The 57,671-nt window shown below is 71.2% G+C and carries 45 protein-coding genes (1 of these 45 cut by a window edge); 31 read left to right on the top strand and 14 right to left on the bottom strand.

Annotated features, from left to right (window positions below; genetic code table 11):
* Positions 1-390, top strand: partial view of an ABC transporter ATP-binding protein gene (locus tag ACFRFC_RS01615; RefSeq protein WP_382679994.1) — the end only. 501 nt of this gene lie to the left of the window's left edge; 390 of the gene's 891 nt are visible here — the last part of the coding sequence; its start codon lies off the left edge, out of view; it ends in the stop codon at positions 388-390.
* A 26-nt stretch (positions 391-416) separates the two neighbouring features.
* Here the strand turns inward: ACFRFC_RS01615 and ACFRFC_RS01610 are convergent, their stop codons facing one another.
* From ACFRFC_RS01610 to ACFRFC_RS01600, 3 genes are all read right to left on the bottom strand, one after another.
* Positions 417-560, bottom strand: coding sequence for a hypothetical protein (locus ACFRFC_RS01610; protein WP_382679993.1), 144 nt, complete (start codon positions 558-560; stop codon positions 417-419).
* A complete protein-coding gene (locus tag ACFRFC_RS01605) occupies positions 557-829 on the bottom strand; it encodes a hypothetical protein (protein ID WP_382679991.1) in 273 nt (90 codons plus the stop codon). The genes ACFRFC_RS01610 and ACFRFC_RS01605 overlap by 4 nt, the downstream gene beginning before the upstream one ends.
* A 217-nt stretch (positions 830-1,046) precedes the next feature.
* Positions 1,047-1,874, bottom strand: a complete 828-nt coding sequence (locus ACFRFC_RS01600; protein ID WP_382679989.1) for a hypothetical protein — start codon at positions 1,872-1,874, stop codon at positions 1,047-1,049.
* Between the two features lie 442 nt (positions 1,875-2,316).
* Between ACFRFC_RS01600 and ACFRFC_RS01595 the strand changes: the two genes are divergently transcribed.
* The 3 genes from ACFRFC_RS01595 (at position 2,317) to ACFRFC_RS01585 (ending at position 5,261) form a co-directional block, all read left to right on the top strand.
* Positions 2,317-2,778 (top strand): Fur family transcriptional regulator, encoded by a 462-nt coding sequence (locus tag ACFRFC_RS01595; RefSeq protein WP_382679987.1) that lies wholly within the window; start codon positions 2,317-2,319, stop codon positions 2,776-2,778.
* Positions 2,779-2,786: 8 nt separating this feature from the next.
* The gene (locus ACFRFC_RS01590; protein ID WP_382679985.1) at positions 2,787-4,253 is read left to right on the top strand and encodes a catalase; all 1,467 of its coding nucleotides are present in this window, start codon (positions 2,787-2,789) and stop codon (positions 4,251-4,253) included.
* Between the two features lie 207 nt (positions 4,254-4,460).
* Positions 4,461-5,261 (top strand): IclR family transcriptional regulator, encoded by an 801-nt coding sequence (locus tag ACFRFC_RS01585; protein WP_382679983.1) that lies wholly within the window; start codon positions 4,461-4,463, stop codon positions 5,259-5,261.
* Between the two features lie 82 nt (positions 5,262-5,343).
* On the opposite strand, the gene ACFRFC_RS01580 is transcribed toward ACFRFC_RS01585, so the two are convergent.
* From ACFRFC_RS01580 to ACFRFC_RS01550, 7 genes are all read right to left on the bottom strand, one after another.
* Entirely contained in the window at positions 5,344-6,573 is a 1,230-nt protein-coding gene (locus tag ACFRFC_RS01580; protein WP_382679981.1) for an NAD(P)/FAD-dependent oxidoreductase, read from the bottom strand.
* Positions 6,573-6,767, bottom strand: a complete 195-nt coding sequence (locus tag ACFRFC_RS01575; RefSeq protein WP_382679979.1) for a ferredoxin — start codon at positions 6,765-6,767, stop codon at positions 6,573-6,575. Before ACFRFC_RS01575 ends, ACFRFC_RS01580 begins: the two co-directional genes overlap by 1 nt.
* A 65-nt stretch (positions 6,768-6,832) precedes the next feature.
* Complete coding sequence (locus ACFRFC_RS01570; RefSeq protein WP_382679977.1) at positions 6,833-7,627, bottom strand: SDR family NAD(P)-dependent oxidoreductase; 795 nt, start codon at positions 7,625-7,627, stop codon at positions 6,833-6,835.
* Positions 7,624-8,610 (bottom strand): ornithine cyclodeaminase family protein, encoded by a 987-nt coding sequence (locus ACFRFC_RS01565; protein WP_382679975.1) that lies wholly within the window; start codon positions 8,608-8,610, stop codon positions 7,624-7,626. The genes ACFRFC_RS01570 and ACFRFC_RS01565 overlap by 4 nt, the downstream gene beginning before the upstream one ends.
* 78 nt (positions 8,611-8,688) lie before the next feature.
* On the bottom strand, positions 8,689-8,964 hold the full coding sequence (locus tag ACFRFC_RS01560) for a hypothetical protein (RefSeq protein ID WP_382679973.1): 276 nt from the start codon (positions 8,962-8,964) through the stop codon (positions 8,689-8,691).
* On the bottom strand, positions 8,965-9,513 hold the full coding sequence (locus tag ACFRFC_RS01555; protein WP_382679971.1) for an aromatic-ring-hydroxylating dioxygenase subunit beta: 549 nt from the start codon (positions 9,511-9,513) through the stop codon (positions 8,965-8,967). It lies immediately after the preceding gene.
* On the bottom strand, positions 9,510-10,853 hold the full coding sequence (locus tag ACFRFC_RS01550; RefSeq protein WP_382679969.1) for a Rieske 2Fe-2S domain-containing protein: 1,344 nt from the start codon (positions 10,851-10,853) through the stop codon (positions 9,510-9,512). Before ACFRFC_RS01550 ends, ACFRFC_RS01555 begins: the two co-directional genes overlap by 4 nt.
* A gap of 373 nt (positions 10,854-11,226) precedes the next feature.
* Here ACFRFC_RS01550 and ACFRFC_RS01545 point away from each other — a divergent pair, with 373 nt between their 5' ends.
* From ACFRFC_RS01545 to ACFRFC_RS01530, 4 genes are all read left to right on the top strand, one after another.
* Positions 11,227-12,243 carry a dihydrodipicolinate synthase family protein gene (locus tag ACFRFC_RS01545; RefSeq protein ID WP_382679967.1) on the top strand — a complete coding sequence of 339 codons (1,017 nt, stop codon included), beginning with the start codon at positions 11,227-11,229 and terminating at the stop codon, positions 12,241-12,243.
* A 41-nt stretch (positions 12,244-12,284) separates the two neighbouring features.
* Positions 12,285-13,724: an NAD-dependent succinate-semialdehyde dehydrogenase gene (locus ACFRFC_RS01540; RefSeq protein WP_382679965.1), complete on the top strand. Its 1,440-nt coding sequence runs from the start codon at positions 12,285-12,287 to the stop codon at positions 13,722-13,724.
* A 131-nt stretch (positions 13,725-13,855) separates the two neighbouring features.
* Positions 13,856-14,755 carry a VOC family protein gene (locus ACFRFC_RS01535; RefSeq protein ID WP_382679963.1) on the top strand — a complete coding sequence of 300 codons (900 nt, stop codon included), beginning with the start codon at positions 13,856-13,858 and terminating at the stop codon, positions 14,753-14,755.
* A 366-nt stretch (positions 14,756-15,121) separates the two neighbouring features.
* Positions 15,122-16,405, top strand: coding sequence for a nitrate/nitrite transporter (locus tag ACFRFC_RS01530; protein WP_382679962.1), 1,284 nt, complete (start codon positions 15,122-15,124; stop codon positions 16,403-16,405).
* 102 nt (positions 16,406-16,507) lie between these two features.
* Here ACFRFC_RS01530 and ACFRFC_RS01525 read toward each other — a convergent pair whose 3' ends face one another.
* A complete protein-coding gene (locus ACFRFC_RS01525; RefSeq protein ID WP_382679960.1) occupies positions 16,508-17,554 on the bottom strand; it encodes a helix-turn-helix transcriptional regulator in 1,047 nt (348 codons plus the stop codon).
* 160 nt (positions 17,555-17,714) lie between these two features.
* Between ACFRFC_RS01525 and ACFRFC_RS01520 the strand changes: the two genes are divergently transcribed.
* The 14 genes from ACFRFC_RS01520 (at position 17,715) to ACFRFC_RS01455 (ending at position 34,492) form a co-directional block, all read left to right on the top strand.
* A complete protein-coding gene (locus ACFRFC_RS01520; RefSeq protein ID WP_382679958.1) occupies positions 17,715-18,137 on the top strand; it encodes a VOC family protein in 423 nt (140 codons plus the stop codon).
* Positions 18,138-18,227: 90 nt separating this feature from the next.
* On the top strand, positions 18,228-19,802 hold the full coding sequence (locus ACFRFC_RS01515) for a carbohydrate kinase family protein (protein WP_382679956.1): 1,575 nt from the start codon (positions 18,228-18,230) through the stop codon (positions 19,800-19,802).
* On the top strand, positions 19,792-21,366 hold the full coding sequence (locus tag ACFRFC_RS01510) for a PfkB family carbohydrate kinase (RefSeq protein WP_382679955.1): 1,575 nt from the start codon (positions 19,792-19,794) through the stop codon (positions 21,364-21,366). The genes ACFRFC_RS01515 and ACFRFC_RS01510 overlap by 11 nt, the downstream gene beginning before the upstream one ends.
* Before the next feature lie 373 nt (positions 21,367-21,739).
* Entirely contained in the window at positions 21,740-22,840 is a 1,101-nt protein-coding gene (gene speB / locus ACFRFC_RS01505; protein ID WP_382679953.1) for an agmatinase, read from the top strand.
* Between the two features lie 61 nt (positions 22,841-22,901).
* Positions 22,902-23,330, top strand: a complete 429-nt coding sequence (locus tag ACFRFC_RS01500) for a VOC family protein (protein WP_382679951.1) — start codon at positions 22,902-22,904, stop codon at positions 23,328-23,330.
* 273 nt (positions 23,331-23,603) lie between these two features.
* Positions 23,604-24,395, top strand: coding sequence for an inositol monophosphatase family protein (locus ACFRFC_RS01495; RefSeq protein WP_382679949.1), 792 nt, complete (start codon positions 23,604-23,606; stop codon positions 24,393-24,395).
* 462 nt (positions 24,396-24,857) lie between these two features.
* Positions 24,858-25,376 carry a hypothetical protein gene (locus ACFRFC_RS01490; protein WP_382679947.1) on the top strand — a complete coding sequence of 173 codons (519 nt, stop codon included), beginning with the start codon at positions 24,858-24,860 and terminating at the stop codon, positions 25,374-25,376.
* Positions 25,377-25,821: 445 nt separating this feature from the next.
* Complete coding sequence (locus tag ACFRFC_RS01485) at positions 25,822-27,948, top strand: hypothetical protein (protein ID WP_382679945.1); 2,127 nt, start codon at positions 25,822-25,824, stop codon at positions 27,946-27,948.
* An 85-nt stretch (positions 27,949-28,033) separates the two neighbouring features.
* Positions 28,034-29,557, top strand: a complete 1,524-nt coding sequence (gene pelF / locus ACFRFC_RS01480; protein ID WP_382679943.1) for a GT4 family glycosyltransferase PelF — start codon at positions 28,034-28,036, stop codon at positions 29,555-29,557.
* Complete coding sequence (locus ACFRFC_RS01475) at positions 29,554-30,960, top strand: hypothetical protein (protein ID WP_382679941.1); 1,407 nt, start codon at positions 29,554-29,556, stop codon at positions 30,958-30,960. The genes pelF and ACFRFC_RS01475 overlap by 4 nt, the downstream gene beginning before the upstream one ends.
* A gap of 166 nt (positions 30,961-31,126) precedes the next feature.
* Entirely contained in the window at positions 31,127-32,128 is a 1,002-nt protein-coding gene (locus ACFRFC_RS01470) for a GDP-mannose 4,6-dehydratase (protein ID WP_382679939.1), read from the top strand.
* Between the two features lie 72 nt (positions 32,129-32,200).
* Entirely contained in the window at positions 32,201-32,914 is a 714-nt protein-coding gene (locus ACFRFC_RS01465) for an NDP-sugar synthase (protein ID WP_382679937.1), read from the top strand.
* Between the two features lie 7 nt (positions 32,915-32,921).
* Positions 32,922-33,833 carry an NAD-dependent epimerase/dehydratase family protein gene (locus tag ACFRFC_RS01460; protein ID WP_382679935.1) on the top strand — a complete coding sequence of 304 codons (912 nt, stop codon included), beginning with the start codon at positions 32,922-32,924 and terminating at the stop codon, positions 33,831-33,833.
* Positions 33,830-34,492: a spherulation-specific family 4 protein gene (locus ACFRFC_RS01455; protein ID WP_382679933.1), complete on the top strand. Its 663-nt coding sequence runs from the start codon at positions 33,830-33,832 to the stop codon at positions 34,490-34,492. The genes ACFRFC_RS01460 and ACFRFC_RS01455 overlap by 4 nt, the downstream gene beginning before the upstream one ends.
* A 116-nt stretch (positions 34,493-34,608) precedes the next feature.
* Here the strand turns inward: ACFRFC_RS01455 and ACFRFC_RS01450 are convergent, their stop codons facing one another.
* Positions 34,609-38,169 carry a BTAD domain-containing putative transcriptional regulator gene (locus tag ACFRFC_RS01450; RefSeq protein ID WP_382679931.1) on the bottom strand — a complete coding sequence of 1,187 codons (3,561 nt, stop codon included), beginning with the start codon at positions 38,167-38,169 and terminating at the stop codon, positions 34,609-34,611.
* 159 nt (positions 38,170-38,328) lie between these two features.
* Positions 38,329-39,066: a hypothetical protein gene (locus ACFRFC_RS01445; protein WP_382679929.1), complete on the bottom strand. Its 738-nt coding sequence runs from the start codon at positions 39,064-39,066 to the stop codon at positions 38,329-38,331.
* 406 nt (positions 39,067-39,472) lie between these two features.
* Between ACFRFC_RS01445 and ACFRFC_RS01440 the strand changes: the two genes are divergently transcribed.
* From ACFRFC_RS01440 to ACFRFC_RS01430, 3 genes are all read left to right on the top strand, one after another.
* Positions 39,473-40,795 carry an RICIN domain-containing protein gene (locus ACFRFC_RS01440; RefSeq protein WP_382679927.1) on the top strand — a complete coding sequence of 441 codons (1,323 nt, stop codon included), beginning with the start codon at positions 39,473-39,475 and terminating at the stop codon, positions 40,793-40,795.
* A gap of 52 nt (positions 40,796-40,847) precedes the next feature.
* Positions 40,848-44,162 carry a right-handed parallel beta-helix repeat-containing protein gene (locus ACFRFC_RS01435; protein ID WP_382679925.1) on the top strand — a complete coding sequence of 1,105 codons (3,315 nt, stop codon included), beginning with the start codon at positions 40,848-40,850 and terminating at the stop codon, positions 44,160-44,162.
* Between the two features lie 353 nt (positions 44,163-44,515).
* Positions 44,516-45,883 carry a S8 family serine peptidase gene (locus ACFRFC_RS01430; protein ID WP_382679923.1) on the top strand — a complete coding sequence of 456 codons (1,368 nt, stop codon included), beginning with the start codon at positions 44,516-44,518 and terminating at the stop codon, positions 45,881-45,883.
* A gap of 139 nt (positions 45,884-46,022) precedes the next feature.
* On the opposite strand, the gene eccCa is transcribed toward ACFRFC_RS01430, so the two are convergent.
* Positions 46,023-50,027: a type VII secretion protein EccCa gene (gene eccCa / locus ACFRFC_RS01425; protein ID WP_382679921.1), complete on the bottom strand. Its 4,005-nt coding sequence runs from the start codon at positions 50,025-50,027 to the stop codon at positions 46,023-46,025.
* A 399-nt stretch (positions 50,028-50,426) separates the two neighbouring features.
* Here eccCa and eccD point away from each other — a divergent pair, with 399 nt between their 5' ends.
* The 6 genes from eccD to ACFRFC_RS01395 all read left to right on the top strand — a co-directional run.
* Positions 50,427-51,824, top strand: a complete 1,398-nt coding sequence (gene eccD / locus ACFRFC_RS01420) for a type VII secretion integral membrane protein EccD (RefSeq protein WP_382679919.1) — start codon at positions 50,427-50,429, stop codon at positions 51,822-51,824.
* Positions 51,825-51,834: 10 nt separating this feature from the next.
* On the top strand, positions 51,835-53,298 hold the full coding sequence (gene eccB / locus ACFRFC_RS01415; RefSeq protein ID WP_382679917.1) for a type VII secretion protein EccB: 1,464 nt from the start codon (positions 51,835-51,837) through the stop codon (positions 53,296-53,298).
* A gap of 402 nt (positions 53,299-53,700) precedes the next feature.
* Positions 53,701-53,988, top strand: a complete 288-nt coding sequence (locus ACFRFC_RS01410) for a hypothetical protein (RefSeq protein WP_382679915.1) — start codon at positions 53,701-53,703, stop codon at positions 53,986-53,988.
* A 40-nt stretch (positions 53,989-54,028) separates the two neighbouring features.
* Positions 54,029-54,358: a WXG100 family type VII secretion target gene (locus tag ACFRFC_RS01405; RefSeq protein ID WP_382679913.1), complete on the top strand. Its 330-nt coding sequence runs from the start codon at positions 54,029-54,031 to the stop codon at positions 54,356-54,358.
* Positions 54,359-54,455: 97 nt separating this feature from the next.
* Positions 54,456-54,932: a type VII secretion system-associated protein gene (locus ACFRFC_RS01400; protein WP_382679911.1), complete on the top strand. Its 477-nt coding sequence runs from the start codon at positions 54,456-54,458 to the stop codon at positions 54,930-54,932.
* Positions 54,933-55,032: 100 nt separating this feature from the next.
* Positions 55,033-57,671, top strand: a 2,639-nt coding sequence (locus tag ACFRFC_RS01395; RefSeq protein WP_383112574.1) for an AAWKG family protein, incomplete at its 3' end; no start/stop codon positions are given.

The following is a 57,671-nucleotide window of genomic DNA, read 5'->3' as shown; positions in this document are numbered from 1 at the left end:
GGGGGCATGCAGCAGCGGGTCGCCATCGCCCGTGCTCTCGCCTTCGGTCCCCCGGTGCTGCTGATGGACGAACCCTTCGCGTCGGTCGACGCCCAGACCCGCGGCGAACTCGAAGACCTGACACTGAGGGTGCGCGAAGAAAGCGGTCAGGCAATCATCCTGATCACCCACGACATCGATGAGGCGATCTATCTGGCCGACACGATCGTGGTCCTCGGCGGCTCCCCCGCCTCGGTGGTCGATACGCTACGAGTCCCCTTCGGGCCCGTGCGCGATCGACTCCAGACCCGGGCGCTACCGGAGTTCGCGGAGCTACGCTCCAGGGTCCACACGCTGATCCACGACGCCTCCAAAGCCATGTACGGCCACTCGGGAGAGGCAGCCATGTGACGGCCCCGGCCCGGGTCAACCGGACCTCACGCCGTCGCGGTGGTCCTGGGCATACGGTCGGCCGCCATCGGCCGGCTGTTCCAGGAGGGCAGCACCACCACCTTTGTCACGGGCACCGTCACCTCGCCCTCGTGGCCGTGTTGCTGAAGGAAACGTTCGGTGGCGGTCACCGCCTCTTGAATTCCACCGGTCCCACGTTCATCTCGATGGTGCCGTCCGGGTGGAGGACCAGGGGGCGTTCCGTCTTACGGGCGCTGTACGCCTCGATGTGGTTCGACGCCCTGGCTCCCGACGAGGTCGCCGCGTACGGCCCGGCGTCCATCGACACCGGCAAGTGGCAGCGGTACGAGGTCGGGGGCCTCGCCGACCAGCTGTTCACGGTGGTCGACCTGCTGTCGCGGGGGCGTGACGCGGGCTGGACCTGGGAGTCGTCACTCACCGGGCCCGTCGCAGCGGAATGCGACGGGCCCGGCCTCTTGTGCCCGCACCCGAGGTGGCCCCACGATGGGCGCCCGCCGTCCCACCGGATTTCTTCCGATCCGGCTCCTCCCGGGGGCGGTGCCCCTCTGCTCGTGCCCGGATGATGTGCGCGTCAGGGCCTGGCAGAACTGCTGGGCGGCGCGACCGGCCAGGGACGGGTCAGTGTGCCGAGGGCGTCAGCGGACGTCGACGTAGTCGGCCGGGCTGGTGGCGACGCCGGTCGTGGCGTCGCCGGAGTACACCCAGCGGTAGGAGCCGTCGACCGAGGCGGTGACCGTGGCTTTCAGACCCCCGGTGCTGCTGGCGGTGACCTTCTTGACCGTCTTGAAGGCGTCGGCACCCTTGGCCCGGAACTGGAGGCTGACCGTACGGCCGCTGTAGGCGTCGTACTTCTTCGTGCTCCAGTTCGCCCGGGTCAGCTTGCCCGTGACAGTGATCGGCTTGCCCTTGGTGACCGGCTCCGGCGAGGCGTTGGCGGTCGCCTTGGCCGCACGCCTGAGCTGGGCCGTCGCGGACCGCGTCTCCAGTTCCCCGGTCTTGAGGCCGCCGTCGGCCTTCCACAGCTTCAGCGAGACGCCGACCTTCCAGGTCGTGGCGTCGCTGTTGGAGTCGACGTGCTCCTGGCTCGGGTGCGGGTCGATATAGAGGTTGCCCTCGCAGCTGGCCCGCTTGGAGTCGATCTCGTAGCAGGTGTAGCTGCCCGGCTGGATGAAGTTCGCTCCGGTGTCGGCCGCCGTCTTGATGCTGCCTCGGTACAGGAAGGGGTACGCGTCATAGCGGAAGGGGTTGCCGGTGCTGTACCCGGAAGGCAGCGCGAGGTTGAAACTGATGGGTGGTTCTATCTCCTGCGACGTGCCGACGACGATCGGCTTGCCGTTGTTGATGACGATGCCCGACACGGTGATACCGGTGTCCGCCGCCTGAGCCGTCGGCGCGTTCAGCACCGAGAGCCCCAGCGCCCCCACGAGCGTGGCCACCGCGACGGTTCGTCTGTCTGTCTTCATTCACAACCTCTTCGAGAAGACGCTATTTCCAGAGGCGGCAGCCTATCTGACGAGATGATCGCCTCCGGCGGTGTCCCGGTCGCCAGCAGGGCAGCACATGTCTCGCCGGCCATGGTCAGAGCCCTTCCGGCACTGTCGAGGCGCCTCGACGTTGCCCCGTCCTGTTGAACATCCCGGAACGCAGCCGACTCCGCCCGAACCACCCTGCCCGGAGGCACCCATGACGCAACCGAGCAAGCCCTCCACTTGTCCGGATCCGTGGGATGGAGGTCCGTTCATGCGGTGGGCAAGAGTCCGGGCCACCCAAACACTGGACTCAGTCAAGTCAGTGCATGGCCCATGGCTCTGGATTCCTCGCACCTGACGTGATCGCCGGGACGCTCATCGGTGTTTCACCGAGAGCGTCCAGAACGACGCTCCGGAAGCAGTGAGGTGATGCCAGTTGCCTGTCAGAGATCAGGCGGAACGATTGCGGGGGGCCTCCCTGCGTGTCACCGCGCAGCGAACTGCCGTGCTGAACGTACTGGAGCAGCACCCGCACTCCGACGCCGGATTCGTCGCCCGCACCGTACGAGAAGAGATCGGTGCGGCGTCGCACCAGGCCATCTACAACGTGCTGGCCGCGCTGGTCGAGGCCGGACTCGTGCGTAAGTTCCAGCCGTCCGGCTCGCCCGGGCTTTTCGAGCTGTGCGCCGGTGACAATCACCACCATGCCGTGTGCCGGGCCTGCGGTGCTGTCGCCGATGTCGACTGTGCCGTGGGGAGGCGGCCCTGTCTGACGCCGTCGGCGACCGATGGCTTCGTCGTCCTCGAAGCCGAAGTCGTCTTCTGGGGAACGTGTCTTTCGTGCACCGACTCCCCCGAACGGCCACGCGACTTGAACACGGCGCCCACAAACCCTTAGGAGATGAAATGGCTTTCGAAGAGAACACCCGCCCGTTGACCACCGCGGCGGGAGCACCCGTCACGGACAACCAGAACAGTATGAGCGCCGGTGCCCGGGGTCCGCTGCTCTTGCAGGATCTGTGGCTCATCGAGAAGCTCGCCCACTTCGACCGTGAGGTCATTCCCGAGCGTCGTATGCACGCCAAGGGATCCGGCGCTTTCGGTACGTTCCGGGTCACGCACGATATTTCTCACTACACCAAGGCCGCGATCTTCGGCAAGGTCGGCAATGAATGCGAGATGGTCGCCCGGTTCTCCACCGTCGCGGGCGAGCGCGGCGCCGCCGACGCGGAACGCGACATCCGGGGTTTCTCGGTGCGCTTCTACACCGAGGAAGGCAACTGGGACGTCGTCGGCAACAACACACCGGTGTTCTTCCACCGCGACCCGCTGAAGTTCCCGGACCTCAACCGCGCGGTCAAGCGGGACCCCCGCACCAACCTCCGCGATCCCGAGAACAACTGGGGATTCTGGACCGGCCTTCCCGAGTCCCTGCACCAGGTCACCATCGTCATGAGCGACCGGGGGATTCCCCGGTCCTACCGGCACATGCACGGATTCGGCTCGCACACCTTCAGCCTGATCAACGCCGCCGGTGAACGGAACTGGGTCAAGTTCCACTTCCGCACCCAGCAGGGCATCGAGAACCTCACGGACGAGGAAGCGGCGAACGTCATCGCCCACGACCGCGAATCGCACGGGCGGGACCTGTACGAGTCCATCGAGCGCGGCGAATTCCCGAAGTGGACCCTTTTCGTGCAGATCATGCCCGAGTCCGACGCGGGCACCTATCGATTCCACCCCTTCGACCTCACCAAGGTGTGGAGCAAGCAGGACTACCCGCTCATCGAGGTCGGTGAATTCGAACTCAACCGCAACCCGGACAACTACTTCGCCGATATCGAGCAGGCAGCCTTCACCCCGGCCAACCTCGTCCCCGGCATCTCCTTCAGCCCGGACAAAATGCTCCAGGGACGGCTGTTCTCCTACGGTGACGCCGCCCGCTACCGGGTCGGCGTCAACCACCACCAGATCCCGGTCAACCACCCGCGCGGCGCCAAACTCGTCAACACCTACCACCGCGACGGGGCCATGCGCGTCGACGGCAACCAGGGTGGTGTCCCCGGCGTCGAACCCAACAACTTCGGCCGGTGGGCGGAACAGCCGGGCTACGCCGACCCCGCCCAGGCCATCGGAGCGACGGCCGACCACTTCGACTTCCGCGAGGACGACGACGACTACTTCACACAGCCCGGCATCCTGTTCCGGTCCATGACCCCGGACGAACAGCAGGCACTCTTCGACAACACCGCCCGCGCGATCAAGGGCGCCCAGCACAGGACGGTCCTGAAGCACATCGACAACTGCGGCAACGCCGATCCCGCCTACGGCGAAGGCGTGCGCAAGGCCTGCGAGGCCCTCGGCGCGCTCTGAGCAGGCCGGCGCCGGGGCTGGGGTTGACGCGGCCGACCGACAGCGGGTCGGCCGCGTCAGCCCCCCCACTACTCACTTACTCACAGGCCCGCTCGCGGGGCATCGCGCGACCACACGCTGGCGCCACGACGTCGCCGCCGGTAAAGCTCGTCACAGCTGCCCGGCGTCGATGATCAGGGCTGTTATCGCCCGTGGTAGATTTTTGCGATGTTCGAAAGTGGGGACACGGCTCGCGGGTCCACGTCCAGCTCGATGCAGAGCATGCACAGGGCCATGCAGATGCTGGAGTACCTCGCCGAGAAACCGATGCGGGCGACGGAGCTGGCCGAGCGTACCTCCTCGAAGTGGGCGACAGCGCACCGCACCCTCGTCTACCTCCGTGAGCATGGATTCGTGCACCGGGACGAGGCGACCGGGCTGCATTACGTGGGCCGTCGGCTGTTCGCGATCGGGTCGTCCTATCTGAATGAGCACCCGCTGTTCCATACGGGTGAGCCGCTGATGCGGACCGCTGCCGATCGGGTGGGCGGTTTTGTGCAGATCGCCGAGCGGGAGGCGTATGCCTCCATCGCGATCGCGAGTGTCGAGCCACGGGATCCGGTTCCCAGCCTTTCGTATGCCAATACCTATCGCCCGTATCCACTGCATGTCGGCGCGCGTGGGCTGGTTCTGCTGGCCTTCGCGCCGGACGATTTCTGTGCCGCCTATGTAGCCCACTTCACGTCCGTCGAGGACGAGACGGCCATCACCGACGCGGCCGGGTTGCTGAGTGTCCTCGACGGGGCGCGCAGCTCAGGGGTGGTGACCACCGACCCGGACATCACCTCGGCGACGACAGCGACCGCCGCCCCGGTGCGCAACGCCGGGGGCGCTGTGGTGGGGTCGGCGTCCATCGTCACCGGACGCAAGGACGGGCACGACCCCGCGGAAATCCGAGAGGTCACGCTCGGGCTGGCCGCGTCGCTGTCCCAGTTGCTCGGGTGGCGGGGCAAGGTCGCGCCCCGGTAGGGATCAGGCGCCGCTGTCGCCGTGAGGTGCGTGCCACGCCCGGTGTGTCCGCGGCCTTCCGCGGGGCTCTTGGTCGTGCTGGTCAGTGAGTGGCCCGCGCGGGCGGCGGCCAGGGGGCACCGGCCGCCACCTGTGCGTGATGGCGGATCAGTGCGCGTGGCGCGTCCACGGCCACGGCGGCGGTGGCATGTCCGTCCCGGGTGTACACCGCGACCAGACCGGACTCCCCTGGTGCGCCGGCGAGGATGTGGACGCTGTCCTCGGGGGCGGGTGCCCCGATCAGTTGCATCCGGGTGCCGAACTGATCGGTCCAGAAGGAAGGCAGCGCATCGAGCCGGGCCACCGGGGCGGACCGCCTGGTCACCGCCCCGGCGACGATGTTCTCGGCGACCACGGACGCCTGGAGCCCCACATGGTTCCAGTGTTCTGAGCGTACGGGGCAGCCGTGCCGGGGCGAGTGCCAGCGGGCAGCGTCCCCGAGGGCGAACACACCGGAGGCCGTGGTGCGGCCCGCGTCGTCGCAGAGCACCCCGTTGTCCAGGGCCACGCCCGATCCCTCCAGCCATCGGGTCTCCGGGACGCCGCCGAACCCGATGACCACCAGGTCCGCGTCCAGGACCCGGCCGTCGGCCAGCCGTACGCCACGGACCTGACCGTCCCCGACCAGACCGTCGACGCCGGTGCCGAGTTCGAACGTGGTGCCCCGGGCCTGGTGCAGCCGCCTGAAGTGGTCGCCGACGACGGGTCCCAGCACCCCGTGCATCGGCACCGGCTGGACGTCGACCACGGTCACCTCGCGGCCGAGTTCCCGTGCGGCGGCGGCGACCTCACAGCCGATGAAGCCCGCTCCCAGGACCACGACCTTCTCCGCGTCGGCCAGCGCGGCGCGCAGTGCGAGGCCGTCCTCCAGGCCGCGCAGGCAGTGGACACCCCGTAGGCCGGACGGGAATCGCGGCCGGCGGGCAGCGGAACCCGTGGCGATCACGACGACCTCCGCGACCAGGGACGATCCGTCGTCGACGGTGACGGTCGTGCCGTCCGCGCCCGTGCGCAGGGCGGTGGCCCGGCGGCCCGTGCGCAGGTCGAGCGTGAGAGCGGCGATCTCGTCCTCGGTCGCCAGGTACAGGGAATCGGGTTCGGCGCGGCCGGTCAGCAGGTCCTTGGACAGCTGGGTGCGGTCGTAGTGGGCGCGGGTCCGCTCCGCGCCGATCACCGTCAGCCTTCCGTCGTAGCCGAGCCGGCGCAGTTCCTGGGCGAGCGACATCCCGCCGAGGGAGGCGCCGACGATCGTCACCTGCTGGGGCGGGGCCATCAGCCGGTCACCTGAAGGGCGCGGGCCGGACAGGATCGTACGGCGCGTTCGGTGGTGGCGCGCAGTTCCTCCGCCGGTTCCTCGTCGAGTACGACGACCCGGTTCTCGTCCTCGTCCAGATCGAACACGGTCGGGGCTTCGAGCATGCAACTGCCGTAGCCACGGCACTTGGTGAGATGGGCGGTCACTTTCATGGCAGTACCTCTGGATCGTGAAATGCGCCGGGATGCCGGCTGTTACGGGAGGAGACGCGGCCTCGTCACGCGAGGAGATAGCCGCCGTCGATCGGCAGGACGGTGCCGGTGATGTAGCGGGAGCGGTCACCGGCGAGGAAGACGATCCCGTCCGCGACCTCGTCGGCGGTGCCGGGCCGCCCCATCGGGACCGTGCCGCCGACGGGGGCCGGTTCCTCGGGGATCTCGCCCGGCCGGGCCGTCCCGGAGCGCAGGGCGCTCGCGCTGGTCCGGAAGAGCCGGGTCGGGATCCAGCCGGGGGCGACCGCGTTGACCCGGACACCCTGGGCGGCGGCCTCGGCGGCCACCTTCAGGGTCAGACCCACCACCGCGTGCTTGGAGGCGATGTACGCGGCGCCGCCGCCCCGGGGGACGAGGCCCGCCGACGAGGCCACGGTGATGATGCTGCCGTGGCCACGGGCGGCCAGGGCGGGGAGTGCGGCGCGCAGTGTGTTGGCCGTGCCCCTGACATTCACGCGGAGCACCAGTTCCCATACGTCGTCGGTGAGTTCGGTGAAGGGCTGGTTCTGGTCGAAGATGCCCGCCGCGTGCACGACGACGTCCAGCGGGCCCAGTTCGTGCTCGGTGGCGCGTACCGCGTCGGCGACGGCCGTCTCGTCCGTGACATCCACGTGGTACGCCGTGGCTCTCGCGCCGGTGGAGCGGATGCCGTCGGCGGTCTCGCGCGCTCCGGGACCGGACAGGTCACAGGCCGCCACGGCGTATCCGGCGCGGGCGAGGGCCCGGGCGGTCGCGGCGCCGATTCCGCTGGCGGCGCCGGTGACCAGGGCCACGCGCCGGGCGGCGCCGGGGGCGCTCATGACCCCGCCGGCTTCCTGACCCGCAGGAGGTCGACCTCGATGCCGATTCCGGCGGTGCGCGCGTGCTCGTACACCAGGCGGGCCGCGATGAGGTCTTGCAGTGCGGTGCCGACGGATTTGTAGACGGCGATGTCCGCTGGGTGCTCGCGGGGTGCCCCTTGGGGGGCAGTGAGTTCGGCGAGTGACCTCAGCTTGCCGCTCAGTGCTCCGGCTTCGTCGGCGGCGATCAGATCGCCGGACTCGCCGCGGGCCTGGGCGGGTGCGTCGCTGACGACCAGGTGGGCGCGGTCGATCACCTCGACGTCGAGTTCGCGCAGCTCCGGCATGGTGGAGCCGATCGACAGAACGGTCGCGCCGGGGCTGAGCCACTTCCCGCGCAGGGCCACTCGCCCGGTGCCCATGCCGGTGTTGGTCGCCACGACCACCACCGCGGCCGAGGCCGCCTGTTCGGCGGTGTCCACCGGGACCACGGGGATTCCCAGCCGCTCGGCCATGCGCCGGGCGAATCGCTCCCGGCGCTCGGTGTTCGGGCTGAAGACCGAGACGGCGGTGACGTCGAGGGCCGCGCAGGTGCCCGCGAGATTCGTCTCCGCCTCCAGTCCGGAGCCGATCAGTCCGACCTCGACCGGGCCGCGCGGACCGAGCAGGCCCGCCGCCACTCCGGTCGCCGCGCCGGTCCGCGCGGCGGTGAGATAGGCGCCGTCGAGCTGGGCCAGCAGCTCGCCCGAGCTCTCGTCGTACAGGCCGATCAGGTACTGGACGCCGCCCGCGCTCACCTGGTTGAAGACCTTGAAGCCCATGACGTGGGCGCCGCCGACGACGGCGGGCATGAGGCGGAAGAAGCCGGGCCGGGCGGCGAGGTTGACGCGGTCGGGCAGGTGGGCGCCGCCGTCAGCCTCGATGCGGTAGCCGTCGCGCAGGGCGTCGACGAGCTGGTCCATCCGCAGACAGGCGCGGACCTCGTCGTCCGTCAGGAGAAGCATGTTCGGGGTCTCTCTCAGTAGCGGTAGCGGTAGCGGTAGCGGTAGCGGTAGCCGTAGCGGTGAGGTGGCGTGGCCGGGTCATCGAGGGGTGGGGCCCGGCGCGGGCCCGAAGGGCTGGTCGAGGAACTGGGAGAACACATCGGGTGACTGCCAGCTGATGCTTTCGAGGGCGAGCGGGTCGAGCTGGAGGTGATGGCCCAGCCGCAGCGACCGGATCTCGACCCGGTGGCCGTTGCGGGTCCTGACCTTGCTGATGCGTACGGCGGTGAACTCGTTCACCACGGTGAACTCCGACTCGACGACGTGGTGCTCGTCGGTCGCGGGAGCGCTGGTGCGGGGGGCCTGCGGCGGCACTCAGATCACCATCCGCAGGTGCGGCAGTCTGACGACGCTCTCGTCCAGGACGGCGGTGCGGCTCACCAGCCCCCAGCCGTCCGGGCGGCGGCGCACCACGTCACGTCGTCCCGCGGGTGCGATGACGGCGGGTTGCGACTGATGGGTGACGCTGATCAGCACATTGCTGGTGACGATGAACTCGCCGACCCGTTCGCCGGGTTCAGCCACCACGTTGCTGACGAACCGCCGTATGCGGTGGAGCGGCACCTCGCCCCAGGCGAAGTCGATGTGCTCCGGTTCGAAGCGGCGGGCCCACAGGGATGCCAGTGACTCCCGTGACTCGTCGACCAGGTAGGCCCCGGGCACGTTCGGCGCGAGCGACGGATCGTCGCGGGTGACCGTGACGGGGACTCGGTAGACGAACCCGTCCTCCAGCAGTGGCAGCCACCGGGGGTATGCGTAGGTGTCCAGCAGTCGCGCCTCGACATCGTAGAAGTGGCTCAGCGCGCTCGATGTCTCAGGGTCGGGTGTCCCGCTGTGCCGGAGGTGTTCCGCCAGTGCGTTCATCGGGCCGACCTCCGCCCCGCCGCGGTGGGGACGAACGAGGTGTCGTTCATCAGCTCCGCCCAGCGCCGGTACAGCTCGCGCTGATTGGTCTCGGAGTGGTCGATGTCGTAGACGTCGCCCGGCCAGGGCTTCTCGGTGTCCTTCGGGGCCGAGAGTCCGCCCTCGTAGACGAAGTCCGCGGTCCGTGACACCGCGCCCCGGCTCATGTCCGCGACGCTGGTCCAGTTCTGGAGGTCGTCGGTGTCGAAGATGCCCGCCAGGCCGACCATGCGCAGGTTGGCCCGCAGGGAGTCGGTGCGCTGCTGGTCGTCGTACCACTTCGGTACGAGCGCCCAGAGCATCAGCTCGCAGTGCATGCTGTCGAGGGGGCGCCAGGCGCGGAACTGGACGTAGGACACGGCCGGGGTGTCGTCGCCGGAGGTGAGCGCGGCGGCGTCGATGAGCGACAGGTTGGGGAAGATGTTCCCGTGGAGCACGGACATCCGTGACATCAGGTCGATCTGGCCGGTGTCCAGGCTCTCCGCCATCTCCGGCCACTTCTCGGGCGGGTAGCCGAGGAAGACGGGCTCCGTCCCGGGCAGGTCGTAGTGCTGTACGCGGAAGGTGTGGCCGTTTCCTGCGACGACGCACCTCCCTCGCATACCGGCCATCGACACCCCTTCGAGCTGGGGGAACGCTTCGGTGTTGAGGTAGGTGCCCAGTTCGATCGGGCTCTGGTGGGTGGTCGCCAGGTGGTATCCGTCGCCGGCGAAGTTCTCCGATCCGAGTTTCCAGTTGGTCCGGACGCGGGCGCGGGCCGGGGGGCCGGCCGCGACCAGGTCACCGGCCTTGTCGAGGACCCCGCGCAGGTACCAGGCGGCGGGGCCCAGTTCCTCGGCCAGGGGTGGGGCGTCCGGGTTCCAGCTGGCGAACACCAGGCCGTGGAAGGTGTCCACATGGGGGACGCGCACCAGGCCGAACGCGGACTTGTCGAAGGAGGCGTCGAAGACCTGTTTGCGTTCCGGGACGCCTTTGAGGTCGCCGGAGTTGGAGAACGTCCAGCCGTGGTAACTGCACCTGAAGTGTGAGGAGTTGCCGAGGTCGGCCCGGCACAGCTGGGTGCCCCGGTGGGTGCACGAGTTGAGGAACGCCCGGATGTCCCCGCTCTCGTCGCGGGTCACGATGACGTCCTCACCGCCCAGGTTCCTGGTGACGTAGTCGCCGGGGCGGGCGATCTCGCTCTCGTGCGCCACGAAGAGCCAGCATCGCCGGAAGATTCGCTCCATCTCCAGCTGGAACTCGTCGTCGCCCCAGTACGACTGCCGGCTCACCCGGGTTTCGGTCGTTTCTGCCCTGATCATCCGCAGACTCCTGTCTCCGAGCAGGCAATATCCAGCGATATCCAGATAGTGGATACGCTATCCACTCAGTGGGTGCGGTGAAGCTACAACCGTGAATGCCGGGTGTCAATGCCCCCGGAAGTGCACAGAGAGGCCCCGATCCCTCCCGTCCATCGCCGTGGTCGACAGCAGACAGGGGCGAGCTGTTGACCGGCCGATCTCCGGTTGCTAGCCTCCGCCACTATCCACCGAGCGGTTACGTCATCCAGTATCTGGATATCGAGACATCCGGACCGCTTCAGGCGCGTCGAGCCCCGTCTCCGTCGCGTCCAGCGTCCAGGTCCGTGCCGGTCCGTCGTGATCCGCGTCAGTCCCGTCGAACGGAGATCCGTCCATGAGCTACTCACGTCTGGAAGCCCGCGCATGGGCCAGGGAGAACATGAAGGGCATCTGCGGATGCCTGCTGCCGACGTTCACCAGCGATCTGAGCAAGGTCAACGAGCGTGCCGTCCGGCATGACATCGGCCTGGAGAAGCAGCTGGGGATGTCCTCCGCGCTCATCGTCTCGGAGTGCGGCACCACCTTCGAGGAACTGCTCCGTATCACCGAGGTCGCGGTCGACGAGGCCGGGGACGACCTCCAGATCGTCGTCCACGCCGCGCTGCCGACCCTCCAGGACAACATCCGTCTGGTCCAGGAGTCGGAGAAGCGCGGTGCGACGTACGTCCTGCTGTCCTACCCGCTCACCTTCTACCCGCGGACCGAGCAGGAGGTCTTCGACTACACCAAGGCCGTCGCCGACAGCACCAACCTCGGCGTCATCGTCTTCGCCATGCACCTGTGGAACTTCCGGCGGCTGCACCCGAGCCATTTCTCACCCCGGCTGATCGGCCGGATGATCGACGAGATCCCCAATGTCGTCGCGGTGAAGAGCGAGGTCGGCGGCCCGGGGGTCGGCGGTATCGCCGAGATCTTCCACAAGTACCGGGACCAGGTCATCGTCATGGACCCGATCGAGTCCAACTCCCCGGCATGGCACTCGATGTACGGGATGCAGTGGATGGGGACCTCGAACTACGAGGCGTACGGCCCCTGGGTCGCGCGCTACTTCGATCTCATGCGCGAGGGCCGCTTCGACGACGCGATGGAGATCTACTGGCGGATCCACCCGGTGCGCGAGGCCGACTCCGCCGTCGTCGGACAGGCCGTGGCGGGCACCGCGATGGTCCACCGCTATCTGTGGAAGTACCAGGGGTGGCTCAACGGGTTCAACGGCGGTCCCCTGCGCGCGCCGCTGTCCCGCATCAACGACGGCCAGATGGCGCAGCTCCGCGCCGCTGCCGTGGCCGGCGGGCTCGATGTCACCGACTCCCCGGACCACGAGTTCTTCACCGGCCGCAACCCGGCCTGATGCCGCTCCCCCGCCCAAAGAGCGAAGGATCTTCGATGACGATGTCCACCGAACCACTGTTCCCCGATCTCATCATCGGCGCGGCACCGCCCAATCGCCCGCGTGACCCGATCGAGGTCCGCGACCCGTCCTCCGGGAAGCCGCTCGGCGCCGTGCCGGACGCCGGCGTCGAGGACGGCCTGGCAGCCGTCGACGCGGCGGCCGGGGCGTTTGCTTCCTGGCGGGCGACCAGCCCCCGGCACCGGGCCGAGATCCTGCGGCGCTGCTGGGAGCTGATGACCGAGCGCGCGGACGACATCGCCCGGCTGATCTCGGCGGAGAACGGCAAGACCCTCGCCGACGCCCGGGGCGAGGTCGCCTACGCCGCGGAGTTCTTCCGGTGGTACTCCGAGGAGGCGGTACGGGCGGCGGGCCACCTCGGTGTCTCGCCCGGCGGCACCCATCGGATCATGGTGACCTACGAGCCCATCGGCGTCGCCGTGCTGATCACCCCGTGGAACTTCCCCGCCGCCATGGCCACCCGGAAGCTCGCGCCGGCGCTGGCCGCCGGATGCCCGGTCGTGCTCAAGCCGGCCGCCGAGACCCCGCTCACCGCCTATCTGATCGCCCGGCTGTGCGCGGAGGCGGGTGTGCCCGACGGTGTGATCAACGTCGTCACCACCAGCCGGTCCGGCGAGGTGGTGCGCGCGATGCTGCACGACCCGCGGGTGCGGGCCCTGTCGTTCACCGGCTCCACCGAGGTGGGACGCGTGCTGCTGCGCGAAGCCGCCGACACGGTGCTCAAGTCCAGCATGGAACTGGGCGGGAACGCGCCCTTCATCGTGCTCGACGACGCCGACGTGGACGAGGTGATCGAGGGTCTGATGATCGCGAAGATGCGCAATGGCGGGCAGGCGTGCACCGCCGCCAACCGGGTCTATGTCCACCGCTCCCTCATCGGGACGGTCTCCCGTCGGCTGGCCGACCGGTTCGCCGCGCTGGCCGTCGGTCCGGGAACCGACCCCGCGAGCGAATGCGGGCCGCTGATCAACAGCCGTGCCGTCGACAAGGTCGCCGACCTGGTGGAGTCCGCGGTGGCCGCGGGGGCACGGATCCTCACGGGCGGCGAACGGCCGCGGCGGGAAGGGGCGTTCTACGCGCCCACCGTCCTCGTGGACGTCCCGCCCGAGGCGGACATCGTCCGTGCGGAGATCTTCGGCCCCGTCGCGGCTCTCATCGCCTTCGACACCGACGACGAGGTCGTCCGGGCCGCCAATGACACCCCTCTGGGGCTCGCGGCGTACGTCTACACCGCTGATCTGCGCCGAGGGCTGCGGATGGCGGGCGAACTGGAGGCCGGGATGGTCGCCGTCAACCGCGGTCTGCTCTCGGATCCCGCGGCGCCGTTCGGCGGGGTCAAGGAGAGCGGTCTCGGCCGCGAGGGCGGTTTTGAAGGAATGCTCGAATTCATGGAGTCGAAGTACATCGCCACTGACTGGTGAGCGTGGTCACCGCCCCCACCCGGGGGCGACGACGGCCGAGCCCTCGGCCAGAAAGCGAGAGTCATATGTCCCTGTCCACCCCGTCCACCCCTGTCCACGCCTCGCCCCTCAGCCCTCATCCGATCACGAGCGTGCGGTCCGTCGCGATCGCCGTGGCGGATCTGCCCGTGGCGCGGGGCTTCTACCGGGATCTCTGGCAGCTGGACCTGGTCGAGGAGGACCGGGGCCGGAGCTACTTCGGGTCCGGGTGTCCCAGCAACTACATTGTCAAACTGCGCGGCAACGACGTCGCCGGGATCGAGCTGACCACGTTCGACGTACGCGACCGGGCCGGGGTGGACGTGCTGTTCGAGCGCGTCGCCCGGAGCGGCGCCAAGATCATCCGTGAGCCCGGCGAGCGGCCCGAGCTGGGCGGCGGCTACGCGTGCGCCTTCTTCGACTGCGACGGCCGCGCCCTGGAACTGGCGACCGAGGTCGAGCAGCGCTCCCACCGGCCGGTCGAACGCGGCGAGTCCAGGCCGAAGTTCATCAGCCACGTGGTGTTCAACACCCCTGATGTGAACCGGACGGTCGCGTGGTACGGCGCCGTGCTGGGCTTCAAGATCTCCGACTGGCTCCAGGACTTCTTCTGCTTCCTGCGCACCGGGAGCTGGCACCACATCGTGGCGTTCGCGAGGTCGAAGCACACGAGCCTGAACCATGTGTCCTTCGAACTCAACGGCCTCGACGAGTTCATGCGCGGAACGGGCCGGATCATGCGCGCGGGCGTCCAGCCGCTGTGGGGTCCCGGGCGGCACGGCGCCGGGGACAACACGTACTCGTACTTCCAGGAGCCGTCGAGCGGCTTCGTCATGGAGTACACGACCGAACTGATCCGCATCGACGAGGAGCACGGCTGGACACCCAAGGTCTGGGGCACCACGCCCGAGGAACAGGACCAGTGGGGAACGGCCAACGCCTTCGACGAACTGGTGCTCGCGAAGATGACACCGGCCAACGACCCCGTCCTGTGGACACCGCCGCGCATCTGAGGAACGGCGACGGCTGGAGACTGCTCGCCGAGGGGACGTGTCGACATCGGCGCCGCGGGTGACGGCGGGCCGCGTAGGGCCACGCGCGTGCCGCAGGGCTTCCAGGTGATCGCCATCCCCTGAAGAACGCGGGCGGCACGGCGTGGCACTGGGCCGGCACCGTCTTCTGATCGGCCCGTGCTCGGTTCGGCGGCCGCCGTCCCCCGACCCGCCGGAACGGGCTTACGGCGCCGCCACCCCGTACCGCGGCGCCGGCGCGGCAACCACCCCCACGCGCGATGAAATCGCCCTCCCCCACCGGTTGACGGTCGGTCCCCCCCACTTGCCCCGCTCACGGGGCGCACCTACTCGAAGGGATCTCCCGCCATGTCCGAAGACATCTACGCCGCCCGATGGCGCATGCTGGCTCTCCTGGTGGCCGGCTACATGGGTCTGACGCTCAACTGGTTCAACATCGCCTCGGCATTCACCCCGGTCGGCGAGGAACTGGGCGCGTCCTTCAGCCAGTTGGCCTTCCTGATCGCCCTGTTCCTGATCGGGTACGGCGTCGTCCACATTCCCGCCGGGCTGCTCGCGACCCGGCTCGGCCTCAAACGCACCCTCGTCCTGGGCATCACGCTGGAGAGCGTCGGCGGCATACTCTCCGGAATCGCCGTCGAGTACACCGACCTCGCCGTCTACCGCGTCCTGGCGGGAATCGGCGGATCGATCTTCCTCTCGGTGTCGGTGAGCGCGGTCAGCGTCTGGTTCCGCAACCACGAGATCAACTTCGCGCTGGGCGTCACCGGAGGCGCCGCGTTCAGTGTCGGAGCCGCGCTGGGCCTGTACGGGTGCGTCGCGCTCACCGATGCCCTCGGCTGGCGGACGATGCTGATCGTCTGCGGAGTCCTCAACCTCTTCGTGGCCGCTGCCGTCGCCGCGTGGTTCGCCACCCCACCCGACGTGGCAGGACTCGCCGGTGCCGAGATCACCAGAGAGGGTCTCGCCAAGGCGTTGTGGGACCGGCAGCTGTGGATCTACGGGGCGGCCATGGTCGGGGTGTACGGCGCCTATATGACCGCGTCGCAACTGATCGGTGAGTACGCGATCGACGAACTCGGCTTCACCAGCGGCCAAGGGGGGCTGCTCGGCGCGGTGCTCGCCCTGGCGGGAATCCCGGGCAGTCTGCTCGGCGGATATGTGGCGGACCGGCTGAGGAACTACCGGTTGATCATGGTGGTGCCGTTCCTCGCCATGAGTGCCGCCCTCTTCCTGGTCCCGGTCCGGTCGGCTCCCCTGCTGTGGTTCCTCTCGGCCCTGATCGGCTTCATCTTCCTCTTCAGCTTCCCCGCGTGGCTGTGTGTCCCCGCGGAGATCTCACGCGTCGACGCCGAGCACATCGGGACCGCGATCGGACTCATGCTCACCTTCGCCGCGATCGGCGGCTTCGCCCTCCCCATCGCCTTCGGAAAGATCGTCCCCACAGCGGGCTACGGCGCCGGGTGGGCCACACTCGGCGCCCTCTCCGCGCTGACGGCCCTGATAGGACTCCTCGGCCGACCGCGTCCGGCGCCCGCCGCCATCGGCTCTTCCCCGGCCCTGCGACCGAACCGGCCGGCCGACTCCGTTCCCGGCGCGGGACCAGAGACAGCGAATGGTCGAGCGAAGTAGCTGATCATAGTGCCGGTGGACACGGACCGTTCATGTCTCTCAGCCCTACCGCGAACCCACCTCTGTGTGAGCACGAGTTGCGTGGCGTGGTGAGTTCCGTTCTCACCGTGCCGGGACGGTCTCCGGTCCTTCGGTGCGGGCGGCGTGGGCGTAGCGGGCGGCGAGGTTTCCGAATGCGGTGGCCAGGTGGGGCGGGCCGATGACCTCGATGTCGGTGTCGAAGCGGCCGATGGCGGCGGCGAGTCCGGTCCATGACCAGGAGCCGAGAGTGAGCCGGCAGTGGTGGGGGCCGAGCTCCTCCACGATCGCGTCCTCGGCGAAGGGAGCTACGTCGGCGGCCGGGAGGTGAAGGATGACTTCGCCTTGGCAGGGCCAGTCGGGGGTGGTGCCGTCGTTGCCGCGGAATCGGCTGGTGATGAAGGTGGAGACGGTGCCGCCGGGGAGGTCGCGCGGGGCGAAGCGGGGGCCGGTGGGTGTGCGGGGCTTGATGCGGTCGACGCGGAAGGTGCGCCAGTCCTCGCGGTGGAGGTCCCAGGCCACCAGATACCAGCGCTGACGCCAGGTGACCAGGTGGTGGGGTTGCACGCGGCGGGCGTCATCGGCCGGGGTGCTTGAGGTGGGGGTGGCGGAGGTGGGGGTGCTTGAGGTGGCGATGCGTGAGCTGGGGGTGTAGTCGAAGCGCAGTTCCTCGCGGGTGTGGATGGCGCGGCTCAGGTCCATCAGGACCTGGGCGTCGGCCCGGGGGGTGTCGCCGGACGCCGCGGGTGGTTGGACCGCGGTGATGTGCAGCAGGTCGATGCGGTGGCGCAGGCGCGGTGGCATGACCTGGCTGAGGGTGGCCAGCGCGCGGGACGCGTCTTCGGCGACGGTGGTGCCGGCGGCCGCGGTCCGCAGCGCGACGGCCAGGGCGACGGCCTGCTCGTCGTCGAACAGCATGGGCGGCAGGTGGGTGCCGGCCTCCAGGCGGTAGCCGCCGGCCGGTCCTTTGACGGTCCTGATCGGGTAGTCGAGTTCGCGCAGACGGTCGATGTCACGGCGCACGGTGCGCGAGGTGATGCCGAGTCGCTCGGCGAGATCATCGCCGGACCAGTCGCGGGGCGTCTGGAGGAGCGAGAGCAGCGCGAGCAGCCGGGCGGACGTTTTCTGCATGACACCCACACTTCCTGGAGTACCGGACACATCCTGTCCTCTACCTCTGCCATCGTGGCATACGAGCCGTTCGGGAGGCATGCCCCCGGGTCACGGCAGCCGCCGCCCGGCATCGGCACCCGACGGCGCACAGCTGTCACATCGAGGCAAGGAGCAGGTCATGTCCGTCACGACCACCACTCACCTGAACTTCCGGGGTACCGCGCGCGAGGCGCTGGACTTCTACGGGTCCGTCTTCGGCGGACGCACGGTCGCGGTCACCTACAAGGACGCGGGCGCCGTACGGGACGAGAGTGAGGCGGACTGGGTGATGTGGGGCGAGGTGGCCGGCGACAGCGGCTTCCACGTCATGGCGTACGACGTGCCTTCGCAGCTGCCCTGGCACCAGGGCGAGAACGCGTTCTTCGTCTCCGTGCGCGGGGACGACGCCGAGGAGATCAGCGCCCTGTGGGGCAGGCTCGCCGAGGGTTCGACCGTGGTGAGCCCCCTGGAGCCCGCGCAGTGGGCGCCGCTGTACGGCATGCTGACCGACCGCTTCGGCGTCACCTGGGTCCTGGATGTCACCGCTCCGTACAACGGCTGAACCAGCCCCACGGCATTTCAGCGGTGAAAGTCGCGTCGAAGGGGGTATCACCTGGGCTACGGACAGGTGCGGGCCCGGCTTGGGGGTGCCATGGGGGACGCGGGACGCGCTCCGGCGGAGGGCGTCGGCCCGGAGATCATCGGTGTGGGCGCGCTGAACGTGGACTACATCGCCAGCGCCTCACGGCTGTCGGCGCGGATGGCCGAGCAGGTGTCGGAGTCGACGGCGCGGTTCGAATGGAACACCGAGGGGCCGATAGAGGCGGCCGTGGTCTCCAAGGCCATCGAACGGCTCGGGGCATCCTCGCTGGACGCGTCGCTCGGCGGGTCCGCGTGGCTGACCGTGTTCACGCTCGCGCAGATGCGTCTCGGACTGACCCTCGGCTACGTCGGCGTCGCCGGGCGCATAGAGACGCCGGGACTGTCCTTCGTACGCCAGATGGACCTGCTCGGTATCGACCGGCGCTGGGTGGCCCGCCGGTCGGGTCAGCTGTCCGGTGTCTGCCTCTCCTATCTGGACGACGTGGAGCGGGTGATGCTCACGCATCCGGGCGCGAACTACGCGATGGCCGATCATCTCCGGGCCAATGCCACCGCGATCGCCGAGTATCTGGCGCGGGCGCGGATCGTGCACGTCACCTCGTTCCTGGACGACCTGACGCCGCCGGTGCTGCTCGATGTCCTCACCCGGGCCCGTACGATCAATCCCGCTCTGCTGATCAGTTTCGACCCGGGGTTCGCCTGGGCCGAGGACCCCAGCGAGGCCGTCGAGGGCATCCTGGCACTGAGTGATCTGCTGTTCGTCAACCACAGGGAGTTCAAGGCGCTGGGCGCCTACGCGCTCGGGGAGTCCGACGAGGTGATCTCCCGGAGGCTGCTGGCCCGCTGTCTCCCGGCGTGCACGCTGTTCCTCACCAAGCGTTACGACCATGTGGAGGTCTTCCGGCGTGCGCCGTACGGTGTCGATGTTCAGCGATTCCGGTTACGCCGCCCGGTGCGTGCGGCGGCGACGGAGGACGCGACCGGGGCCGGGGACGTCTTCTCGGCGTCCGTCATCGCGGCGCACACCTCGACGCGTCTGAAGGTGGAACTCGGGTCGTTCCTCGGTCTGAGCCTGTCACGGCACCGGGCAGCGCAGCGGCACGTGCCTTCCGCGGGCTGGCCCGCCGTGGGCCGTGACGGGTTCCTCCAGTCGGTCGAGGCACCGAACAGTGCGCGGACGCGCCCGGGAGCGGTGCTCGTCGCGCATGACGGTGATTCCCGGTGGGAGGCGTTGCGTACGTTCCTGGCGGACGAGTGCGCCCTGACCGTCTACACCCTCCATCACGCCCAGGCCCAGGAGCCGGGGTACGAGCGGCTGCTGCGGGAGCGGCTGGGGCGCTGCGGTTTCGCGATCTGTGTGCTGTCGGCCTCGCAGGTGATGGCGGGCGGGGGGCGCCGGGCCGGGGAGGGCACTGTTCATCAGGTGGGAGTCTTTCAGGGCTACTACGGTTTCGGCCGGGTGGCCATCCTGGCGGAGGACGGATGCGAGGCGTTCTCCAACAACGCCGGCCTGATCCGGATGGATTTCCCGCCGGGCAGGATCAGCACCACCTTCATGGAGCTGGAACGAATGCTGGTCAGGGAAGGCATCCTGATCCGAGGAAGAGGTTCGCATGAGCGCTGATCAGGCCGCACGGCCGACCGGTTTCGCCCTGGACGTCGTCGGGATCGGCGCCCTCAACCTCGACTACATCACCCATGCCGACCAGCCGACCGGCCCCGACCGTACCCCGCTGACCAGCCGTATCACCCAACTCCTCGACGGGGATGGGCCCGTACCGGAGTGGGGTACGGAGACGGCGGTGGACGAGGCCACGGTCTACGCCGCCCTGGAAGCGGTCAACGCCTCCACCTTGCAGACTTCCCTGGGCGGTTCGGCGTACAACGCGATCAGCGTCCTCGCACAGCTCCAGCTCGGGCTGCGCCTGGGCTATGTGGGTGTGGCGGGGCGGGTGCCGGGGCCCGGACTCTCCGCGATCCGGCAACTTGAGGCCCTGGGCGTGGATCACCCCTTCGTGTTCCGCGACGACGACCATCTGTGCGGCATCTGCTTCTCGCTGACGGAGGACGGCGACCGCACCCTCCTCACCCATGCGGGCGCCAACAGCGCCATGGCCGGCCACCTGTCGAGTTCCTTCGAGGAGGTCGTCGCCTATCTGGCCACGGCCCGGGTCATCCATGTGACGTCTTTCCTCGACGAGTACACGCCGGGCAAGCTCCTCGATGTCCTGCGGGCGGTGAAACGGGTCAGCCCCGCCACCCTGATCAGTTTCGATCCGGGCCATGTGTGGAGCCTGGACCCCACCCAGGGCGTCCACGACCTCTGCGCGCTCAGCGACTACCTCCTGGTCAACCACCGTGAGTTCGACGAACTCGGCCTGCGTACGGAGACCGATACCGACGAGGACGTCGCCGGGCGGCTGCTCCGGACGTTCGACGGGGATCGCAGCGCCGTCATCGTCAAGCGGCGGGGCGGCATCCATTCCTGGCGCCGGGAGAACGGCAAGGCGGTGGAGGACTTCTACCCCCAGGTCGTCCTCGCCGACGAGCAGGTCGAGGACGCCACCGGTGCCGGCGATGTCTTCTCGGCGGGACTGCTGGCCGTGCTCACCGGCGACAGTCTCCAGGTCGAGCTCGGTTCCCTGCTCGGCATGGCCCTGGCCCGCCACAAGCTCCAGTACGTCGGCAGTCAGGGCCACGCCCAACTCGCCGGTGTGACGAAGGACTTCATCCGTTCCTACGACGCTGCCCGCCGCTCCGACGCCGTGCCGGGCGGAGTGTTCGTCGCCCATGGCCGCAGCCCCGCGTGGCTCGCGGTCAAGACGTTCGTGGAGCAGCGGTTCGGCCTGCCGGTGTACTCCTTCGAGTCGGACTCCTGGGGCAGCCGCCCGGTCACCGAGGCCCTCACCGACTACCTCCGGCGCTGTAGCTTCGCCATCTGTGTCCTCACGGCCGAGGACATGACCGGGGACGGCCAGCTCGTCGCACGCCAGAACGTGATCCACGAGATCGGCCTCTTCCAGGGCCACTACGGCTTCGACCATGTGCTCGTGCTCGCCGAGGAGGGCTGCGAATCCGTCCCGCCCGCCGCCGTGCCGTACACCACGACCTTTCCACGCCACGCCGTCGACCGGACGTTCTGGCACCTGGACCAGGCGCTTCAGAGGCAGGGGTTCACGCATGTGTGACCGCCGGCCGACGTTCGGTTGCTTCTCTCCCTCCGGTCGAGGCGTGTTGTGGCCGGGGCCCGTAGGTCTGGAAGAGCCGGTGCGGGTCGTTGACCGAGCTGAGGACGGCGGTCCCCAGTGGCGGAGCGGAGCGCCCTCGCGCACTCTGGTGGAATGAGTGGGCTGCGGCGTGTCGGCCGCCCCGGCACGCAGGGCCCCGGTGCGGTTTCTTCTGCTCCGTCCACGGGCGAGGTGTCTCATGGATCGCAGCGTTCCTTTCAACGAGCGACATCACCAGAACCCCTTGCGTCCGAATCCGACCATGCGCGGGAGCGGGCAGACGCTGAGCCGCGCGGCTCTGTCGGGGATGCGTGCCCGGCGGCGTTTGAAGGATGTGCCGGAGCGCAGGCGCAGGGAACTGACCGAGCGGAGCCTCGATCTGGGCCTGACCGCCGCGCCATCGATCAATGACCGTGACATCTCGCTGTTCTCCCGGGGTCCGGACCCCATGTTCGCGGGCATTCCCACGTTCTTGAAGTCGCCCTATGTCGAGAACGTACGCGACATCGGACGCTACGACGTCGCCGTCGTCGGTGCCCCGTTCGACATGGGCACCACCTACCGTTCCGGGGCGCGCTTCGGGCCCCAGGCCGTGCGGCGCATCTCCGCCCTGTACGACTCCTACAGTCCGGATCTGGGGATGGATCTGCTGGAGGAACTCACGGTCGGCGACGCGGGGGACATCTTCGTCATCCCCGCCAACATCGAGAAGACCTTCGACCAGGTCGAGCGCGGGATCTCGCACATCCTCGACACCGGCGCCTTCCCCGTGATCATCGGCGGTGACCACTGCATCGGTTACCCGGACGCCAAGGCGCTGGCGGGCCACATCGACGGCAGACTCGGCATCATCCACTTCGACCGGCACATCGACACCGCCGTGACGACCATGGACGAGCGGATGCACACCACCCACTGGTCGCACGCCACCGACCTGCCCAACGTGCCCCCTGCCAACCTCGTTCAGATCGGGATCGGCGGCTGGATCGGGAACCACTCCGGCGTGCAGGTGGCCGCGGAGCGCGACACGACCGTCATCTCCATGTTCGATGTCGAGGAACTCGGTATCGACCATGCCATGGAGATCGCCCTGGAGATCGCCTGGAAGGACGTCGACGCGGTCTACCTGTCCTTCGACATCGACGTCGTCGACCCGGGCTACGCCCCCGGCACAGGCACCCCGGAACCGGGTGGAATGACGCCCCGCGAGGCGCTCAAGGCGGTACGCATGGTGGCTCAGGAGGGGCTCATCGGAATGGACCTGGTGGAGATCTCTCCTCCCTACGACAGCGCCGACACCACATCCCAGCTCGGCGCGCGCGTCATCATGGACACCCTCGCCGCGCTGGTCGAGAACGGCCACCTCGGCACGCGCCTCAGCGCGGAGGACCGGGCCCGCGCGGAAGCCCAGCGAGACCGCGACGCCGGACTGTGACCCCCGCATGTGCGGTGTCCCGTCCGTTCACTGCGGAGGGTCGTGCCCATAGGGTGGGCCGATGGCATCGATCAAGCAGTTCCAGGTCACCTTCGACTGCGCGGAACCCGAGCGTCTCGCTCGTTTCTGGTGCGAGGTGCTGGGGTACGTCGTACCGCCGCCACCGGGCGGGTTCGCCACGTGGGACGACTTCACGCGCTCGCAGCCGCCTGAGCAGCGGGATTCATGGTTCGCCTGTAGTGATCCCTCAGGTGTCGGCCCACGGCTGTACTTCCAGCGCGTCCCCGAGGGGAAGGCGGCCAAGAACCGGGTGCATCTGGATGTGCGGGTCGGCACCGGACTCGTGGGTGAAGAGCGCCTCGCCGCGCTTGAGGCCGAGTGCGCGCGCCTGGTCCCGCTGGGCGCGGTGCACGTGCGGACGCTGTACGACGGCACCGATTCCTGCATCCCGATGCAGGACATCGAGGGCAACGAGTTCTGCATCGACTGAGGGCCGCGAACCTGTCTTCCCAGATGAGGGGGGACGGGCGCGATGGGCCGTTGCAGCAGGGCACGCGCGACTCGATACCTTCACCGTCCTTGCGGAAGCAATGGAGTGGGAGGCGGCAGCCGGCCTCGCTCATTCCGACCTGGTGGCGCGGCGTCCGATGGGCAGCCGGTGAGAGCCCGGACGGTCCGACCCGGACATGTTCCAACGCGCGCTCGACGCCGTGCTGCCCGCCGGCCCACAGGCGCGGAGCCCGGTGCCGCTATCCTCCGCGGCATGGTCGATTCACGTGTGGGCCTCGATGATGCTGGAGTTGCGATTGCGGCGGCCGGTGCCGGTGCGGAGGTGGTGCGCGCGCTGTGCGGTCAGCGGCTCGCCCGCGTCGACAAGGGCGCCGGGGACTTTGCGACCGCCGCCGATGTGGCGGCCGAGGAGGCGATCCTCGGCGTCATCCGTGCCGCCCGGCCCGAGGATGCCGTGCTCGGCGAGGAGGGCGGGCAGCAGGGTGTCGCCGGGGCCGCACATCAGTGGTTGGTGGATCCCCTGTGCGGCACGTTGAACTACGCTGCCGACACCATGCTGGTGGCCGTCAACGTGGCGCTGCGCGGCGGTGCGGCGGCGGTGGCCGATCCGTTCAGCGGCGAGATCTTCTTCACCGGCGGTGAGGGTGCCTGGGTCCGCAACGGCGGTGCCGATGTCGAGCTGGCGCCCAGGCCCGCCACCCGGCTGGTCGATGTCAACCTGGACCCGCCCTTTCCGAGCGCACCGATGTTCCGGGCCGTGGACCTGCTGGCGCACCCTCAGTTCGTGGAGCGGTTCCGGCCCCGGGTCGTCTCCACGACACTCGCCCTGGCCTGGGTCGCCGCCGGCCGGCGCGCTGCGTACGTGACCGATGGCGGTGACCTGTCCGGGAGTGTGCACTTCGCTGCCGGGATCGCTCTGTGCCGGGCCGCTGGGTGTGTGGTCACCGGGATCGACGGCAGGCCGATCGGGCCGTCAGGTCGCGGACTCGTGGTGCCCGCGGACGGCGGGACTCACCGGTTGCTGATGTCGTTGATCCGTGGCTGAAGTGCCGGGCGGGGTCGGCACCCCCACGTGGGTCCTGGTGCGGGCGAGCGGGTGGCGCTCGTGAGCCGGGGGCAGGGCCAACAGGAGAGGTCCCTGCGTGAGCAGTTGATGGACCGGGCATGCGCGGTCCTCCTGCGCCGGGCCCGGCGACCGATCGCCTCCGATGCCCCGCCCCAGGTGGAACCCATGTGAACGTCTGCGGTACATGAGGTGTGACAGGAGTTCCGCGCCCAGTGGGAAACTCGCCAATTCCGCCGCGGCCCGTGCTTCCCTGCCCAGGTCCGGTCCGTAACTCCGTGCCCTGCCTCTTCACACTCTGTGGCGTGCGCGGATACCGGCCGTAGGGCAGGTGGCGATGCCTTCACATCGCCTTCACGTATCGCGCACTTTCGGCCGTCGGGACCTTGCGGGGCGGGCCGCGGGGCAGACGGTGCGCATCCGGTCTGCCTAGCCTCCCTGGCCATGCGATCAACTCTGCTCAGACGCTTCGGACTCACCTCCGTTCTCGCCGTCGCACTGGCCGTGTTCGGCTTCACGCCGTCCGCGAGTGCCGCCCAGGCCGACGTCACGTTCAGCACGGACGCCGCCACCACCACGCCCGGTGGCTCGGTGAACCTGTCGGTGACACTGACCAACAATCACAGCTACGACGTCTGGTTCGTGTACCAGACGATCGACCCGACGTGGCTGACCACCCAGCGGCCCGACCTGCTGTACAGCTTCACCGGCTGCTCGCTGGCCACCGCGAGCGGTCCCGTCCCGTGCTCGGGCACCGGCCCCGCCAACCTGGGCACCAACTACGGCGCCACGATCCCGCCCGGCCAGAGCCGGACCGTGACCCTCACCCTGTCGATCGACGCCGCGTCCGGCTGCAACGGCAACATCGGCTTCTACTCGTACTACTACATCGAGTTCAGCGACAGCACGAGCATCAGCGGCGGTCCGGCCTACACCCCCGAGACCCGGGTGCTTTGCAGCTGACATACAGGCGGTTCACAGGCGGCCGACAGTGTGGCCGGCCGCCATCCGCATTTCGAGATCCACATGGGCCGTAAACCAGACGAAATACGGGGGCGTGAACCGGCCAGTCGTGGATGTGCGGCCGTGGCGGGGAGAAGACGCCTCGGCCGACAACGACCGCGGTCAAGGGCTCTGATCTGCGAATACGTGATCCATTTGGGTTCGATCCTGGCGAGAAGACACTCTCCGGACGGGCCGCGCGGGCCGATTCGGCGCCCATTCGTCGCCCCCGCTTTTCCGCCACGTTCCGCTTCGTGACCACAAAAGCTACACAAGAACATCACTATGGACGCTGCGAGTGCGTCAGCGAACGAACGTCTCAGGGGGCGTGGCGCGGCGCATGGGGGGGTGCCCGCTCTTTGGGGGAGCGGTGACCTACCCCTGCCAGGGGAGGGAAATTCACCGCATGAAGCGATCCATACGCACGGCCGCGCTCACCGTGGGCGCGGCCATCGCCGCACTGGTCGCGCCGGCCACAGCACACGCCGACACCGTCACACCCCGCATCGACCTACGGGTCCTGATCGTCAGTGACGGCGGCCCGGCCACCGACGCCATCGCCTCCGAACTCGGCACGGCCGGAACGCCGTACACCGAGATCGATCTCACCGATCCCGCGAGACCCGTGATCAACGCGGACTTCCTCGCGGACACGGCCGGGAGTGTGCCGCGCGCCAAGTACCAGGCCGTCGTGCTGCCCAACGACAACCCGTTCGCCGCCGGCAGCACCGAGATGGCGGCGCTCGTCGCCTATGAGCAGACCTACGCGATTCCGCAGGTCGACGCCTACACCTACGCCCGCCCGGAGGCCGGACTCCAGTACCCGGTCTACGGCGGCTACTCGGGCAGCGTGGACGGGGTCACCGCGCAGGTCACCGCGGCCGGTGCGGCGGGGCCGTTCGGTTATCTCGACGGCACCGTGCCGTTCGAGGACAACTCGCCGACCGTGGGCGAGAGCTACGCCTATCTGTCGGCACCCGCGCCCGGCGCCGACTTCACCACCTATGTCGACGCCCCGATCCCGGGACAGACGACCCGTGGCTCGCTGGTCGGCGAGTACCGGCACGACGGGCGGCGCGAACTCGTCGTCACCTTCGTCTACAACGAGTACCAGCAGCAGTTCCGGCTGCTGGCGCGCGGCATCGTGGAGTGGATGACGGGCGGGGTGCACCTCGGCGCCTCCCGCAACTACTTCTCCGTACATGTCGACGATGTGTTCGCGGCCGACGACCGCTGGGACTCCGACCTCAACTGCACGCCGGGCGACATCGACTGCCCGCCGGGCGAGGGCGTGTCCGACCCGATCCGGATGACCGCGGCGGATGTCGACGCGGCCGTCGCGTGGCAGCAGGCGCAGGGCATCACCCTCGACATGGTCTACAACGGCGCGGGCAGCGTGACCCAGCGCGAGGACAACGGCGGCGTGGACGAACTCGCCGATGAGTTCATCGAGGACAGTGACAGCTTCCGCTGGATCAACCACACCTACTCACACCCCTTCCTCGGCTGTGTGCAGGATGTGACCGTGGTGCCGTGGGTGTGCGCCACCAACGCGGACGGCAGTACCCAGTGGGTCAGCGAGACCGAGATCTCCGACGAGATCGCCACCAATCGCGTCTGGGGCGAGACGGCCGGACTGGAGCTGGACAACGAGGAGTTGGTGACCGGCGAGCACTCCGGTCTGCGGATCTCCCCGCAGCAGCCGGTGGACAACCCCAACCTCGCTCCCGCGCTCGCGGCGAACGGCATCGAGTGGATCGCCTCGGACAACTCCCGTGACCCCGTGCAGCGTGAGGTCGGTCCTGCGACGACCGTCTCGCGCTACCCGATGAACATCTTCTACAACGCGGGCCGGGCCGCCGAGCAGGTCGACGAGTACAACTGGATCTACACCAGCCGCGCACAGGGCGGCAGCGGCATCTGCGAGGACAACCCGGCCACCAGCACCTGCCTCACGGCGCCGCTGGACATCACCACCGGCTACGCCGACTACATCGTGCCGCTGGAGACCCGTACCGCCCTCGGGCATGTCCTGGCGGGCGACCTCCAGCCGCACTTCATCCACCAGTCGAACCTGGCCGAGGACCGGATCGCGTACCCCGTCCTCGACGGTGTCCTCGACGGCTACGACGCCCTGTTCGCCGACAGCACGCCCGTGGTGAACCTTCCGATGAAGGACCTCGGCATCGAGACGCAGCAGCGCGCCGACTGGGCCGCGGCGCTCGCCGCCGGTGAGGTCACCGCCTACCGCGTCGGCGACACGGTGACCGTCGAGGCGCCGGACGGCGTGTCCGTCACCGCGACCCTGCCCACCGGCACCCAGCTGGGCGGCTCGGCGTTCGGCGACGCCTACGCGGGCGCGGTGAGTGGCTGGACCGCCTCGGCGGGGCTGCCGCTCACCTTCACCCTGCCGTCGGCCCCGGCCGCCCCGGCCGCGACCGGCGACACCTCGGGGGCGGACACCTCCACCGCACCCGAGACCACGGTGCCGGCCGGCGCGAGCGAGCCGGTGCCGTACCTCCCGGAGATCTGAGCACGGCCTCAGTCCCGGCCCCGGCCGCACCGCGTGCGGCCGGGGCCGCTCCGCCCACCACATACCTCGGCCGTGGAGCCCATCCATGCACGCTTTTCCTGGCGCGCACCGTGTCGCATCGACGCGCGTCACCCTGCTCACCGAAGGCACGTACCCGCACAGTCACGGCGGGGTGAGCGTCTGGTGCGACCAGCTCGTCACCGGGATGCCTGATCTCGACTTCGAGGTCATCGCCGTGACCGGCACCGGACGCGAACCCCTCGTCTGGGACGTCCCCGCCCATGTCACCCGCGTGGCCTCCGTCCCCATGTGGGGTCCCGCGCCCGACGGCCGCCCGCCGCGCGGCCGCAGCCGCAACCAGCTGGCCGCCGCCTACGAGCAGTTCCTGACCGCCGTGCTCGATCCGCGCGCCGAGCACGGCTTCGCCCCCGCCCTCTACACCATGGCGCGGGCCGCGGCGCGGGGCGCGCTCAGCCCCTTTCTCCGCGACGACCAGGCGATCGGTGTCATGACCGCGGTGTGGAACCGGCCGGGCCTGACCGTACGGGAGGCCCGCCCGACGCTGCATGACGCGATCACCGCGACGGGTCTGCTGGAACACGCCCTGCGCCCGCTGGCCACACCACCACCCCAGGGCGGGGTGGCGCACGCGGTCAGCGGCGGGGTCGCCGCGCTGCCGGGGCTCGCCGCGCTCGAACAGCACGGTGTGCCGCTGCTGCTGACCGAGCACGGCGTCTATCTGCGGGAGCGCTACCTCGGCTATCGCACCGCCCCCTACCGCTGGCCCGTCAAGGCCGTCGTCCTCGGGTTCTTCCGGCTGCTGGCCGAGGAGACCTACCGGCGTGCGGCGCTGATCACCCCGGGCAACCGCTATAACCGGCTGTGGGAGGAACAGGGCGGGGCCGCACCCGAGTCGATCCGCACCGTCTACAACGGCGTCGACCCGAGCGCCTTCCCGCCGGCCGGGCCCGAACCGGCCGCACCCACCCTGAGCTGGGCCGGCCGGGTCGACCCGATCAAGGACCTGGAGACCCTGATCCGCGCCTTCGCCCTGGTCCGGGACAAGGTCCCCGATGCCTCACTCCGGCTGTTCGGCGGTACGCCACGCGGCGGCGAGGCCTACCGCAAGCGCTGCGAGGCCCTCGCCGCGGACCTCGGTCATGGCGACGCGGTCACCTTCGAGGGCCGGGTCGACGACATCAAGGACGCCTACGCCGCCGGGAACGTCGTGATGCTCTCCAGCATCAGCGAGGGTTTCCCGTTCACCTTGATCGAGGCCATGTCGTGCGGGCGGGCCACCGTCTCCACCGACGTCGGCGGTGTGCGCGAGGCCGTCGGCAGAGCCGGCCTGGTGGTTCCGCCCCGCGATCCCGAGCTGATGGCCAACGCCGCGCTGGAGTTGCTGGCCGATCCGCAGCGCCGCCGCATGATGGGTGAGGCGGCGCGGGCGCGCGTGATCGAGCAGTTCACCCTGCGCCAGACCGTCGACACCTTCCGCTCGATCTACCTGGAACTGGCCTCGTCCGGCCGGATGCGGCGCCCGGTCGCACACCAGCAGGAGCCGGTCGTGGGCACGGCCGTCATCAGCACGGGGAGCATGGCCGGATGAGCGGACCGATGCCTCTCGATCCCGACGGCAGACAGGGCGAAACCGTCGCTCTGCGCATGGTCAAAGCCCCGCTTCGTAAGGCCCTGCGATGGGACGAGACGATGACGCTGCGCCGGCCCAGGTTCGAGATCGACCACGCCGCGGTCGACGAACTCGCGGCCGAGCTGGCCGACCGGATCGGTCCCGCCGTGCATCCCTACGAGGTCGCCGCGCTGCTGGAGTCGGAGGGCCTGACCGGTGAGCTGATCAAGGAGCGCTACGGCCACCGCAACCTCTTCTCCCTCGCCGCCGCGCTCTACGAGAAGGTGCCGCGCACCTTCCCGGAACCCGAGTCGCCGCCCGACCCCTGGCGGCCCGACCATGTCCGCTCCGCGCTGCGCGGGGCCCTGTTCGCGCTGCCGGGGCTGGCGTATGTGCTCACCTCACCGCTGTGGGACGCCGACAGTGCCCTCGCCGTCCTGGTGGTGGCCGGTCTCGTCTCCTGGGCGTGGGGGCAGGCGCTCGGCCACCGGGCCTTCGCCCGGATGGCCGCCGGACGCCGGGAAGCGGCCGTCACCCTGCTCAAGGGCGCCCCCCTCGGCGCGGCCGTGGCCACCGGGGCCGGGATCCTGCTGTCCGGCTCGGGCGCCGCGGTGATCGCCGCGGCGTCCCAGTCGATGTATCTCGGGGCGGCGGGCGCGCTGCTGGTGCTGGGCAGGGAGCGGCTGCTGCTGGCGTCCCTCACCCCGCTGGTCGCCGGGGCGGTGGTGCTGCCGTGGTGGGAACCGGGCGAGGCGCTGCGCGCCGGGCTGCCGCTGCTGGCCCTGGTGGGTACGGTCGGTGCCGCCGGCCTGGTGCTGCGTACCGCTCTCAACAGCACTCCCCCGGCGGCGGACGCCGTACGGCCGCCGCTCGTCCGCTCGCTGCCGTACGGCCTGTTCGGGCTGGCCGCGGGCACGCTGGTGCTGCTGCTCGGGCGGGAGGAACCCTGGGCGGTGATCGTGCTGACCGTGAGCATGGGGCTCGCCGAATGGCTGCTGTACCGCTTCCGGGGGCTGTCCGTGACGGCGCTGCGGGCGAGTGGGACACCGGCAGGGTTCCGGCTGCGTTCGGCGGGCGTCCTCGTGCTGTGTCTCGGCTGCTATCTGCTGCCGCTGCTGCCGATGGCGCTGCTCACCGACTCCCCGCCCGTCCCGCTGCTGCTGCTCGCGGCGGCGCTGTGGATCGCCCTGCTGCTCCAGGCGTTCGGGGTGGCCTGGCCTCCCGCCGTGCTGTCCCTGGCCGCCGCCGCGGTGGCCGGCACACTCACCCTGGCCGACCCGCCGATCGCCCTCGACGCCCTGTCGGCCTGCGCCGGCGCGGCGAGCCTGGCCCTGTTCGGCTGGGCGCTGCGCCTACTGGGACGGCCCGCACCCCACGCATGAGGTCCACCCGTCCGCCGGGTGCGGCACACACCGCGCCCGGCGGGACGACGTACCGCCCCCAGCACACAGAACTCAGCACACGAACTCAGAACTCAGAACTCAACACACAGCACTCAGCCCGCAAGATCCTGTCCACCCCGCACCACCAGCCGAAAGGAAGTACGCGTTGACCACCGCACCACTCGCCGCCGTCACCGGAGCCGAGGGTTTCATCGGCTCCCACCTCACCGAGGCGCTGGTCGCCTCGGGGCACCGGGTGAGGGCCATGGCGCAGTACAACTCGTTCTCCTCCTACGGCTGGCTGGAGACCCTGCCGAAGGATGTCCTCGACCAGGTCGAGATCGTCCTCGGCGATGTCCGGGACCCCGGATCGGTCCGCTCGCTGCTCGAAGGCGCCGACTGTGCCTACCACCTGGCCGCGCTGATCGCGATCCCGTACTCGTACCAGGCGCCGCACAGCTACGTCGACACCAATGTCACCGGCACGCTCAATGTGCTGGAGGCGGTGCGCGCCCTCGGCACACCCCGGCTGGTGCACACCTCGACCAGCGAGACCTACGGCACCGCGCAGACCGTGCCGATCACCGAGGACCACCCGATCAACACCCAGTCCCCGTACGCCGCTTCGAAGGCGGGCGGGGACCGGCTGGCGGACAGCTACTACGCCAGCTTCGACACACCCGTGGTGACGCTGCGGCCGTTCAACACCTTCGGTCCGCGCCAGTCGATGCGGGCCGTGATCCCGACCGTGATCGGCCAGCTCGCCGCCGGGGAACGCACGATCACCCTCGGCGATCTGCGGCCGACCCGGGACTTCTGCTACGTCAAGGACACCGCCCAGGCGTTCCTCGCCGTGGGCGGCGCACCGGCCGGGCAGGTGGTGGGGCGCACCTTCAACGCGGGTACCGGCGGGGAGATCTCGGTCGGGGACCTGGTCGCGCTGATCGGCAAGGTGATGGACACCGGCGTCGACGTACGTGAGGACTCCGCGCGCATCCGGCCCGCGAACTCCGAGGTGATGCGGCTCGTCGCCGACGCGAGCCGGCTGACCGCGGCGACCGGCTGGCGGCCCGGGCACTCCCTGGAGGAGGGCCTCGCGCACACCGTGGAGTTCTTCCGCGACCCCGCGAACCTCGCCCGGTACAAGACCGGCATCTACAACATCTGACAGACGGCACGTCCACGACACGCACGTCCACGACAGACACGAAGCACACGACGGACACCAAGAAGGAGTCCCATGCACGCTGTGATCCTGGCGGGAGGCAAGGGCGTCCGGCTGCGGCCCTACACCACCGCGCTGCCCAAACCGCTCGTGCCGATCGGCGACCAGCACGCCATTCTGGAGATCGTGCTGCGGCAACTCGCGGCGGCGGGCTTCATCCGAGCCACCATCGCCATCGGTCATCTCGGCGAGATAATCCGCGCCTACGTGGGTGACGGCAGCCAGTGGGGCATGGCCGTCGACTATGTGACCGAGGAAAGCCCCCTGGGCACCATGGGCCCGCTGGTCACCATGATGGACAAACTGCCCGAGACGTTCCTCGTCATGAACGGCGACATCCTCACCGACCTCGACTACGCGGACGTCCTGGCCGCGCACCGCGCGTCCGACGCGCCGCTCACCATCGCGACGTACGCCCGCAAGGTGCACATCGATTTCGGGGTGCTGACCACCGACGACGGCCGGGTCGTCGCCTTCACCGAGAAGCCCAGCATGGACTACCGCGTCTCCATGGGCGTGTACGGGCTGTCCCGGGCCACGCTGGAGGGCTACACACCCGGGCTGCCGCTGGGCTTCGACGAGCTGGTGCTCGACCTGCTCGGCCGGGGCGAGCCACCGCACGCCTACGAGTTCGACGGGTACTGGCTGGACATCGGCCGCCCGGACGACTACGACCAGGCCAACGCCGAGTTCACCACCCGCAAGTCGCTGTTGCTCAAGGGAGCCTGACCACCCGATGCGCATTCTCGTCCTCGGCCTCACCGGCTATCTGGGCGGCCATGTGGCCGGGCAGTTGCGCGCCCTTCAGGGCGTGCGGGTGCTCGGCGGCGGCCGGTCCTCCGCCGCCGGGTTCGGCATCGACCTCGCCACGGTCCACCCGGACGACCTGGCACACATGCTGGCCGAAGCCGCGCCCGACGCCGTGATCAACTGCGCGGGTGCCACCGGGGGCGACGCCGTGACCCTCGCCGAGGTCAACACCCGGGGCCCGGCGGTACTGTGTGCCGCCCTGCGCGAGGCGGCACCGTCGGCGCGGCTGGTCCATCTGGGCTCGGCCGCCGAGTACGGGCCCGGCGCACTCCACTCCAAGGTGACGGAGTCGGCGGCCACCCGACCGCTGTCCGTCTACGGCGCCACCAAGCTCGCCGGTACGGTCGCCGTCGCCACGTCGGGGCTGGACGCGGTGGTGCTGCGGGTCGGGAACCCGCTCGGGGCCGGCGCGCCGGTCACGGGGCTGCCGGGCCGGCTCGCCGGACTGCTGCGCGCGGCGGGCGGCGACCCCGACGCGGTGGTCCGGCTGGGTGATCTGTCGGCGTACCGCGACTTCGTCGACGCGCGGGACGTGGCGCGGGCGGTGGCGCTCGCGGCGCGGGCGCCGGGGCCGCTGCCGGAGGTTCTCAATATCGGCGGCGGGCAGGCGACTCCGGTACGGGACCTGGTGCGGGCGCTGGCCCGGATCGCGGGGTTCCGGGGGCGGATCGAGGAGAACGGCGGCGGATCGGCGCGGTCCGAAGAGGTCTCGTGGCAGTGTTCGGACATCACGGCCGCGGGGTCCGCGCTCGGCTGGCGGCCCTCGTACACCCTGGACGACTCACTGGGCGCGCTGTGGGACCGGGCGGCACGGCCGGAAGGCGTCCGGGTTTCGTGAGCCTGCTCGTTCCGCTGTATGTCCATCCGGCCGAGGATCCGGGCGCCTGGCATCGTCTGATCGAATCGGCCTCGCACACCTATGGCGTGGTGCTGAACCCGGCTAGCGGCCCCGGTACGGAACCCGACCCCGCGTTCACGGCGGCGGCCCGGGCGCTGCGGGCGGCCGGTGCGCGGCTGCTCGGTTATGTCGACACCGACTACGGCACCCGCCCGGCCGCCGATGTGCTGCGCGATGTGCTGCGCCACCGTGAGTGGTACGGCACCGAGGGCTGCTTCCTGGACCAGGTGACGGCCGCGCCGCAGGAACTGTCCGCGTGCCGACGGCTGGTGCGCGGTGTGCGCCGGCTCGGCGCCTCGCCCATCGTGCTCAACCCGGGCGCGCATCCGGCGCCGGGGTACGCGCGGATCGCGGATCTGGTGGTGACGTTCGAGGGGCACTGGTCGACCTATGTGTCGGCGTTCAGCAGACCGGACTGGACGGCCAGGCACCCACCGGAACGGTTCTGTCATCTGGTCTACGGCGTGCCCGAGGTTCTGGTGCCGCTCGCGGTGCGGACCGCGCACGAGCGCGGCGCGGCGGTCGCCGGTCCGGTCACGGGAGAACTGCCCAATCCCTGGGCCAGGCTGACGCCCGCGCTCAGGGAAGCGGGGCGCTGACGGAACGCGCCGGCCACCCCGTCGGTGGGGGCGGCCCGGCCCGGCCGATGGCGCGGCGTTCCCGGCCGGGCCCTGCGCGAACTCCGGCTTCGGCGGGACTCTGGCTTCGGCGGGTGTCAGGTGCAGGCCCAGTAGGCGTCCGACCGGAAGGTCTCCGGTGCCTGGGCGTCATCGTTGTCCGGCGCCGGACGGGCGGCGGCGGACGGGCCGTCGGCGCGACGTGCGGCGGCGTGGCGCAGGCTGCGGGCGTGGGCCAGGCCGAGGACGCCCCGGCGTTCGCCCCAGCTGTCGCCGAGCCGGCGCCAGATCCGCAGCGCCTCCTCGAAGTGGTCGATGGCCTCCTCGACCCGTCCGGCGTTCAGACAGGAGGTGGCGACCTGGCTGAGGGAGTGCGGCAGCATGTGGTCGAACCCGGCGGCGCGGTTCAGCTCCACACAGCGCCGGCCGTGGGTGATGGCCTCCCCGTGCAGCCCCAGCCCGGACAGCACCGCGCCCAGACACTCCAGCACGGTCACCTCCGCCAGGTGCAGTCCCTTTCCCCGGGTGATGTCCAGCGCCTTGTGGAGCAGATCGAGAGAGCCGAGGTGGCGGCCCATCATCGCGTACGCGACGGTGATGCCCGCCGCGACCGACCTGTCGTCCTCGGTGTCCGTGTCCTGGAGGTCGATGAGCAGGGCGACGGCGGACCGGTGGCAGTCCACGGCCTCGACGGTGCGGCCCAGGAAGTGGTGCGCCACCCCCCGGTCGTTGTACAGGCGCCCCAGGCTCAGCAGGTCGCCTGCCCGTTCCGCCGCCCGCCGGCCGATCTCGGTCACCCGCAGCCACTCCCGCCAGCGGCTGGTGCCATGGCACAGCGCGCCCATGGCGCAGGCCAGCGCGGCGGCGAGGGTGTCCAGGCCATGAGTGGTGGCGGTGTTCAGCGCCCGGGTCAGCGAGGGCAGCTCGCGGTGCGCCCACTCGATGGCCTCGTCGTAGGAGGCCGGTGCCACCGGGGCAAGGTCCGGAAGGTCCGGTTCGGGCGCGGCGAGCAACCGGCACCGGGGGCCCAGTCCCGGCGTCAGCGCCTCGCGCACCGCCGCCACGGAGGCCAGATACCAGCGCATGATCCGTTCCACCGCGGCCACCGCGACCTGGCGCGGTTCGTCCTCGCGGGCGCGCTCGGCGGCGTACAGACGGAGCAGATCGTGCGGGCGGTAGCGGTCGCGCGCCACATGCTCCAGCAGATGCCGGCGCACCAGCGCGTCCAGATGGATCCGGGCCCGCGTGGTCGGCATCTCCAGCAGCGCCGCCGCCTCGGGCACGGTGATCTCGGCGCCCGGGTGCAGGCCGAGCAGCCGGAACACATGCGCCTGCTCGGGGCTGAGCACCCGGTAGGAGGCGGCGAACACGGCACGCACGGCGGGCGATTCGTCGTCGGGCGCGGTGAGCGCGTCGAGCCGGTCGCGGGCCACTCGCAGTTCGGCCACCACATCGGCGATCGCGCCGTGGTCGGCGCACACGATCCGCTCCGCGGCGATCCGCAGCGCGAGCGGCAGATGTCCGCAGTATCCGGCGAGCGCACGGGCCGCGCCCGGATCCGTGTCCACCCGCGCGTCACCCAGCACCCGGCGCAGCAGCCGTTCCGACTCGGCCGGCTCCAGCAGCCCGAGACTGACCCGGCGGGCACCCTCCCGGGCGACCAGCCCCGGTAGCTTGTGACGGCTGGTCACCAGCACCAGACAGCCCGGTGTGGCCGGCAGCAGCGGACGCACCTGGTCCGCGTCCGCCGCGTTGTCGAGCAGAATCAGCACCCGGCGCCCGGCCAGCAGCGAGCGGTACGTCGCCGCCTGCACCTCCAGGTCCGCCTTGAGCACCTCGCCGCGCGCCCCCAGTCCCCACAGCAGCCGCGCCAGCGCGTCCTGCGGCGTGACGGGCGAGCGTGACGGGTCGAATCCGCACAGGTCCAGATACAACTGCCCGTCCGCGAACGCCGGGGCCAGCCGATGCGCCGCGTGGATCGCCAGCGCCGTCTTCCCCACCCCGGCGGCGCCGTCGATCGAGGAGATCACCGCGCAGGCATCCGCCTCGTCGGGGGCACCGGTCCCGCTCAGCTCCAGCAGCCGCAGCAGGGCGCCCTCCCGTCCGGTGAAGTCCGGTAGGGCGCGCGGCAGTTGAGCGGGGCGGACCCGCCATTCGGAGGGCTGGGGCGAGGTCGGTGCGGGGGCTGCTTCCGGGGTGTCGGTGAGGTGACCGGTGGACGGCCGGGTGGAGGCGGGGGCTTCGCCAGCGGCGCCGGGGGCGCCGGGGGCGGCGAATCGGGGGGCGGGGGCGGTGCCGGGTCCGGTCGCGGAGCCCGTGGCGGGGAGTTCGGAGCCGGCCGTGGGGGTGGCGGTGGCGCGGATCCCGTGGTGGAGGACTGTGGCGGGAGCCGCGCCGGGGGCTTCGGCGGAGGGCGAGGCGGGGGCTTCGGCAGACGGCGAGGCCGGTGGAACGGCTGGCGGCGAGGCGGGGGCTTCGGCGGAGGGCAAGGCCGGTGGAACGGCGGGCAGCGACGCGGGGGCTTCGGCAGACGGCGAGGCCGGTGCATCGGCGAGCGGCGAGGCCGGGCATTCGCCGGAGCGTGGTGCGGGTATCACGGCGGCGGGGGTGAGCGGCCGGACGGAGGGCGGGGCGGGCGCCGTTGTGGGGGGAATCGCCGACGGGTCGGCCGGACAGGAGCCCGGTTCCGCGTCGGGCGCCTCCGCGGGCCGCTTCGCCCGGACCGTGCCGGGCCGCGCCCCGGCGGGAGCGACCGTGGGAGGCATGATCAGTGCCTGGGCCAGGCCCGTTGGGGCGAGGGCGGGCGACGGTGCGGGCGGGCCCGGCGGCAGTGGCGCGGCAGGGCCCATGACCGTCGTCGTGGCGGACCTGGATCGGATCGGGATGTGCAAGGTGCCGGTGAGGACGCGTTCGTGCATGCTGCGCAGTCCCCGGCCCGGTTCGACGCCGAGGGTCTCGACCAGGCGGGTGCGGGCGTCGCGGTAGACGTCGAGGGCCTCGGCCTGACGTCCGTCGCGGTACAGGGCGAGCATCAGGAGTTCGCGCAGGCGCTCGCGCAGAGGGTGGGCGGCGGTGAGGACGGTGAGGTCGGCGATCGCCTCGGTGGTGGCGGCGGTGTGGATCAGGGCCTCGCAGCGCAGTTCGCGCAGATCGAGGCGGAGCAGACCGAGGCGGGAGCGTTCCCCCTCGGCGAAGGGGCCGACCGCGCCGCCCAGCGCGGACCCGGTCCACTGGGCGAGGGCTCCGTCGCAGTGGGGCAGGGCCCCGGCGAGATCACCTGTGCCCGCGTGCCGGCGGGCCAGGCCGGCCAGTCCCTCGAAACGGCGGGCGTCGACCGCGTCGGCCGTGACACGCAGCCGGTATCCGGCCCGCGTGGACGTCAGCAGCGGGCTGCTGTGGACCGTGTCCGGGCCGGGCGGAAGGGCCTTGCGGAGCGAGGAGACATACGTGTAGACGCTGCCGACCGCCGAGCGGGGAGCGGTGTCGCCCCACAGGGCGCCGATGATGTCGGCCTTGGTGACGGTCGTGCCCGCGCTCAGCGCCAGGAACGCGAAGAGTGAGCGCACGGCGGGCGTGCCGAGTTGTAGCTCACGGCCCGCTTGCAGCGCGTGCACGCCGTCGAGCAGGCGGACTTCCAGGTCGAATTCGCAGTCGTCCATCCCGAGCGCTCCAGTGGCCGAAAGCTTCCTGCTGGCGGTGTGGCGGCACCATAGCGTGACGGCGAGCGGCCCGGCGACGCGGGGGTGACTCGGTAAAGGACCTGAAACATGAACTGGACAGTAATAAATGATGTGTTGGAGATGAGAATCGAGGCGGCGTCAGCTGCGGGGCGCGCGGACGCCCGCCGCGTTCCCGGCCGCCCGGCGCAGTCGGCGCAGGACGCCGTCCTGGTCGTACGTACCGGTCCGGCCCTTCACGGTGAGCGCCATCGGCGGGCGCCCCGGAGCCGTGGGTACGGCGACGGCCAGGCAGGTCAGCCCGGCGTTCTCCCGGTGTGCGAACCCGCGCTCGCCGACGGCGGCCAGCCCGGTGCCGAGCCGGGCCCGCTCCGCGCCGGACAGGGCGGACGCGCGGGCGAGGGCCGTCGCGGCGTGCGGGTCGGCGGCCAGGAGCAGCCGCCCGGCGGCGGTACGGAAGGCGCAGGCCCGGCCCGAGCCGTCGCTGGGCGTCCAGGCGTTGTCGGTCCCGTAGGCACGCTGGGTGAAGACGACCTCGGCCTCGTCCAGGACGGCCAGACTGACCGTCAGTCCGGTCCGCGCCGCCAGCTCGCCCAGCCGCGGGGCCGGCTCGTGCTCGGCGCCGTGCGCCCCCGGCTCCGGACGGACGCGGTCGCCGCCGGGCGCGGTCGCCAGATAGTCCATGCCGAAGCGGGCGGCCAGTCCGGCCGCGACCAGCACGTCCAGCAGCCGGCAGGTGGTGCGCCTGGACAGCCCGGCGCCTCCGCTCAGTTCGGACACCCGCATCGGGCCGGCGCCCGCGCGCAGGACGGCGTACAGGCCGAGCACCTGGTCGATCGCCGTCGGCCGGGGCGCCGGGCCGGGGAGGGGAACGCTCATGGGCCGAGCCTTCACCCCCTGTCTCTCCGCGGCCTCCAGCAAGTCTTCAGATTCTCTTCAGGAATCCTCAACGACCTCAACGGCTCCGGGGCGGGGGTGACTTCTGGAGGCCGGGAGTTCGTAATATGGTCGCTCTGGGATGGTGGTCCGGCCGCCCGTGCCGTACCCGTCCCTGCGCAGTACACCGTCCCGGCGTCCGCCGCCGTGTGACGGTTCTCTGTGGGCATGCGGCCAGCGTCCGGCCGCCGGTCCACCGTCACCTCCTGCGCCGCCGTCCCCGACCGCGGCGGTGGGCCCGTACCCGAGCGGCACCGAGCGGCACCGCCGGGCTCGTCACCGAGCCCGTGGCCGGCGGCTCCGGGTGCGTCCCGCTACTCCTCGCAGCCCCTAAGGACGTACGCCAGCCATGAGCAACCCCGACGAGACGGCCACCCAGGGCGTCGCCGCCCGGACGGCGACCGGGACCGACCCCTCGCCCGCCACCCCGGCCCCGGCGCCCGCTTCCGCTCCCCCGCGCTCTTCCGGCTCCTCTCCTTCTCCCGACCCCGGCCCCGAGCCCGGCCCCACCTCTGCGGCCCGCAGCGGGCCGATGGGCCTCGGCGCGGCGCGGGAACCGGAGCGGGAGCCCGAGGCCGAGTCGGAATCGGAGCCGACAACCGCGGCGGACCCGGAGGCCGAACCCGAGGCGGCGACCGCGGCGGAGCCCGAGGCCGGCGGTGAGGCGGAGACGGACCCCGACACCGGCACCGGCACGAGCACCGGCGCTGGAGCCACCACGGGCACCACCGCCGCCGCCTCCACAGCCGCCACCACAGCCACCGCTTCGGCGGCCGCCGCCACCGCGGCCACCAGCACGGCCTCGGCCACCACAGCCTCGGCCGGGGCCGCCACGGCCACGGCCACCGCCGCGCTCGGGCCCGACGGTGCCTCCCGGACCCCCGGTCAGCCGCACAAGGCGCTGCTGGCCGGTGGGGCCATCGTCGGCGTCCTCCTGGTCGCCGTACCGCTGCTGGTCGCGGCGGGGAGCGACGACGAGAGCACCAGTGTCCGTACGGCGCAGGTGAGCGACGGCTCCGACACCGTGCTCGGGCCGGGCGAGACGCCCTCGGGGGTGTTCGGGTCGGCGTCCGCGGAGCCCTCGGGCACACCGACGTCCAAGCCCTCGACGGCCTCCCCGTCCGCCGCGCCGCAGGCCGGCCAGCCCGCCGCCCCGGCGCCCGCGGCCCCGGAGGCCGCCGAGCCGGTCGAGGCGAAGGACGACGCCCCCTCGCCCACCCCGACCGCGACGAAGAAGGCGGCGACGAGCGATACGGCGGCCAAGCCCCCGGCGACGGCGGTGTCGGCGGCCCAGGAACTGGTCGGATTCGGCTCCGACCGCTGTATCGACGTGACCGGCATCAGCAGCGCCGACCACACCCCCCTCCAGATCTGGGACTGCGGGGGTGCGTCCAATCAGCGCTGGACGGTCTACTCCGACGGCACGCTCCGCTCCATGGGCAAGTGCATGACCGCGGCCGGCGGCGGCACCGCCAATGGCACCGCGATCGAGCTGCTGGCCTGCAACGGCTCCACTGCCCAGCAGTTCACCCTGAACAATTCCTACGACCTGGTCAGCACCAAGGCCGACAAATGCGTGGACGTCTACGACCGGGGTACCGCCAACGGCGCCCGGCTCCAGTTGTGGTCGTGCGGCGGCACGTCCAACCAGAAGTGGAAGACCGTCTTGTAGCGCGCCCCGTGCCCCGTCCCTCACGCCAGCCCCGACCAGGAGGTCAACGCCCGTGTCCCGCCAGGTACTCCAGGTCGATCCCGGTGGATCGACCGGCTTCCGCACGTTGGGGGAGGCACTCGGCCAGGCGCGCAGCGGCGCCGTGATCAGTGTCGCGCCCGGCCAGTATCCGGAGAACCTGGTGGTGACCACGCGGGTGACCATCGTGGCGAAGGAGGCGCGGGGCAGTGTGCAGATCTGCCCGCCGACCGGGACCGCCGTGCTGTTGCGCGCGGACACCATGATGCTGACCGATCTGGTGCTGCGCGGCCGGGACGACTCGGTGCCCGTGGTGGCCACCACCCGGGGCCAGCTGGCCATGGACGGCTGCGAGGTGGAGGGGGCCGCGTGGGCGGCGGTGCTGGCCAAGGACGCCGGTTCGCTGGCCATGCGGACCTGCCGGGTGCGCAATCCGGGCGGGGCCGGGGTGGTGATCACCTCCGCCGGGGAGTCCTCGGTGGAGTCCTGTGTGATCGAGCATCTGGGCACCTCGGGGCTGGTGATCGGTGAGGGAGCCCGGATCACGGTGCGCGGATGCAGTGTGCGCGACGCCCGGGGCAACGGCATCTTCGCGGGCGGGCAGGCACAGGGCCGGGTGGAGGACTGCGATGTGTCCTCGACGGACAAGCCGGGGATCGCGCTGGAGGAGGCCTGTGTCCTGACCGTGGTGCGCACCACGGTGCACGACACCAGCACGGGGGTGCATCTGGCCGGCACCGCGCGGTCGGTGCTGGACGAGGTGCGGGTGACCGGGACGCAGGCGGCCGGGTTCGTCCTGGCGGGCGGCACCGATCCGCAGCTGCTGCGCTGCCGGACCACCCGGACCCGGGGTCCCGGGGTGCTGGTGACCGACCGGGCGCGCGGCACCTTCGAGGACTGCTGGCTCACGGGTGCGGAACAGGCGGCGTTCAAGGCGATCGGGTCGGCGGCGCCGGTGGTGATCGGGCTGACCGTGCGCGACAGCGAGAGCGGCGTGGAGGTGGGCGAGGGCTCGGCGGCCGAGTTCGACCGGCTGGAGGTGCTGGATGTGCGGGGCGCGGGGGTGTCGGTGCGCTCGGGCGCCAATCCGCTCATCCGGCGGGCCCGCGTCCAGCGGCCGGGCGGCGACGGCGTCGTGGTCACCGAGGCGGCGCGGGGCCGGCTGGAGGACTGCGCGGTGGAGGAGCCGGGGGGCGTGGCGGTCAGGGTGGCCGACGACGCGAACGTGTATCTGGGCGGGGTGCGGCTGACCGGGCCGGCCGGCTGCGGTCTGCTGATCGGGGAGCGGGGCCAGGTCACCGCCCGTGACTGCGAGGTGAGCGCGGGGCAAGGTGTCGGGGTGCAGGTGGATCCGGGGGGTGAACTCACCGCGACCCGGCTGCGTGTGCACGGAGCCGGCGGGCACGGGGTGCTGGTGGAGGAGGGGGCGCGGGCCTCGCTCAGCTCCAGCGAGGCGAGCGGCTGCGCCGAGGACGGTTTCCGGGTGGCGGGCACCGGGCCGGTCTCGCTGGTCGACTGCACGGCCCGGGAGAACGGCGGCGGCGGTCTGGTGCAGACCCGCGCCGGTGACCGGCTGACCGTGGAGGGGCTGACCAGCACCGGCAACGGGCGCCGGGACGCCTGGGGCGACGGCACCGCGGAGGGGACCGATCCGGCGGGCGACCGGGGTGGCGCGGACGCGCTGCACGGGCCGCTGGCCGAGCTGGACCGGCTGATCGGTCTGGACAACGTCAAGCGTCAGGTCCGTACGCTCGTGAGTCTGACCCAGCTGGCGCAGCGCCGGGCCGAACTCGGTATGCCGGCCCCGCCGATGAGCCGCCATCTGGTGTTCGCGGGGCCGCCCGGCACCGGCAAGACGACGGTGGCCCGGCTGTACGGGTCGGTGCTGGCGGAGCTGGGGGTGCTGCGCTCGGGACATCTGGTGGAGGTCTCGCGGGCCGATCTGGTGGCGCAGGTCGTCGGCGGTACGGCGATCAAGACCACGGAGATCTTCCAGCGGGCGCTGGGCGGAGTGCTGTTCGTGGACGAGGCGTACACGCTGCTGTCGGACGGCCGCAGCTCGGGCGCGGACTTCGGCAAGGAAGCCGTGGACACGCTGCTGAAGCTGATGGAGGACCATCGCGAGGACGTGGTCGTGGTGGTCGCCGGGTACTCGGAGCAGATGCAGGACTTCCTGGGCTCCAACCCGGGGCTGGCGTCCCGGTTCTCCCGCACGGTGGAGTTCGAGAACTACACCGTGCCCGAGCTGGTGTCGATCATGGAGAGCCAGTGCGCCCAGCACCAGTACGAGTGGGGTGAGGGCACCCGGGAGGCGCTGGCCCGGCGGTTCGAACGGATGCCCAGGGACGCGGGGTTCGGCAACGGCCGCGCGGCCCGGCAGCTGTTCGAGGAGATGGTGGACCGGCAGGCGTTCCGGCTGGCGTCGACCGCCTCGGTCGAGCCGGGCGAGCTGGCGGTGCTGCTGCCGGCGGACATCGGCGACGAGGAGGCCGCGGCGGGCAAGGGCGCCGGGAGCGGGGCCGGGGTGGCGGAGAGCACGCCGCTGGAGCGGCTGGCCGACATGGTCGGACTGGGCGCGGTCAAGCGTGATGTCACGGATCTGGCGAATCTGCTGGCCACGACGAAACGGCGGGAGGCGGCCGGGCTGCCGGCGCCGAGCATCAGCCACCATCTGGTCTTCACCGGGTCCCCGGGTACCGGCAAGACGACGGTGGCCCGGCTGTACGCGGAGATCCTGGTCTCGCTGGGGGTGCTGCCGCGCGGACAGCTGGTCGAGGTGGCCCGCGCGGATCTGGTCGGCCGGTACATCGGGCACACCGCGCAGCTGACCAAGGAGGCGTTCGACCGGGCCCGGGGCGGGGTGCTGTTCGTCGACGAGGCGTACACGCTGACCCCGTCCGGGGCGTCCGGCGCGGACTTCGGGCGGGAGGCAGTGGACACGCTGCTGAAGCTGATGGAGGACCACCGTGACGAGGTGGTGGTGATCGTGGCCGGCTACACCCGGGAGATGGCCGCGTTCCTGGCCTCCAACCCGGGCCTTGCGTCCCGGTTCTCCCGATCGGTGGAGTTCGAGGACTACTCGTCGGACGAGCTGGTGACCATCGTGCGCCAGCACGCGGCCAGCGGGGGCTACGACTGTGCCGCCGGTACCGCCTCCCTGCTGCGGACCTACTTCGACACCGTGCCGCGCGACCACTCCTTCGGCAACGCGCGGCTGGCCCGCCAGGTCCTGGAGGGCATGATCACCCGTCAGGCGGGCCGGCTGACCACCGTGTCGGCGCCCACCCTGGAGGAACTGCGCACGCTGCTGCCGCAGGATCTGGCGGGCGTGGGGGTGATGCCGGCATGAGGCGTACGGACGGGGCGGACGCGACGGACGGGGCCGACGGGGCGGGCGGCACGCGCTGGAGGCGCGGGGCGGACACGCCAGTCACGACGGACGGGGCGGACGCGGCCAGTAGGGGGCGCGGGACGGACACCACGGGCCTGACGGACCGGGGGGACCTGGCGCAGACGACAGGCGATCGGCGCGGGACGGGTGCGACGGACAGCACAGATGTGACGGACCGAGCGAACCCGGCGCACTCGACAGACAAGAGGCACGGAACGGACCCGACGGACACCACAGGCATGACGGACCGGGCGAACCTGACGCACACGACAGGCGATCGGCGCGGAACGGGTACGACGGACACCACAGATGTGACGGACCGACCGGACCCGGCGCACACAGCGGACACCGCAGTCCTGACGGACCGGGCGGACCGGGCAGACCCGGCGCACACGACGGACACCGCAGGCAAGAGGAAACGGACGGGCGGGGCGGGCCCGGCCTCGGGGCGGGCCTGGGTCGTGCCGGTGGTGCCGCTGGCCGTCGCGCTGGCCGTCGCGCTCGTGCCGGTCGGGGCTCCGGTCGCGGTGGCGGCCCCGGGGGCCGCCGGTCAGGACGATCCGGTGGAGCTGCCCGTGCTGCCCTCGGTGCTGGACGCGGGCGCCCCCTGCACGGAGGGGTCGACGCAGGAGGTTCCGGACGAACCGCCGCAGCAGGCGTCCTTCGCACTGGACCGGGTCTGGCGGTTCGGCCGGGGCGAGGGCGTGAAGGTGGCCGTGGTGGACACCGGGGTCGCCGCCGACGCGCCCCGGCTCACGGGCCGGGTGACCGACGCGGGCGGGACCGAGGACTGTGTGGGACACGGGTCGTTCCTGGCCGGTCTGGTGGCGGCGGCACCGGCCGAGGGCACCGGGTTCACCGGGATGGCGCCCGGCGCGCAGATCCTCGCGGTGCGCGGGACCGACGCGCAGGGGGTGGCGGACGCCGCGTCGGTGGCGTCCGGCATCGAGGCGGCGACGGACGCCGGTGCCGAGGTCGTCCTGGTCGCGGCGGCGCTGGAGAAGGGCTCGGCGGAGCTGACGGCGGCGGTCGAGCGGGCGGTCGAGCAGGACGCTCTGGTCGTCGCGCCCGCCGCACCGGAGGTGACCGGCGCGAGCGACGGCATCGACGAGGAGGAGGCCGCGACGCCCCGGAACTACTGGCCCGCCGCCGCCCCCGGCGTCCTCTCGGTGCTCGGGTCCGACGCCGAGGGCGCCATCCTCGCCGGCGCCGCCGTCCCGCGCGAGGCGGATCTGTCGGCGCCCGGTGACGGAGTCATCGGCCCCGGCCCGGAGGGCGACGGCTACTTCATCGGCTCCGGCTCCTCCCTGGCCGCCGCGTTCGTCGCCGGTGCCGCCGCGCTGATCCGCGGTCATGAACCGGGCCTGACCGCCGAGGCCACCGCCGAGCGCCTGACGCACACGGCCTATCCGGCGGACGTGCCCCGCCTCGACCCCTACGCCGCGGTCACCGCCATCCCCTCCCCCACGGCTCCCGTCAGCCCGCCGCCCGCCGCCGTGCCGCCGGTCCGGATCGACACCGGGCCCGACCCGGAGCCCACACTCCAGCGGGCCCGTCTGCTGACCGCGGCCATCGCCGCCTTCGTGCTGCTCGCCGCGTGGGCCGCCGTGGCCGTGCCCCGGGCCCGGGCCCGTACCCGGGCGCGCACCCGGGCGGCGGAGGGCACCGCCCCCGGCTGACCCGCGTACGGCGCCCGGGGTTCGGCCCGGTGACCCGCCGAACGGTCCGGTGTGACCCGCAGAACGGCCCGGTGACGGGAAAGGCGGTCCGGTGAGCGGCGCGCTCACCGGACCGCCTTCTCGTGCGTCCGTCCCCGCTCTACGTCGCCGGTTCCCCGTCCGGCGGGGTCGGTGCGACGTACGGCGTCTGGATCAGCTGCGGCTTGCGGCGTACGACGTACTGGGCGCGGCCGGGCGGCAGGTGCTGGGGTTTGACGGTGCCGAAGAGATACCCCTCGGAGGGCGGGCAGGACAGCAGCAGGCCGGGCGTGTTGACCTCGTCGAGGCGGCGCAGCAGGGGGTCGTTGACCCCGCGGGCGGCGCCGGTCGCGGAGCGGGCCAGGACCACGTTGAGGCCGACCTCGTGGCCGAGGGCCAGATGCTCGAAGAGCGGCAGCAGGGGGTGGTCCATGGAGGTGCCGCCGCCGACCATGTCGTAGTCGTCGGCGAGGACGAACAGCCGGGGGCCGTTCCACCAGTCGGCCAGCCGCATCCGGGCGGGTGGGATCTCCTCGCCGGGGAGCCGGGTCCGCAGGGCCCGGGCGGCGCCCGAGACCAGTTCGCGCAGGGCGTCGGCGGCGACCGCGTGGCCCAGCCGGTAGGCGTCGGGAACGGTGTCGACGAGGTCGCGGCGGTAGTCGACGAGCAGGATGCGGGCCTCGTCGGGCGTGTAGTTGGCCATGATCGCGCCGGCCAGGTGGCGCAGCAGATTGGTCTTGCCGCTCTCGGTGTCGCCGATCACGATCAGGTGCGCGGTGCGTTCGAAGTCGTGCCAGACCGGGTTGAGGGTCTCCTCGTCGAGGCCGATCGGGAGGCGCAGCGCGGCCTGTTCGCGCTGGGCGGGCGGCAGCTGGGTGTGCGGCAGCACGGCCGGCAGGGTGCGCACCGCGTGGGCGGGTGGGCCCTGCCAGGCGTCGGCGACCCGGGTGACCAGGTCGGTGACGCCGTCGGTGAGGTCGTCGGTGGTGTGTCCTGCGTCGATGCGGGGCAGGGCGGCGAGGAAGTGCAGTTTGCCTTCGGTGGTCAGGCCGCGGCCTCCGCTGCGCGGCACGGTTCTGGCCTTGCGGACGTCGATGGCGGAGTCCATGGCGTCGCCGAGTTTCAGCTCCAGCCGGGTGGCGGCCTGGTCGCGGATCTGGGCGGTGAGTTCGACCCAGCGGCTGGTGGTGATGACGAGGTGGACGCCGTAGTTCAGGCCCTGCTGGGCGATGCGGTTGAAGGCGGGGATCATCCGGTCGAAGTCCTGGCGGACGGTGGCCCAGCCGTCCACCACCAGGAAGACGTCGCCGTGCGGTTCGTCGGCGAACTCGCCGCGTGCGCGGCGCCTGCGGTAGGCGGCCATGGAGTCGATGCCGTGGTCGACGAAGAGCTGCTCGCGGTGGTTGAGGACGGCCGTGACCTCGGCGACCGTACGGTTGACCCGTTCGGCGTGGAGGCGGCCGGCGACGCCGCCGACGTGGGGCAGCCCGGTGAGTGAGGAGAGGGTGCCGCCGCCGAAGTCGAGGCAGTAGAACTGGACCTCGCGCGGGGTGTGGGTCAGGCACAGGGCGGTGATCAGGGTGCGGACCAGGGTGGATTTGCCGCTCTGGGAGCCGCCCGCGACGGCGACATGGCCGGCGGACGTGGCCAGGTCCACCACGAGGGCGTCGCGGCGCTGGTCGAAGGGCCGGTCGACGATGCCGACCGGGACGGTGAGCTTGCCGGTGCCGGGCCATCCGGCGGCGGTCAGTCCGCGTTCGGCGCTGATGGTGAGGTCCGCCAGCAGATGGTCGAGGGGGTCGGGTTCGGCCAGCGGGGCCAGCCACACCTGGTGGGCGGGGGGTCCGGCGTCGCGCAGCCGGTCCACGGCGACGGACAGCAGGGAGTCGGCGCCCTCGTCGGCGCCGTCGGGTTCCGGCGTCCCGTCGGGTTCGGGCGGGGCGGCCGGGGTGCGCGGCACGACCCAGCCCGCCGTCCAGGGCACCACCTGCCCGGCGACCAGGGCCTGGGCGGCGGCGCCGCGCCGCTGCCGGTAGGCGCCGGAGACATAGGCGGCGCGGAAGCGGACGAGACCGTCGGTGCCGCTCTTGAGGTAGCCGCTGCCCGGTTGCGAGGGCAGTTCGTAGGCGTCGGGGACGCCGAGCACACCGCGGCTCTCGATCGCGGAGAAGGTGCGCAGGCCCACCCGGTAGGACAGATGGCTCTCCAGCTGGTGCATGCGGCCCTCGTCCAGGCGCTGCGAGGCGAGCAGCAGATGGACGCCGAGGGAGCGGCCGAGGCGGCCGATCATCACGAACAGGTCCATGAAGTCGCGGTGGGCGGCGAGCAGTTCGCTGAACTCGTCGACGACCACGAACAGACTGGGCAGCGGGACGAGATCGGCACCGGCGGCGCGGGCCTTCTCGTACTCCAGGGCGGAGGTGTGGTTGCCGGCCGCGCGCAGGAGTTCCTGGCGGCGGATGAGTTCGCCGTGCAGGGCGTCCTGCATCCGGTCCACCAGGTCGGTCTCGTCGGCGAGGTTGGTGATGACGGCGGAGGTGTGCGGGAGCCCGTCGAGACCGAGGAAGGTGGCGCCGCCCTTGAAGTCGACGAGGATGAAGTTGAGGGTCTCGGAGGAGTTGGTGAGGGCGAGCGCCAGCACCAGGGTGCGCAGGAGTTCGCTCTTGCCGGAGCCGGTGGCGCCGATGAGCATGCCGTGCGGGCCCATGCCGCCCTGCGCGGACTCCTTGATGTCCAGTTCCACGGGGGTGCCGTCGCCGCCGACCGCGATGGGCACGCGCAGCCGGGCGGCGCCGGTGCGGCGGGACCAGAGCGCAGCGGGTTCGCTGCGGTACAGATCGGCGATGCCCAGCAGGGAGGTGAGCTGGATGTCGGTGGCCAGGGGTTCGGCGCTGTCGCCGCCCAGGCTCATCCGGTACGGGGCGAGCAGCCGGGCCAGTGACTCGGCCATCGCCGGTCCCATGGTGTCGGGGCGGCCGAGGACGGTGGTCTGTTCCTTGCGTTCACGGTCGGTGCGCACCAGGGTGACCCGGTCGGGGCTCACGTCCAGTCGCAGGGTGGTGCGGCCGGGCCGCCAGGTGAGGCCGCCGGAGAGGTCGATGACGACGGCGTTGCGGTGGCCGGCCCCGTCGAGCCGGTGGTCGGCGGGGAGCGGGACGCCGTCGACGACGATCACGGTGAACGGCTCGTCGCGGCCTGGTTCGGCACCGGGGTCGAACACGGGCCGCTCCAGGAACTCGGCGCCCAGCAGGTCCTCCAGGTCGCCGAGCGCGGAGGCGATCATCCGGGCGGGCCCTGCGCCGTCCTGCTCGTAGGGGTGCAGGGTGTGCGGCAGCCACTTGGCCCACTCCCACTGGGCCCGCCGCTCGTCGGACACGCACAGCGCGATGTTGAGGTCGTCCGGGCCGTGCAGGACGGCGAGCTGGCCGAGCGCGGCCCGCACCATCGAGCGGGCGGTGTCCTCGTCGCCCCGCAGCAGTACCCGGGACCAGGAGCGCAGATAGATCGCGATGGGCTGGTCGGGCACGGTGGTGTAGGCGCGTACGAAGCGGCGCAGGGCGTGGGCGCACAGCGGTTCCAGGTCCTCGACCGGTTTGGTCGCGAGGGTGGTCAGGCGCAGGGCGAGCTGCTGGTCGCCGACGGCGAACCGGACCTCGCCGAAGTCCGGGTCGGTGGCCCGCCGTTCCCACAGCCGGCTGGTGCGCACCAGGGTGCGCAGGGCGTCGGGCGCGGGGTGGCGCCAGGCGAGCGCCTTCTGCTGTTCGACGACCGCGCCGCGTACCTTGCGCCGCATCTGGGTGAGGTAGCGCAGATAGTCGCGGCGTTCGCCGCGCAGCCGCTGCTTGCGTTCGCTGCGCCGTCTCATCCACTGGCCGATCAGCATCACCACGGCCGCGATCATCATCAGGCCCATGGCGACATAGGTGAACGTGCCGCCGCTGCTGCCGGGCGAGATGTACATCAGCATCATCGCCATGGACATCATGACCATCGGCAGATAGGTCCACACCGTGGAGGTGTCGGCGACGGTCTCGGCCAGTGTCGGGGGCTCCTGGAGGCTCAGTTCGCCTTCGGGCAGCTCCGGGCCCCGGCGTCTGCCGGGTCGGCGAAAGAGGACCACACTCAACGGACCGACTCCTTACACGTTCCCCGCGCGGGCACGACCGGACGGCGCCGCCGCCACGGTTCCGGCGTCCCGGAGCCCGGCACGCCGTGGGCGCCGGAGGCCGGGCCCCCGAGGAGCGGGGACGCCAGGACGCCGGGGCGCAGGGACGCCGGACTGCGGAACGCCAGAACAGTGGGACGGCATAACGGCATAACGCCGGGATGCCCGGAGTCCGGAACCCGGATTCCGGGACAATTCACCCCGATGCCGGGATAAATCGGCCGCCCGGGCCCGGCCGCGAGGATTCATTTGCTTAGCTGGGCTGGTATTCGTGAGTAGTCTGCACGCGGGTGTGACGCAATTCCAAGCCCGCCCCCACTCCGCGCCCGATGTTTTCCTGAGAAAGCGTGAGTCCCCAGCATGGCCGACATATCCACTGCGGGCCTGTGCCGCATCACCGTGCGCTCCCCGGAGCGCTCCATGGATCTCGCCGTTCCCGCCGATGTCCCCGTCGCCGATCTCCTGCCCACCGTGCTGCGCTACGCCGGCGCGGAGACCGAGGAGAACGGCCTGGATCACGGAGGCTGGGCGTTGCAACGCCTGGGCGAGGCGCCGCTGGACGAGGAGGCCACCCTCGCCACGGCCGATCTGACCGACGGCGAGGTGCTCTATCTGCGCCCGCGCACCGACAAGCTGCCCGAGGTGCAGCTGGACGATCTGGTCGACGGGATCGCCTCGACCATGCGGGGCCGGCACGGCTGGGGGGAGCGGGCCGTAGGGCTCCTGCTGCGCGGACTGCTGGCGGTGGCTCTCACCCTCACCCTGGCCGTGCTGGCCTGGCCCGGCGCCGGGTCCGAACTGCGGGCGGCGGTGGTGGCGCTCGCGGGCCTGCTGCTGCTGGCCGTGGCGGCGACGGCGAGCCGGGCGATGGGCGACACGGCCTCCGGCGCCGTGCTGGGCGCGGCCGTCGGACCGTATCTGGCGGTGGCCGGCTGGCTGCTGCCGGGCGGGCAGATCACCGGCGCGGGGGCGCACGAGGTGTTCGGCGCCAAGCTGCTGGCGGCGGGGGCCGCCGCCGGGGGCGGCGCGGTGCTGGCGCTGGCCGCGGTGGCGCTGTTCACGCCGCTGTTCACGGGCGTGCTGCTGGGCGCGCTGGCGGCCGCGACCTGCGGCGCGCTGATGAGCTTCGCCGGGCTGGACCCGGACGGCGCGGCGACCGCGGTGGCCGCCGTCGGGGTCGCCGTGGGCGCGTTCGTGCCCACCCTGGCGTTCAAGCTGGCCGGGCTGCGGATGCCGTTCCTGCCGTCGACGCCGGCGGAGTTGCAGCAGGACATCGAGCCGTACGCGGGTCAGACGGTGGCCGTGCGGACGGCGCTCGCGGACATCTGGATGACGGCGCTGTACACCACGACGGCGGTGGTGGCGCTGGCCTGCACCGCGCTGCTGGCCTACCACCCGGACACGGCGGAGGCGGTGACGGCGGTGGTGCTCTGTCTGCTTCTGCTGCTGCACGGCCGGGGCCTCAACAGCGTGCCGCAGCGGCTGGCCCTGGTATCGGCGGCGGCCTGCGGGCTGGCCATGCTGACCCTGGCGGCCGGACACTCGCTCGGCGACGCGGGGCGGCTGGTGCTGGGCGGGTCGGCGCTCGCGCTGTGCGCGGCGCTCGCGGTCGCGGCCTCGACGCTGCCCGGCCGGCGGCTGTCGCCGTACTGGGGGCGGGCTGCGGAGCTGCTGCACAGCGCGCTGGCGCTGGCGCTGCTGCCGCTGACCCTGTGGGTGCTGGGCGTCTTCGGCGCCCTGCGCGGGATGAACGGCTGAGGGGGGCGGCATGCAGTCCAAGCGTGATCAGGTCCAGGCCCATATGTTCGTGATGGGCCGGCTCAACTCGGGAATGCTGCTGGCCGAGCCGGACGCCCCGGAGAGCCCACTGAGCCGCACCACCAGGGGACTGGTGTACGGCCTTGTCATCACGGTGCTGATCGGCGCCGGGTCGTTCCTGTACGGGGTGATCTCGCCCGGCGGGAACGACACCTGGCGCGCGGAGGGCACCCTGGTGGTCAACCGGGACACCGGCTCCCGCTATCTGTATCTGGACGGCCGGCTGCGTCCCGTCGACACCTACGCCTCGGCGCTGCTGCTGGCCGGCGCCGACCTCACCACGGTCGATGTCGGCACCGCCTCGCTCTCGGACACGCCGCTCGGGGCGCCGCTCGGCATCCCGGGGGCGCCGGACCAGGTGCCCGCCGCGGACGCCCTGGCGGGCGGGGCGTGGCAGGTCTGCTCGGTGCCGGTCACGGGCGCGGGGGCGGACGCCGCGGCCGCGACGGTGCTCGCCGTGGGCGCGGTCGCGGACGGGTCCGATCCGCTCGGCGCCGACGAGGGGCTGCTGCTGGCCGGTCCCGACGGCACGCTCCACCTCATGTGGCACGGCAGCCGGCTGCGCCTCGACCCGGACTCCGGGGCGCCCGAGGCGCTCGGCTACGGCACGGCCACCCCCCGCCCGGTCTCCCGGGCGTTCCTGGACGCGCTGGCCGCGGGCCCGGACCTGGCCGCGCCGGAGGTGCCCGGGCGGGGCACGGACGGTCCGGATCTGGGCGGTGCCCCGACCCGGGTCGGGCAGGTCTTCGAGGTCCAGGTCCCGGGCGGCGACGCCGGCTGGTATCTGCTGGGCGAGGACGGGCTGACCCCGCTCACCGACACCACGGCCGCCCTGGTGCTGGGCGACCCGCGCACCCGTACGACGGCCTACGAGGGACAGGCCCCGGCGGTGCGCACGCTGGGCTCGGACGTCCTCAAGGAGCACCTCGCCCCGGCGGGCGCCCTGGACAGCGGCGCGGCGGCGGCGGTTCCGGCCGCGCCGCCCCGGCTGGTGCCGGTCCCCGAGGGCGGGGCGGCCTGTACAGCTCTTGAGCCCGGTCCGGACGGCACCCGGCTGTCCGGGGTGCTGGTGGCGGCCGAGGCGCTGACGCCCCTGGTGGCGCCGGGGGACCCGGACCGCGAGGCGGCCTGTCTGCCGGTGGACGGCGTGGTGGTCCCGCCGGCCGGCGGCGACCTGGTGCGTGCCCTCGGTGCCGGGGGCGGAGCGCTCGGCGACACCACGTACCTGGTCACCGAGGAGGGCACGAAGTACCGGGTGAGCGACGACGAGGCGCTGGCGGCGCTCGGCTACACCGCGTCCGACATGGCGGCCCTGCCCTCGACGCTGCTGTCGATGCTGCCCACCGGCCCGGACCTCGGCACGGAGGCGGCGAGCACGGGGACGGCCCGGGTGACGGCGCCGGACTGCGGATGACCCGACCGCCCCCTTCACCCCTCGCCCCCAATCTCTCCACATAACTCGCACAATCTCCACCCCTCCCCCTCCCCGCCTCTCTATTTCCCTGGAAATCTCTAAAATATAGAGATCCGTCGAGCAGGGTCGCGTGGAATTTGAGCTTTACAAGAGCTTCGGCCACCCAAGCCCGTCCTTTGCCCAGTAATTACCTGCCCTTTAGATTCAATCAGCCTGGCCAGGTATTCTGCATTCCGGCAGACCCATCGCGGGACCACTCGAAGGACGCCGAGGGGAATCCGCCCGAGACCCGAATTCCCGTCCGGGACCGCCCTGTGGCGGTCCGCACCCCCCTCACGTGAATTGGAGAACGCCATGTCTCAGCTCCAGACATCGACAACGGAAGGCACTCAGAAGGGCCTCATGGCCCTGGAGACCGCCCAGCAGGGCATCAAGCGCTGCGACGACGATGTCCAGGCGACCCGGATGAACCTGGCCGCCGGCTACCAGGGCTCCGACGGCGGCGAGTTCGGCCGGCTGATCGACAAGTGGCACGAGCAGGCGCTGATCATCCAGAAGAACATCCAGGACATGATCACCGCGCTCCAGACCACCGACCGGACGCACACCGAGACGCAGAGCGCCGCCGTGGAGGCCGTCGTCAACGCCTCCGGCAAGTCGGACGCCGCGTTCGCCGCGATGGTCGGCTGACCCTCCCCACCACTGTCTCCCCCTCCCGAAAGGACCTGTCATGCCCGACGCAAGTGTGTACGGCGACGGCGTCATCTATGTCAGCTACTCGCACATGGACAACGCCGCCGACGACCTGGTCACCCAGACCGCGGCCATCGCGCGGACCCTGGAGGAGCTGAACATGGAGCTGAACGCTCTGGTCACCTCCTGGGAAGGTGACGACCAGACCGTCTACGTCCAGAAGCAGACCGCCTGGAACAACGCCGTCACCGAGATGGAGAACCTGCTCAGCTCGCACGCGGTGCTGCTGACCGACATCTCCGGGAACTACACCTACAGCGAGCAGTCCCTGGCGTCGATGTGGTCCGACGTCGCCATCGGGACCTGACCCGTACCGACCCGTACCGCCCTGACCGCCGTCCTGCCCCGCGTCCCCGACGAGGCCGTGACGGCGGCTCTCCCTCCACCGCGGCAGGAGCCTCGCGATGCCCGATCTGACCTATCTGGACTCCGCGTCCCTCAACACATTCCTCCAGAACGACGTCAAGGACTTCATCGCGGATCTCGTCGCCATCCGCGCGGACGATCCATCGGGCGTCCCGGCGGTCAAGAGCCTGGTGGAGGGCAAGCAGTACCCCGAAACCCTTCAGCAGAACCCGCTGCTGGCCATCGGCCTGATGGGCGGCAGCGACGAGGTCCACGGCCAGTCACTGCTGGCCGTCGTGGGATCGGCGGCCGGCTCGGTCGACGGCATCCTCGCCTTCCAGCAGCAGCTGTTCGACGAGATCAGCGACGATCTCCAGAAGACCATCGACACCCTGCTCACCACCCAGGGCACAAGCCTGGAGGCGATCGAGGGCCAGGAGCTGCTGGACATCTTCTCCGATGTCGACGGTCTGATGGCGAACGGCGCCACCGGCACGACCACCGGGACGACCACCGGCGGTCTCACGGCGGCCTGACCGCGCCGCCGCCCTTCCCTGTCGTACCGGTCCCACCTGTCTTCCCCCTCCTTCCCGGATTCTCCGCCACCCCTCGCTGTTCGTCCCACGGAGTCCCCCCATGCCCGATCTGGCCACCGAGCCCTATGACGCGGACGACTACTGGGGGAAGGCGGTCAACTTGATGACCGGCTTCCCCATGCCCGCGCGCAGCACGCTCTTCGACAGTCTCACGAGCGCGGACGGGATCCCGTTGTTCCACACGGAGATCGAGGAGTACAACCTCAACTACGGTTCCGAGAGCACCCTCTCGCCCGTACGGCAGGAGGACATCGGCTGGCAGGTGGGCACCGGGTTCGACTACAGCCTCGTCTACTACAGCCAGAGCCCGATCCGGGCCTGGCGGGCGCGGATCGTCTTCATCGGCGTCGGCCTGACGAACGGCACGGCCGATCTGCTGGATCCCGGGCAGATCGCCGTCGGGAGCGAGTTCACCGGAGGGGCCGGCACCGAGTGGGACATCGGCCCGCTCAACAACTACATGGGCGGCCCCAAGGTCGCCCTGGATGCCCTCCTCAACAACACCGGCCCGCACCCGTACTCCACCCGGGACGTCGCCTTCAACGGCGGGAGCATCGCCGACGCCAGCGCGGTGGACCTGATGTCCTTCGAGCGCACCGCCCAGGCCTTCGACCGCGCGGCGGCCTTCTTCGCCCAGCACGACCAGACCCTCGCCCAGTGGGAGGAGAGCCTCGGCGCGGAGCAGGCGGCCTGGAAGGGACAGGCGGCCGGGGTCTTCCACAATCTGATCCAGCTCACCCACCGGAACTACACCGGCTACGCCGAGCAGACCGGTGGCACCGGTTATACCGGCTCACACGGTCTCCTCGGGGGATACCGGCCCACCTCGACCTACGGGGACGCCGTCGCCGCCGCCCAGGAGCAACTGGTCCTCAACGCCGGCACCCTCCAGACGGCGTGGCAGAACTGGGCGGCGACGGGCTGGCACTCGCCCCAGCGGGTGCTGCTCGACATCCTGGACATGGTGGCCAGCTATTTCATCGCCAACAACCTCCAGAAGGTGCAGATCAGCAGCGACGGTGACGTGGTGTTCGAACCAGGGTTCACCGAGGCGCACCCGCTGCTGGGCACCACCCGCGACAGTTCGTTCTGGGTGAACCTGGGGAACGAAGCGGTGCGGACCTGGAACCAGACCGTCGAGCAGTATCTCGTCCAGCCCGCGACCCAGGCCCTGGCCGGCCTGAACAACGGCTGGATCGACGCGGGCACCCCCTTCGCGACGCCGGTGACCTCGGTCAACACCCAGACCCTGAGCACGGGGTACGCCGCCGAACTGTCCGAGCTGAGCGCGGACAGCCTCAATGACACGCTGACCGGGCTGGGCGACGGATTCACCGACGGGCTCACCGGACTGTCCGACGGCCTCACCGACGGGCTCACCGGACTGGGCGATGGACTCACCGACGGGCTCACCGGACTGAGCGATGGGCTGAACGACTCCCTGACCGGCCTCGACGAAGGTTTCGGTGACCTGAGCAGCGGGCTCGGCGACGCCCTCGGTACCGGAGACGCCGGCACGGTCGACATCAACAGCGGCCTCACCGACCCGCTCACGGCGACGAGCGCGGGCGGCGAGATCGGCGCGCTGGACGCCCTCACCGACCCCGATGCGGGCCTGACCGACCCCAACGCCGGCTTGACCGACCCGGGGGCCACGTCCACCGACCCCGGCGGCGCCCTCACGGATATCACCGACGCCCTCGCCGACCCGGGCGCCGGAGCCACCGACCCGGGCGGTACGGTCACCGACCTCAACACCGCCCTGGCCGACCCCGGTGGGCTCGATACCACCGACCCGGGCCTGCTCGGCACCACCGACCCCGGCGCGACGGACGGTGCCATCGCCGCCCCGACCGATCTCAACACCCTGCTCGGCACCCCGGCCACCCCGCTCCCCGGCGCCACGGACCTCACCGGCACCGACCCCGGCGCGACGGGCGCCCTCACCGACCTCAACGGCGCGCTCGGCGAGCCCGTGACGACCGACGCCGGCGCCACCGCGCCCCTGCCGTCTCTGCTGAGCCCCGCCCTGGGGCCCGTCAGCCCCACTTCACCGGGTACGACCACGGACGACGACAAGGCCGCGGTCCCGACGCTGATCAATCCGGACGGCAGCACGACGACGCTGAACGACGACGGCACGCTGACGATCACGTCCCCGGACGGCACCACCACCGAGATAGACCCGGCGACGGGCCTGGCGACCACGACCCCCACCGACGGGGCGCCGACCTACACCGATCTCAACTCGGATCTGCTGACCAACCCGGGCGGCTCGATCACCGCCCTCAACCCGGACGGCACCCTCACCACGACCGACCCCGACGGCACGGTGACCGTCTTCGACCCCGACACCGGACTGTCCACGGTCACCGACCCCGACGGCACCGCGACCATCACCGACCTCAACAACGGACTCAGCACCGAACTGGGCACCGGCTCGGCCGTCTCCACGATCGACGAGGACGACGCCCTCGCCACCCTCTTCCCGGACGGCTCCGAGACCGTCTTCGACCCCGACACCGGGCTCGCGACCACCACCGACCCGAGCGGCACGACGACGGTCACCGATCTCAACACCGATCTGCTGACCAACCCGGACGGCTCGATCACCGGCCTCAATCCGGACGGCACCCTCACCACGACCGACCCCGACGGCACGGTGACCGTCTTCGACCC

The organism is Streptomyces sp. NPDC056734, assembly GCF_042790455.1.
GTDB lineage: Bacteria > Actinomycetota > Actinomycetes > Streptomycetales > Streptomycetaceae > Streptomyces.
The sequence above is the reverse complement of the archived record's forward strand: the minus strand, read 5'-3'. Positions and strand labels throughout refer to the sequence as shown.

Bases quoted from the DNA above. Each gene is read 5' to 3' on its own strand.
- eccD (WP_382679919.1), top strand. From the start codon at position 50,427: ATGGCCGACATATCCACTGCGGGCCTGTGCCGCATCACCGTGCGCTCC.
- ACFRFC_RS01540 (WP_382679965.1), top strand. From the start codon at position 12,285: ATGTCCACCGAACCACTGTTCCCCGATCTCATCATCGGCGCGGCACCG.
- ACFRFC_RS01400 (WP_382679911.1), top strand. From the start codon at position 54,456: ATGCCCGATCTGACCTATCTGGACTCCGCGTCCCTCAACACATTCCTC.
- ACFRFC_RS01405 (WP_382679913.1), top strand. From the start codon at position 54,029: ATGCCCGACGCAAGTGTGTACGGCGACGGCGTCATCTATGTCAGCTAC.
- ACFRFC_RS01555 (WP_382679971.1), bottom strand. From the start codon at position 9,513: ATGAACGCACTGGCGGAACACCTCCGGCACAGCGGGACACCCGACCCT.
- pelF (WP_382679943.1), top strand. From the start codon at position 28,034: ATGCACGCTTTTCCTGGCGCGCACCGTGTCGCATCGACGCGCGTCACC.
- ACFRFC_RS01515 (WP_382679956.1), top strand. From the start codon at position 18,228: ATGGGGGACGCGGGACGCGCTCCGGCGGAGGGCGTCGGCCCGGAGATC.
- ACFRFC_RS01585 (WP_382679983.1), top strand. From the start codon at position 4,461: ATGTTCGAAAGTGGGGACACGGCTCGCGGGTCCACGTCCAGCTCGATG.
- ACFRFC_RS01495 (WP_382679949.1), top strand. From the start codon at position 23,604: ATGGTCGATTCACGTGTGGGCCTCGATGATGCTGGAGTTGCGATTGCG.
- ACFRFC_RS01475 (WP_382679941.1), top strand. From the start codon at position 29,554: ATGAGCGGACCGATGCCTCTCGATCCCGACGGCAGACAGGGCGAAACC.
- ACFRFC_RS01450 (WP_382679931.1), bottom strand. From the start codon at position 38,169: ATGGACGACTGCGAATTCGACCTGGAAGTCCGCCTGCTCGACGGCGTG.
- ACFRFC_RS01445 (WP_382679929.1), bottom strand. From the start codon at position 39,066: ATGAGCGTTCCCCTCCCCGGCCCGGCGCCCCGGCCGACGGCGATCGAC.
- ACFRFC_RS01485 (WP_382679945.1), top strand. From the start codon at position 25,822: ATGAAGCGATCCATACGCACGGCCGCGCTCACCGTGGGCGCGGCCATC.
- ACFRFC_RS01410 (WP_382679915.1), top strand. From the start codon at position 53,701: ATGGCCCTGGAGACCGCCCAGCAGGGCATCAAGCGCTGCGACGACGAT.
- ACFRFC_RS01570 (WP_382679977.1), bottom strand. From the start codon at position 7,627: ATGAGCGCCCCCGGCGCCGCCCGGCGCGTGGCCCTGGTCACCGGCGCC.
- ACFRFC_RS01520 (WP_382679958.1), top strand. From the start codon at position 17,715: ATGTCCGTCACGACCACCACTCACCTGAACTTCCGGGGTACCGCGCGC.
- ACFRFC_RS01465 (WP_382679937.1), top strand. From the start codon at position 32,201: ATGCACGCTGTGATCCTGGCGGGAGGCAAGGGCGTCCGGCTGCGGCCC.
- ACFRFC_RS01440 (WP_382679927.1), top strand. From the start codon at position 39,473: ATGAGCAACCCCGACGAGACGGCCACCCAGGGCGTCGCCGCCCGGACG.
- ACFRFC_RS01550 (WP_382679969.1), bottom strand. From the start codon at position 10,853: ATGATCAGGGCAGAAACGACCGAAACCCGGGTGAGCCGGCAGTCGTAC.
- ACFRFC_RS01510 (WP_382679955.1), top strand. From the start codon at position 19,792: ATGAGCGCTGATCAGGCCGCACGGCCGACCGGTTTCGCCCTGGACGTC.
- ACFRFC_RS01525 (WP_382679960.1), bottom strand. From the start codon at position 17,554: ATGCAGAAAACGTCCGCCCGGCTGCTCGCGCTGCTCTCGCTCCTCCAG.
- ACFRFC_RS01545 (WP_382679967.1), top strand. From the start codon at position 11,227: ATGAGCTACTCACGTCTGGAAGCCCGCGCATGGGCCAGGGAGAACATG.
- eccB (WP_382679917.1), top strand. From the start codon at position 51,835: ATGCAGTCCAAGCGTGATCAGGTCCAGGCCCATATGTTCGTGATGGGC.
- ACFRFC_RS01490 (WP_382679947.1), top strand. From the start codon at position 24,858: ATGCGATCAACTCTGCTCAGACGCTTCGGACTCACCTCCGTTCTCGCC.
- ACFRFC_RS01565 (WP_382679975.1), bottom strand. From the start codon at position 8,610: ATGCTTCTCCTGACGGACGACGAGGTCCGCGCCTGTCTGCGGATGGAC.
- ACFRFC_RS01580 (WP_382679981.1), bottom strand. From the start codon at position 6,573: ATGGCCCCGCCCCAGCAGGTGACGATCGTCGGCGCCTCCCTCGGCGGG.
- ACFRFC_RS01590 (WP_382679985.1), top strand. From the start codon at position 2,787: ATGGCTTTCGAAGAGAACACCCGCCCGTTGACCACCGCGGCGGGAGCA.
- ACFRFC_RS01460 (WP_382679935.1), top strand. From the start codon at position 32,922: ATGCGCATTCTCGTCCTCGGCCTCACCGGCTATCTGGGCGGCCATGTG.
- ACFRFC_RS01530 (WP_382679962.1), top strand. From the start codon at position 15,122: ATGTCCGAAGACATCTACGCCGCCCGATGGCGCATGCTGGCTCTCCTG.
- ACFRFC_RS01575 (WP_382679979.1), bottom strand. From the start codon at position 6,767: ATGAAAGTGACCGCCCATCTCACCAAGTGCCGTGGCTACGGCAGTTGC.
- ACFRFC_RS01600 (WP_382679989.1), bottom strand. From the start codon at position 1,874: ATGAAGACAGACAGACGAACCGTCGCGGTGGCCACGCTCGTGGGGGCG.
- ACFRFC_RS01500 (WP_382679951.1), top strand. From the start codon at position 22,902: ATGGCATCGATCAAGCAGTTCCAGGTCACCTTCGACTGCGCGGAACCC.